The sequence below is a fragment of the Catellatospora bangladeshensis genome (assembly GCF_016862575.1).
Taxonomy (GTDB): domain Bacteria; phylum Actinomycetota; class Actinomycetes; order Mycobacteriales; family Micromonosporaceae; genus Catellatospora; species Catellatospora bangladeshensis.
This window is the reverse complement of record NZ_BONF01000032.1, coordinates 57,672-113,845: the sequence shown is the minus strand read 5'-3', so window position 1 is coordinate 113,845 and position 56,174 is coordinate 57,672. Positions and strand designations below refer to the sequence as shown.

Annotated in this window: 51 protein-coding genes (2 of these 51 cut by a window edge); 30 read left to right on the top strand and 21 right to left on the bottom strand. The window is 72.9% G+C overall.

Annotated features, from left to right (window positions below; all coding sequences use genetic code 11):
* Positions 1–362, top strand: the 3' portion of a protein-coding gene (locus Cba03nite_RS26445; RefSeq protein ID WP_203751611.1) for a trans-aconitate 2-methyltransferase. Its footprint begins 433 nt before the window's first position; 362 of the gene's 795 nt are visible here — the last part of the coding sequence; its start codon lies off the left edge, out of view; its stop codon occupies positions 360–362.
* Positions 363–565: 203 nt separating this feature from the next.
* A complete protein-coding gene (locus tag Cba03nite_RS26440) occupies positions 566–1,594 on the top strand; it encodes an adenosine deaminase (RefSeq protein WP_203751504.1) in 1,029 nt (342 codons plus the stop codon).
* 64 nt (positions 1,595–1,658) lie between these two features.
* On the opposite strand, the gene Cba03nite_RS26435 is transcribed toward Cba03nite_RS26440, so the two are convergent.
* Both Cba03nite_RS26435 and Cba03nite_RS26430 read right to left on the bottom strand, forming a co-directional pair.
* Positions 1,659–2,129, bottom strand: a complete 471-nt coding sequence (locus Cba03nite_RS26435) for a type II toxin-antitoxin system PemK/MazF family toxin (protein WP_203751501.1) — start codon at positions 2,127–2,129, stop codon at positions 1,659–1,661.
* Between the two features lie 10 nt (positions 2,130–2,139).
* A complete protein-coding gene (locus Cba03nite_RS26430; protein ID WP_203751498.1) occupies positions 2,140–5,106 on the bottom strand; it encodes an EAL domain-containing protein in 2,967 nt (988 codons plus the stop codon).
* A gap of 163 nt (positions 5,107–5,269) precedes the next feature.
* Here Cba03nite_RS26430 and thrS point away from each other — a divergent pair, with 163 nt between their 5' ends.
* The 4 genes from thrS to Cba03nite_RS26410 all read left to right on the top strand — a co-directional run bounded on the left by thrS (position 5,270) and on the right by Cba03nite_RS26410 (position 9,540).
* Positions 5,270–7,315 (top strand): threonine--tRNA ligase, encoded by a 2,046-nt coding sequence (gene thrS / locus Cba03nite_RS26425; RefSeq protein WP_203751496.1) that lies wholly within the window; start codon positions 5,270–5,272, stop codon positions 7,313–7,315.
* 47 nt (positions 7,316–7,362) lie between these two features.
* Positions 7,363–7,809 carry an HIT family protein gene (locus Cba03nite_RS26420; protein ID WP_203751608.1) on the top strand — a complete coding sequence of 149 codons (447 nt, stop codon included), beginning with the start codon at positions 7,363–7,365 and terminating at the stop codon, positions 7,807–7,809.
* Between the two features lie 55 nt (positions 7,810–7,864).
* A complete protein-coding gene (locus Cba03nite_RS26415; protein ID WP_203751494.1) occupies positions 7,865–8,572 on the top strand; it encodes a VOC family protein in 708 nt (235 codons plus the stop codon).
* A gap of 170 nt (positions 8,573–8,742) precedes the next feature.
* Positions 8,743–9,540 (top strand): polysaccharide deacetylase family protein, encoded by a 798-nt coding sequence (locus Cba03nite_RS26410; protein WP_203751491.1) that lies wholly within the window; start codon positions 8,743–8,745, stop codon positions 9,538–9,540.
* Positions 9,541–9,564: 24 nt separating this feature from the next.
* Here the strand turns inward: Cba03nite_RS26410 and Cba03nite_RS26405 are convergent, their stop codons facing one another.
* Positions 9,565–11,727 carry an elongation factor G-like protein EF-G2 gene (locus tag Cba03nite_RS26405; protein WP_203751489.1) on the bottom strand — a complete coding sequence of 721 codons (2,163 nt, stop codon included), beginning with the start codon at positions 11,725–11,727 and terminating at the stop codon, positions 9,565–9,567.
* Between the two features lie 136 nt (positions 11,728–11,863).
* Between Cba03nite_RS26405 and pgsA the strand changes: the two genes are divergently transcribed.
* From pgsA to pdxS, 5 genes are all read left to right on the top strand, one after another.
* Complete coding sequence (gene pgsA / locus Cba03nite_RS26400; protein ID WP_203751487.1) at positions 11,864–12,484, top strand: phosphatidylinositol phosphate synthase; 621 nt, start codon at positions 11,864–11,866, stop codon at positions 12,482–12,484.
* On the top strand, positions 12,481–13,428 hold the full coding sequence (locus tag Cba03nite_RS26395; RefSeq protein ID WP_203751485.1) for a phosphatidylinositol mannoside acyltransferase: 948 nt from the start codon (positions 12,481–12,483) through the stop codon (positions 13,426–13,428). The genes pgsA and Cba03nite_RS26395 overlap by 4 nt, the downstream gene beginning before the upstream one ends.
* 1 nt (position 13,429) lies before the next feature.
* The gene (locus Cba03nite_RS26390; protein WP_203751481.1) at positions 13,430–14,584 is read left to right on the top strand and encodes a glycosyltransferase family 4 protein; all 1,155 of its coding nucleotides are present in this window, start codon (positions 13,430–13,432) and stop codon (positions 14,582–14,584) included.
* Positions 14,585–14,625: 41 nt separating this feature from the next.
* A complete protein-coding gene (locus tag Cba03nite_RS26385; protein WP_203751478.1) occupies positions 14,626–15,117 on the top strand; it encodes a hypothetical protein in 492 nt (163 codons plus the stop codon).
* Between the two features lie 310 nt (positions 15,118–15,427).
* Positions 15,428–16,336: a pyridoxal 5'-phosphate synthase lyase subunit PdxS gene (gene pdxS, locus Cba03nite_RS26380; protein ID WP_203751476.1), complete on the top strand. Its 909-nt coding sequence runs from the start codon at positions 15,428–15,430 to the stop codon at positions 16,334–16,336.
* Between the two features lie 160 nt (positions 16,337–16,496).
* On the opposite strand, the gene Cba03nite_RS26375 is transcribed toward pdxS, so the two are convergent.
* The 14 genes from Cba03nite_RS26375 to Cba03nite_RS26310 all read right to left on the bottom strand — a co-directional run bounded on the left by Cba03nite_RS26375 (position 16,497) and on the right by Cba03nite_RS26310 (position 32,977).
* Complete coding sequence (locus tag Cba03nite_RS26375; protein ID WP_203751474.1) at positions 16,497–17,288, bottom strand: CPBP family intramembrane glutamic endopeptidase; 792 nt, start codon at positions 17,286–17,288, stop codon at positions 16,497–16,499.
* On the bottom strand, positions 17,275–17,517 hold the full coding sequence (locus tag Cba03nite_RS26370) for a hypothetical protein (protein ID WP_203751472.1): 243 nt from the start codon (positions 17,515–17,517) through the stop codon (positions 17,275–17,277). The genes Cba03nite_RS26375 and Cba03nite_RS26370 overlap by 14 nt, the downstream gene beginning before the upstream one ends.
* On the bottom strand, positions 17,514–17,906 hold the full coding sequence (locus Cba03nite_RS26365) for a hypothetical protein (RefSeq protein WP_203751470.1): 393 nt from the start codon (positions 17,904–17,906) through the stop codon (positions 17,514–17,516). Before Cba03nite_RS26365 ends, Cba03nite_RS26370 begins: the two co-directional genes overlap by 4 nt.
* Positions 17,890–19,749: a hypothetical protein gene (locus Cba03nite_RS26360; protein WP_203751467.1), complete on the bottom strand. Its 1,860-nt coding sequence runs from the start codon at positions 19,747–19,749 to the stop codon at positions 17,890–17,892. The genes Cba03nite_RS26365 and Cba03nite_RS26360 overlap by 17 nt, the downstream gene beginning before the upstream one ends.
* Positions 19,746–21,083 carry a lipopolysaccharide biosynthesis protein gene (locus Cba03nite_RS26355; protein ID WP_203751463.1) on the bottom strand — a complete coding sequence of 446 codons (1,338 nt, stop codon included), beginning with the start codon at positions 21,081–21,083 and terminating at the stop codon, positions 19,746–19,748. The genes Cba03nite_RS26360 and Cba03nite_RS26355 overlap by 4 nt, the downstream gene beginning before the upstream one ends.
* Before the next feature lie 2 nt (positions 21,084–21,085).
* Entirely contained in the window at positions 21,086–21,913 is an 828-nt protein-coding gene (locus tag Cba03nite_RS26350; RefSeq protein ID WP_203751459.1) for a polysaccharide deacetylase family protein, read from the bottom strand.
* Positions 21,910–24,300 (bottom strand): glycosyltransferase, encoded by a 2,391-nt coding sequence (locus Cba03nite_RS26345; RefSeq protein ID WP_203751456.1) that lies wholly within the window; start codon positions 24,298–24,300, stop codon positions 21,910–21,912. Before Cba03nite_RS26345 ends, Cba03nite_RS26350 begins: the two co-directional genes overlap by 4 nt.
* Positions 24,245–25,285 (bottom strand): phosphotransferase family protein, encoded by a 1,041-nt coding sequence (locus Cba03nite_RS26340; protein ID WP_203751453.1) that lies wholly within the window; start codon positions 25,283–25,285, stop codon positions 24,245–24,247. The genes Cba03nite_RS26345 and Cba03nite_RS26340 overlap by 56 nt, the downstream gene beginning before the upstream one ends.
* Positions 25,282–26,562: a nucleoside/nucleotide kinase family protein gene (locus tag Cba03nite_RS26335; RefSeq protein WP_203751450.1), complete on the bottom strand. Its 1,281-nt coding sequence runs from the start codon at positions 26,560–26,562 to the stop codon at positions 25,282–25,284. Before Cba03nite_RS26335 ends, Cba03nite_RS26340 begins: the two co-directional genes overlap by 4 nt.
* 11 nt (positions 26,563–26,573) lie before the next feature.
* Entirely contained in the window at positions 26,574–28,142 is a 1,569-nt protein-coding gene (locus Cba03nite_RS26330; RefSeq protein WP_203751447.1) for a GH39 family glycosyl hydrolase, read from the bottom strand.
* A gap of 59 nt (positions 28,143–28,201) precedes the next feature.
* A complete protein-coding gene (locus Cba03nite_RS26325) occupies positions 28,202–29,311 on the bottom strand; it encodes a GNAT family N-acetyltransferase (protein WP_203751444.1) in 1,110 nt (369 codons plus the stop codon).
* Positions 29,308–30,621, bottom strand: a complete 1,314-nt coding sequence (locus tag Cba03nite_RS26320; RefSeq protein WP_203751441.1) for a hypothetical protein — start codon at positions 30,619–30,621, stop codon at positions 29,308–29,310. Before Cba03nite_RS26320 ends, Cba03nite_RS26325 begins: the two co-directional genes overlap by 4 nt.
* A complete protein-coding gene (locus tag Cba03nite_RS26315; RefSeq protein WP_203751438.1) occupies positions 30,618–31,589 on the bottom strand; it encodes a glycosyltransferase family 2 protein in 972 nt (323 codons plus the stop codon). The genes Cba03nite_RS26320 and Cba03nite_RS26315 overlap by 4 nt, the downstream gene beginning before the upstream one ends.
* A 917-nt stretch (positions 31,590–32,506) precedes the next feature.
* Positions 32,507–32,977, bottom strand: a complete 471-nt coding sequence (locus Cba03nite_RS26310) for an Lrp/AsnC family transcriptional regulator (protein ID WP_203751435.1) — start codon at positions 32,975–32,977, stop codon at positions 32,507–32,509.
* A gap of 59 nt (positions 32,978–33,036) precedes the next feature.
* Between Cba03nite_RS26310 and Cba03nite_RS26305 the strand changes: the two genes are divergently transcribed.
* From Cba03nite_RS26305 to Cba03nite_RS26290, 4 genes are all read left to right on the top strand, one after another.
* Positions 33,037–34,308: a trans-sulfuration enzyme family protein gene (locus Cba03nite_RS26305; RefSeq protein WP_203751431.1), complete on the top strand. Its 1,272-nt coding sequence runs from the start codon at positions 33,037–33,039 to the stop codon at positions 34,306–34,308.
* A 16-nt stretch (positions 34,309–34,324) separates the two neighbouring features.
* Positions 34,325–34,954 (top strand): pyridoxal 5'-phosphate synthase glutaminase subunit PdxT, encoded by a 630-nt coding sequence (gene pdxT, locus Cba03nite_RS26300; RefSeq protein WP_203751428.1) that lies wholly within the window; start codon positions 34,325–34,327, stop codon positions 34,952–34,954.
* 45 nt (positions 34,955–34,999) lie between these two features.
* Positions 35,000–35,755 carry a YebC/PmpR family DNA-binding transcriptional regulator gene (locus Cba03nite_RS26295; protein WP_203751425.1) on the top strand — a complete coding sequence of 252 codons (756 nt, stop codon included), beginning with the start codon at positions 35,000–35,002 and terminating at the stop codon, positions 35,753–35,755.
* Positions 35,756–35,858: 103 nt separating this feature from the next.
* Complete coding sequence (locus Cba03nite_RS26290) at positions 35,859–36,173, top strand: 4a-hydroxytetrahydrobiopterin dehydratase (protein WP_203751422.1); 315 nt, start codon at positions 35,859–35,861, stop codon at positions 36,171–36,173.
* A gap of 61 nt (positions 36,174–36,234) precedes the next feature.
* On the opposite strand, the gene Cba03nite_RS26285 is transcribed toward Cba03nite_RS26290, so the two are convergent.
* Positions 36,235–37,005 (bottom strand): VOC family protein, encoded by a 771-nt coding sequence (locus Cba03nite_RS26285; RefSeq protein ID WP_203751419.1) that lies wholly within the window; start codon positions 37,003–37,005, stop codon positions 36,235–36,237.
* 212 nt (positions 37,006–37,217) lie between these two features.
* On the opposite strand from Cba03nite_RS26285, the gene Cba03nite_RS26280 reads away from it, so the two are divergent.
* The 7 genes from Cba03nite_RS26280 (at position 37,218) to Cba03nite_RS26250 (ending at position 44,468) form a co-directional block, all read left to right on the top strand.
* Complete coding sequence (locus Cba03nite_RS26280) at positions 37,218–37,988, top strand: ABC transporter ATP-binding protein (RefSeq protein ID WP_203751416.1); 771 nt, start codon at positions 37,218–37,220, stop codon at positions 37,986–37,988.
* Complete coding sequence (locus tag Cba03nite_RS26275) at positions 37,975–38,667, top strand: ABC transporter ATP-binding protein (protein WP_203751414.1); 693 nt, start codon at positions 37,975–37,977, stop codon at positions 38,665–38,667. Before Cba03nite_RS26280 ends, Cba03nite_RS26275 begins: the two co-directional genes overlap by 14 nt.
* Before the next feature lie 32 nt (positions 38,668–38,699).
* Positions 38,700–39,956: an ABC transporter substrate-binding protein gene (locus Cba03nite_RS26270; protein WP_203751413.1), complete on the top strand. Its 1,257-nt coding sequence runs from the start codon at positions 38,700–38,702 to the stop codon at positions 39,954–39,956.
* An 81-nt stretch (positions 39,957–40,037) separates the two neighbouring features.
* Entirely contained in the window at positions 40,038–40,919 is an 882-nt protein-coding gene (locus Cba03nite_RS26265; protein ID WP_203751412.1) for a branched-chain amino acid ABC transporter permease, read from the top strand.
* Positions 40,916–41,938: a branched-chain amino acid ABC transporter permease gene (locus Cba03nite_RS26260; protein ID WP_203751411.1), complete on the top strand. Its 1,023-nt coding sequence runs from the start codon at positions 40,916–40,918 to the stop codon at positions 41,936–41,938. The genes Cba03nite_RS26265 and Cba03nite_RS26260 overlap by 4 nt, the downstream gene beginning before the upstream one ends.
* Positions 41,939–42,139: 201 nt before the next feature.
* Positions 42,140–43,837, top strand: coding sequence for an MFS transporter (locus Cba03nite_RS26255; RefSeq protein WP_203751410.1), 1,698 nt, complete (start codon positions 42,140–42,142; stop codon positions 43,835–43,837).
* A gap of 13 nt (positions 43,838–43,850) precedes the next feature.
* On the top strand, positions 43,851–44,468 hold the full coding sequence (locus Cba03nite_RS26250) for a TetR/AcrR family transcriptional regulator (RefSeq protein WP_203751409.1): 618 nt from the start codon (positions 43,851–43,853) through the stop codon (positions 44,466–44,468).
* A 166-nt stretch (positions 44,469–44,634) separates the two neighbouring features.
* Here the strand turns inward: Cba03nite_RS26250 and Cba03nite_RS26245 are convergent, their stop codons facing one another.
* The 3 genes from Cba03nite_RS26245 to Cba03nite_RS26235 form a co-directional block, all read right to left on the bottom strand.
* Positions 44,635–45,387 carry an alpha/beta hydrolase gene (locus Cba03nite_RS26245; protein ID WP_203751408.1) on the bottom strand — a complete coding sequence of 251 codons (753 nt, stop codon included), beginning with the start codon at positions 45,385–45,387 and terminating at the stop codon, positions 44,635–44,637.
* 84 nt (positions 45,388–45,471) lie between these two features.
* Complete coding sequence (locus tag Cba03nite_RS26240) at positions 45,472–47,397, bottom strand: helix-turn-helix domain-containing protein (RefSeq protein ID WP_346111517.1); 1,926 nt, start codon at positions 47,395–47,397, stop codon at positions 45,472–45,474.
* Between the two features lie 23 nt (positions 47,398–47,420).
* Positions 47,421–48,194: a 3-hydroxybutyrate dehydrogenase gene (locus Cba03nite_RS26235; protein WP_203751401.1), complete on the bottom strand. Its 774-nt coding sequence runs from the start codon at positions 48,192–48,194 to the stop codon at positions 47,421–47,423.
* Positions 48,195–48,375: 181 nt separating this feature from the next.
* On the opposite strand from Cba03nite_RS26235, the gene ruvC reads away from it, so the two are divergent.
* The 8 genes from ruvC to Cba03nite_RS26195 form a co-directional block, all read left to right on the top strand.
* Positions 48,376–48,909 (top strand): crossover junction endodeoxyribonuclease RuvC, encoded by a 534-nt coding sequence (gene ruvC / locus Cba03nite_RS26230; RefSeq protein ID WP_203751605.1) that lies wholly within the window; start codon positions 48,376–48,378, stop codon positions 48,907–48,909.
* Entirely contained in the window at positions 48,909–49,505 is a 597-nt protein-coding gene (gene ruvA, locus Cba03nite_RS26225) for a Holliday junction branch migration protein RuvA (protein ID WP_203751398.1), read from the top strand. The genes ruvC and ruvA overlap by 1 nt, the downstream gene beginning before the upstream one ends.
* A complete protein-coding gene (gene ruvB / locus Cba03nite_RS26220) occupies positions 49,502–50,566 on the top strand; it encodes a Holliday junction branch migration DNA helicase RuvB (RefSeq protein WP_203751396.1) in 1,065 nt (354 codons plus the stop codon). The genes ruvA and ruvB overlap by 4 nt, the downstream gene beginning before the upstream one ends.
* Positions 50,567–50,697: 131 nt before the next feature.
* Positions 50,698–51,042: a preprotein translocase subunit YajC gene (gene yajC, locus Cba03nite_RS26215; protein ID WP_239126012.1), complete on the top strand. Its 345-nt coding sequence runs from the start codon at positions 50,698–50,700 to the stop codon at positions 51,040–51,042.
* Between the two features lie 114 nt (positions 51,043–51,156).
* Positions 51,157–53,019, top strand: coding sequence for a protein translocase subunit SecD (gene secD, locus Cba03nite_RS26210; RefSeq protein ID WP_203751600.1), 1,863 nt, complete (start codon positions 51,157–51,159; stop codon positions 53,017–53,019).
* Positions 53,019–54,143 (top strand): protein translocase subunit SecF, encoded by a 1,125-nt coding sequence (gene secF, locus Cba03nite_RS26205; RefSeq protein WP_203751393.1) that lies wholly within the window; start codon positions 53,019–53,021, stop codon positions 54,141–54,143. The genes secD and secF overlap by 1 nt, the downstream gene beginning before the upstream one ends.
* A 104-nt stretch (positions 54,144–54,247) precedes the next feature.
* The gene (locus Cba03nite_RS26200) at positions 54,248–54,787 is read left to right on the top strand and encodes an adenine phosphoribosyltransferase (RefSeq protein WP_203751597.1); all 540 of its coding nucleotides are present in this window, start codon (positions 54,248–54,250) and stop codon (positions 54,785–54,787) included.
* Positions 54,788–55,207: 420 nt separating this feature from the next.
* On the top strand, positions 55,208–56,174 hold the 5' portion of the coding sequence (locus tag Cba03nite_RS26195; RefSeq protein WP_239126018.1) for a RelA/SpoT family protein. Its footprint extends 1,307 nt past the window's final position; only the first 967 of its 2,274 coding nucleotides appear in the window; it begins with the start codon at positions 55,208–55,210; its stop codon lies off the right edge, out of view.

Below are 56,174 nucleotides of genomic sequence, written 5' to 3'. Positions count from 1 at the left end.
ACCTGTGCCTGTCGCCGCGCTGGGCGGACCGGCTCGGCGTCGTCGGCGAGCAGGTGCGCGGCGTGCCCGAGCCGGCCGAGTACGCCCGGCTGCTGCGCGACGCCGGCTGCGCGGCCGACGTGTGGGAGACCACCTACCTGCACCAGCTGCCGGTGACCGGGGGCCCGCACCCGGTGCTCACCTGGCTGTCCGGCACCGCCCTGCGCCCCGTGCGAGCGCTGCTGTCCGAAGGCGACTGGGCGGCGTTCTGCGCCGAGCTGGAACCGCAGCTCGCGGCCGCGTACCCGGCCCACGGCGACGTGGTCGACTTCCCGTTCCGCCGCGTCTTCGCCGTCGGCCACCGCACCCCCGCGAACCACTGACCCCCGCCGCGCGCGGCGGCGCGGGCCCTCGCGCGGCGCTTGATCGTCCGACTTGCCTGGCACTTGGGCGAATGCGCGCCCAAGATACGCCCGTGTGCCAGGCAAGTTGGACGATCTTGGCGTGGCCACGCGTGGCCGCGCGTGGCCGCGCGCGGGTGGTGACCGGTAGCGAATGATCGGGTACGGAGAGGTAGGGTGCCCGCATGGCTAGTGACGATCTTGCTGGTTTCATCGCCGGGCTGCCCAAGGCCGAGCTGCACGTGCACCACGTGGGCTCCGCGTCGCCCCGGACCGTGGCCGAGCTGGCCGCCCGGCACGAGGGCCGCAGCCCGGTGCCCGCCGACCCGGCCCTGCTGGCCGAGTACTTCACCTTCACCGACTTCGCGCACTTCGTCGAGGTGTACCTGAGCGTGGTCGACCTGATCCGCGACGCCGAGGACGTGCGCACGCTGACCTACGGCGTGGCCCAGGACCTGGCCGCGCAGCAGGTGCGCTACGCCGAGCTGACCGTCACGCCGTATTCCAGCGTCGCGCGGGGCATCCCGGCGGAGGCGTTCTGCGAGGCCATCGAGGACGCGCGGCGGGAGGCGGAGAAGGAGTTCGGCCTGGTGCTGCGGTGGTGCTTCGACATCCCGGGTGAGGCCGGGCTGCCGTCGGCGGAGCAGACCCTGCGCATCGCGCTGGACCAGCGGCCGGACGGGCTGATCAGCTTCGGCCTAGGCGGGCCCGAGATCGGGGTGCCGCGGCCGCAGTTCAAGCCGTACTTCGACGCCGCCCGCGCGGCCGGGCTGCGCAGCGTGCCGCACGCCGGGGAGACCACCGGCGCGCAGACGGTCTGGGACGCGATCCGCGAGCTGGGCGCCGAGCGCATCGGCCACGGCATCTTCGCCGCCGAGGATCCGGCGCTGCTGGAGTATCTCGGCGAGCACGGCATCCCGCTGGAGGTGTGCCCGACGTCGAACCTGCGTACCCGGGCCGTGGCGGACCTGGCCGAGCACCCGCTGGCGAAGCTGGTGGCGGCGGGCGTGCCGGTGAGCGTCAACTCCGACGACCCGCCGATGTTCGGCACCACCCTCAACAACGAGTACCTGGTGGCGGCGAAGCTGCTGGACCTGGATGCGGCCGGGGTGGCCGAGCTGGCCCGGCAGGGCGTGCGCCACTCCTTTGCGAGCGGCCAGGTCAAGTCCGCTCTGCTGGCCGAGATCGACGCCTACGCGGCGACGGCCAGTTGACCCGTGCTCGAAGCTCTCGCCCTGCTGCACCTGCCGCAGGGCGAGAGCCGGGGGAAGCCGGAAGTCAGACCCCGTGCAGGGTGCGGACCTTGCGCCAGACGACGGTGTCGAGCGAGCCGGCCCGGTTGGAGAAGGCCGGGGTCGAGATCGTGATCGGGTCGCTGAGGTCGAGGAAGCTGTTGTGGTCGGCGTCGGCGTCCCAGGTCGTGGTGGGGATCTCGATGTGGTCGGTGCGGTGCCGCTGGTCCTGGCTGGTGATCTTCAGGACCTCGTACGCGCCGCGCTTGAACCGCAGCACCACGCACGGGCGCACCTTGGAGCCGGTGCCGTCCTCGTAGGGCACGTCGGCCCACCAGATCTCACCGGGCTGCGGCCCGGACTTCGGCGCCTTGTCCGCCTTCGGCGCGCGGGGCACCGGCCGGGCGGGCGGGCGCTTGCCGGCCGGGCCTGCCTTCGGGCGGGTGCGGGCGCGCAGCAGCCACCAGGCGACGGCGAGCGCGGCGAGGACGGCCAGGGTCGTCAGGAGCTGCCACATGATCGGCAGTCTAGGCGTCCTCGCGGAGCAAGGTGTACGCCACGTCCGCGACCACCGGCTTGGAGAACAGGAAGCCCTGGCCGTAGCCGCAGCCGAGCCGGAGCAGGTGGGCCCGCTGCTGCTCGGTCTCGATGCCCTCGGCGATCAGGTCCAGGCCGAGGTTGCGTCCCATCAGCACGATGGTGCGCACCAGCTCGCCGCTGCGCCGGTCGGTGTTGATCTGCCACACGAACGACCGGTCGATCTTCAGCGCGTCGATGGGCAGCCGGTGCAGCGCCTCCAGCGAGGAGTAGCCGGTGCCGAAGTCGTCGACGTGCAGCTGGCAGCCCAGCTCGTGCAGCATGTTCAGGATGTCGCGGGCCGGGGCGACGTTCTCCATCACCACGCCCTCGGTGATCTCCACGGCGAGGCTGCCGCCGGGCGGCCGGTGCCGGTCCAGCGCCTCGGCGATGTCGTCGATCACGTTGCCGCCCCAGAACTGCCGGTTGGAGATGTTGACCGCGACGCTCAGCCCGCTCGGCGCGCCCGCGGCGTACCAGGCGGCGAGCTGGCGGCAGCACTCGTCGACGATCCACCGGCCGATCGGCACGATGAGGCCGGTCTCCTCGGCGATGGGCAGGAACTCGGCCGGCGACAGCAGCCCGCGCAGCGGGTGCCGCCAGCGGATCAGCGCCTCGAAGCCCTTGGTCTGGCCCGAGCGCAGCAGCACGATCGGCTGGTAGTGCACCTCGAACTCGCCGTTGTCCAGCGCCTGGCGCAGCTCGGTCTCGATCTGCAGCCGGGTGACCGCCTTGGCGTGCATCGCCACGTCGAAGACCGCGTGCCGCCCCTTGTGCCGCGACTTCGCGGAGTACATCGCGATGTCGGCGTCGCGCAGCAGGTCCTCGGCGTTGCTGTAGCGGCGGCTGGACAGCGTGATGCCGATGCTCGCGGTGACCACCACGTCCTGGCCGTGCAGGTGGAACGGCTGCGCGAGCACGGCGTGCAGCCGCTCGGCGACCTGCGCCGGGGTGTGCGGTGCGGTGACGTCGTCGAGCAGCACCAGGAACTCGTCGCCGCCGAACCGGGCCACCGTGTCGGACTCGCGCAGGGTGGACCGGATGCGCTTGGCGACCTGCTTGAGCAGCCGGTCGCCGGCCGAGTGGCCGAGGCTGTCGTTGACCACCTTGAACCCGTCGAGGTCGAGGAACAGCACGCCGAACGGGCGGCCGGTGCGCCGCCGGGACTGCCGGATGGCCTGGCGCAGCCGGTCCAGGAACAGGGTGCGGTTGGGCAGGCCGGTCAGCTCGTCGTACAGCGCGGCGATGCGCAGCTGCTCCTTCTGCCGCAGCGACTCCTTCAGCAGCGCCTGCCGGTCCAGCGCCACCGCCAGCAGCGCGGCCCACTGGTTGAACGGCTCCCGGCCGGTCGCGCCGACCGACGACACCACGTCCACCACCGCCAGGTAGCCCCAGTCGCTGGTCCCGCTCTTGACCGGCACCACGAAGACGATGAGGTTCGCCGCCGGATCGGCCTGGTCGCGCAGCAGTTGCGGCGGGAACTCGCTGACCGGCTGCGCCGGCAGCGGGAGGGTGCTGTTCCCGCCGGACAGGAACATCCCGGCGGTCTCCAGCGTGGCGTCCGACAGCGCCGGTGGCCGGCCCCCGCTCCACAGGCCGAAGCAGCCCGCCCGCACCCAGGTGCGGCGCATCCAGCCGAGCCGGGCCGGCTCCTGGTGACCGCGCAGCAGCTCCATGCCGACCTCGTACTGAGCGGTCAGCGTCTCGCGCAGCCGGACGCTGTCCTGGAACAGGGTGCGCCCGCGCATCTCCATGAGCATGAGCAGCACCCCGTTGGCGGGCCGGCCGTAGTCGCGGATCAGGTGCGCGATCTCGTACAGCGCCTCGGGGCGCCCGCCGGACAGGCGCAGCAGCAGCTCCAGGGCCAGCCGCACCTCCTCGCAGGAGGGCCGGGCGGTCACGGCCGCGGGGGTGTCCTCCACCGCCCGCGCGACCACCGCCGCGGAGTGCACGATGTCGGCCGACTCGGCCGCCGACAGCGAGCCGTGCACCGGGGACACCGCGATGGCGATCAGGTCGGCCAGCCGCCGGTGCGGCTGGGGAGCGGTGTCGGTGTGGAAGGCGACGTCGCCGCTGCATCCGCAGGACTCCCGGACGATGAGCGAGGTCGGCACGAGGATCTGCCCGTCCGCGGGCGCGCCGCGCAGCGCCGCCAGCAGCGTCTCGGCCGCCGTCCGGCCGATCATCTCCATCGGCTGGCGCACCGTGGTGAGCCGCGGGACCAGGTACGAACTGGAGCGCAGGTCGTCGAAGCCGACCAGCGCCTGGTCCTGTGGCAGCCGCAGACCGGCGGCGGTGAGGACGTCCATGATGCCGGTCGCGTTCTCGTCGGTGGCCACGACGGTCGCCGTGGCCGGCATCCCGGCGGCCAGCATGCGCCGGGCGGCCTGCTCGCCGCCGTCGACCTGGTTGGTGGTCGCGGCGAACAGCAGCCGGGGGTCGGGCTCGATACCGTGACCGGCCAGCGCCTGGCAGTAGGCGTCATAGCGCTCACGCACGTCGGCGGTGGGCAGGTGCCCGGCGAAGCCGATCCGGCGGTGCCCGTGCGCGACCAGGTGGTCGATCGCCTCGGTGATGCCGGTGCGGTTGTCCGGCATGACCACCGGGCAGCCCAGCTCGGGCATCGGGTGGCTGACGAAGACCAGCGGCCGCCCGGTCGCCTTGATCGCGGCCAGGTAGCGGTGGGTGGCCGCGCGCAGCACCACCACGAAGCCGGAGACGTGCTGCCAGGCCACCGGGTAGGTCAGGTCGGACGGCTCGGTGACCTCGATGTGCTCGGTGCCGGCGTCCAGCGTCTGGATCGCGACGACGCCCGCGCCCGCCGCCGCGGCGGCGCGCGCGATCCCCGCCAGCACACCCCCGTAGTACCAACCGCCGAGGAAGGGCGACAGGACCCCGAGCGTGAGGTCTGGTGACACTTATCGACGGTATCGCGCAGACGCGGCGTATCCGGGCGGAACGGGCATTAGTTGCGCCGGGCGCCGGGCCGCGCGGGCCGGAACCGGTAACCGGCATGATCAGCCGGACCGATAGCATGGCCGGAGCCGGACAAACCGCTGCAGAGAGCTTGAGGAGATCATCGTGAACGCACCCACCAGCCCGCCCCAGGCCGACCCCGTCGTCGTCCGGGCCGGGACGACGGGCGCGGACGCGATCGCCGCGGCCGGCCTGCCGGTGCACGGCGCCAAGGCGATCGTGGTGGTGCGCGACCCCGAGGGCCGCCTGCGCGACCTGGACTGGGCTCCCGAGGTGGACACCGAGGTCGAGCCGGTCGCCATCGACAGCCCGGACGGGCTCGCGGTGCTGCGCCACTCCACCGCGCACGTGCTGGCCCAGGCCGTGCAGGACATCTTCCCCGAGGCCAAGCTCGGGATCGGCCCGCCGATCGACAACGGCTTCTACTACGACTTCGGCGTGGCCAAGCCGTTCCACCCGGACGATCTCGACAAGATCGAGAAGCGTATGCAGGAGATCGTCAAGTCGGGGCAGACCTTCAAGCGCCGCCGCTTCGAGACCCTGGACGAGGCCAAGGCCGAGCTGAAGGACGAGCCGTTCAAGCTCGAGCTGGTCGACATCAAGGGCGACGCGGGCGACGACGTGATGGAGGTCGGCGGCGGCGAGCTGACCATCTACGACAACTTCGACGCCAAGAGCGGCAAGCGCTGCTGGGGCGACCTGTGCCGCGGCCCGCACCTGCCGTCCACCCGCCTGATCGGCGCGTTCAAGCTGATGCGCTCCGCGGCGGCGTACTGGCGCGGCTCGGAGAAGAACCCGCAGCTGCAGCGGGTCTACGGCACCGCGTGGCCGACCCGCGACCAGCTCAAGGACTACCTGAAGCTGCTGGAGGAGGCGGCCCGGCGCGACCACCGCAAGCTCGGCACCGACCTCGACCTGTTCAGCTTCCCCGACGAGATCGGCTCCGGCCTGGCCGTGTTCCACCCCAAGGGCGGTGTGATCAAGCGCGAGATGGAGGACTACGTCCGCCTGCGCCACATCGAGGAGGGCTTCCAGTACGTCGGGACGCCGCACATCACCAAGGAAGGCCTCTTCCACACCTCGGGTCACCTGCCCTACTACAAGGAGACCATGTTCCCGCCGATGGACATGGAGGGCAGCGACTACTACCTCAAGGCCATGAACTGCCCGATGCACAACCTGATCTACCGCTCGCGCGGGCGCTCCTACCGCGAGCTGCCGATCCGGCTGTTCGAGTTCGGCTCGGTGTACCGGTTCGAGAAGTCGGGCGTGATCCACGGCCTGACCCGGGTGCGCGGCTTCACCCAGGACGACTCGCACTCGTACGTGACCAAGGAGCAGGCCGCCGCCGAGATCAAGCACCTGCTGGACTTCGTGCTCGGCCTGCTCAAGGACTTCGGCATCACCGACTTCTTCCTGGAGCTGTCCACCCGTGACGACTCCAAGCCGGAGAAGTTCGTCGGCTCGGAGGAGGACTGGGCGACCGCGACCGCGGTGCTGGAGCAGTGCGCCCGGGACACCGGCCTGACCCTGGTCCCGGACCCGGGCGGCGCGGCCTTCTACGGCCCGAAGATCTCCGTGCAGGCCAAGGACGCCATCGGCCGCACCTGGCAGATGTCGACCATCCAGTACGACTTCAACCAGCCGCGCGGCTTCGAGTTGGAGTACCAGGCCGCCGACGGCTCCCGGCAGCAGCCGGTGATGATCCACTGTGCCAAGTTCGGCTCGATCGAGCGCTTCATCGGCGTGCTCACCGAGCACTACGCGGGCGCGTTCCCGGCCTGGCTGGCGCCGGTGCAGGTGGTGGGCATCCCGATCCGCTCCGACGACGAGGCCGGGCACACCGCGTTCCTGTTCGACTTCGTCGCGCGGCTGCGCAAGCAGGGCATCCGGGCCGAGGTGGACTCCTCCGACGAGCGGATGCAGAAGAAGATCCGCACCGCGCAGCAGCAGAAGATCCCGTTCATGGCGATCGTCGGCGACCAGGACCTGGCCGACGGCACGGTGTCCTTCCGCTACCGCGACGGCTCGCAGCGCAACGGCGTCAGCCTCGACGAGGCCGTCGCGCACGTCGTCGACGTGGTGCGCTCGCGCGTCAACACCGGCCCGTCGGCCCCGGCCGCCGACGCCCCGCAGGAAGCCGCCGCGTGACCGGACCCGACCCCGACGGCCTGGAGCGGCTGTGGACGCCGTGGCGCATGGCGTACGTCGGCGGCGCCCGGTCCGCCGACTGCCCGTTCTGCGTCGCGCCCGTCGACGACCCGGACGGGCTCGTGGTGGCGCGCGGTGAGGCCGTGTACGCGGTGCTCAACCGGTTCCCGTACAACCCGGGGCACCTGCTGATCTGCCCGTACCGGCACATCGACGACTACCCGGAGCTGGACGCGGCGGAGACGGCCGAGCTGGCCGAGTTCACCAAGACGGCGATGCGGGTGGTGCGCAAGGTGTCCAGCGCGCACGGCTTCAACATCGGGCTCAACCAGGGCCACGCCGCCGGGGCGGGCATCGCCGCGCACCTGCACCAGCACGTGGTGCCGCGGTGGGGCGGCGACAACAACTTCCTGCCCGTCGTCGCCCGCACCAAGGCCCTGCCGCAGCTGCTCACCGACACCCGGGACCTGCTGCGCGAGGCCTGGCCGGCGTAACGCCACGCCGCAGGGGTACGCGATTACGTCGTACCCCTGCGGAAGGATGGCCGCCATGATTGGCGAACTAAAGACCGTCGTGCTCGATACGCCCGACCTCAAGGGCCTGGCGGGTTTCTACGCCGAGCTGGCCGGGCTCGTCGAGCACTACGCCGACGACGAATGGATCCTCCTCAAGACCGCCGACGGCACCCGGATCGGGTTCCAGCGGGCCGACGACCACGTCCCGCCGCGCTGGCCCGACCCGGCGTACCCGCAGCAGATGCACCTCGACCTGCGCGTGCCCGACATGGCCGCGGCGGTCGAGCGGGCGGTCGAGCTCGGCGCGACGCGGCTGCCCGGCGGCGGCGACACCTTCACCGTGCTGGCCGACCCGGCCGGGCACCCGTTCTGCCTGTGCCAGGCCGACGTGGACAGCGTGGCGCTCGCCGACGTGGCGATCGACTGCGAGCAGGCCGGGCCGCTGGCCCGCTTCTACAGCGAGCTGCTCGGCTTCCCGGTGACCTGGGAGGGCGAGGGCGGCGCCATGATCTCCAAGGAGGGCAAGCTCGCGGTGATCTTCCAGGAGATCGCGGAGCATCGCGCGCCGCGCTGGCCCGACCCGGCATACCCCCAGCAGTTCCACCTCGACGTGGAGGTCGCCGACGTCGAGGAGGCGGAGCCGAAGGTGCTCGCGCTCGGCGCGACGCGGCTGCCCGGCGAGGGCGACAACTGGCGGGTGTACGCCGACCCGGCCGGCCACCCGTTCTGCCTGGTCTGGTGAACCTCCGGGTGTCCCGTGCGGACGTGCGGGACACCCGGCCGCCGTCACCGGCTGTGACGTGATCGGCCGAATGCAACCGCGAGCGCCTCGCCCACGTCATCATTCCGGTAGACGCATCGAACACCGCCCGGCCCCTCCGGCGCGGTGGATGCGGGGGGATGGGGACGGGGATGGTTTCACGGCGGGGGGTCTTCCGCATGCTCGCCGCGGGCGGGGTCGGCGCGACCGCCGCCGTCGTCGGCATGCGGGCCAAGAGCTGGTTCGGCCCGGACCGGCTGCCCATCGACGGCGGGTACGCGCCCGCCGGCAACGAGCTGGGCTGGCACAACGGCACGGTGCGCACCGTCTGGCACGTCAACACGAGCAGGCCGCTGGTGGCGCTGACCTTCGACGACGGGCCCGAGCCCGACTGGACGCCGCGGGTGCTCGACGCGCTGGACGAGCTGGGCGCCAAAGCGACGTTCTTCGTCGTCGGCGAGCGGCTGGTCAAGAACGCCGGCCTGGTCAAGGGGCGCTACGCCCGGCACGAGGTCGGCAACCACACCTGGGCGCACAAGGACCTCGCCCAGCGCGACGAGCGCAAGGTGCGCGAGCAGCTGCGCCGCTGCCACGACGCGATCACCGAGCACGTCGGCCGGGTCCCGACGCTGCTGCGCCCGCCGTGGGGGCACCTCGGCGGGTCCACGCTGACCGTCGCCGAGGAGTTCGGGTACGACGTGATCATGTGGTCGCAGCGGATGCGGGAGAGCGTGTTCGTGGACGATCCGGGCGGGATCGTGGCCGACACCGCCGAGGCGGCCCGGCCCGGCACCGTGATCCTCGCCCACGACGTCGGCCCGAAGGACCGGCTGGTCTGCATCGACAACCTGCGGGAGATCATCAAGGCGGTCCGTGCCCGCGGCTTCGAGTTCGCCACGGTCTCCGAGCTGCTCGCCGCCGCCGATCCGGCCCCCGCCACGGCCACCTGACGCGCCGCGGCGGGGACGGGCGGCTCAGCGCGACGTGGCGTGGTCCTTGCGGGCCTGGTCGGCGAGGTGGCCGGGCATGGGCTCGTAGCGGGCGAACTCGCGGGTGAAGGTGCCCGCGCCTGCCGTCATCGAGCGCAGGTCGACCAGGTAGCGCAGCAGCTCCACCGCCGGGACCTCGGCGCGGACCTGGGTGCGGTCGCCGCCGCCGGGGTCCGACTCGGAGCCGAGCACCCGCCCGCGGCGGCCGGACAGGTCGCTCATCACCGCGCCCACCGCGCTGTCGGGCACCGTGATGACCACCTCGTCGACCGGTTCCAGGAGCGTGATCTGCGCCTTCTCCGCGGCGTCCTTGAGCGCCATGCTGCCCGCGGTCTGGAAGGCGGCGTCGGAGGAGTCGACGCTGTGCGCCTTGCCGTCGACCAGGGTGACCCGGAAGTCGACGACGGGGTAGCCGGCCGCGATGCCGCGCTCGGCCTGCGCGCGTACCCCCTTCTCGACGCTGGGGATGTAGTTGTGCGGGATCGCGCCACCGACGATCTTGTCGACGAACTCGATGCCCGCGCCGCGCGGCAGCGGCTCCAGCTGGATCGCGCACACGGCGTACTGGCCGTGCCCGCCGGACTGCTTCACGTGGCGGCCCTGCCCGGCGGCGGGCGCGGCGAACGCCTCGCGCAGCGCGACCTTGGCCGGTTCGGTGCTCAGCTCGACGCCGCCCGCGCGCAGCCGGTCCAGCACCACATCGGCGTGCGCCTCGCCCATGCACCACAGCACGAGCTGGTGGGTCTCCGGGTTGCGCTCCAGGCGCAGCGTCGGGTCGCCCGCGACCAGCTTGGCCAGGTTCTTGGCCAGGGCGTCCTCGTCCGAGCGGGTCTTGGGCACCACGGCCACCGGCAGCAGCGGCTCGGGCATCTGCCACGGCGCCATCAGCAGCGGCCGGTCCTTGGCCGAGATGGTGTCGCCGGTCTCGGCGGCGGTGGACTTGGTGACCGCGCAGATGTCACCCGCGATGCACTTGCCGACCTCGCGCAGGCTGGCGCCCAGCGGTGAGTAGAGGTGGGTGACCCGCTCGTCGGCGTCGTGGTCGGGGTGACCGCGCTCGGCCAGGCCGTGGCCGCTGATGTGCACCGGGGTGTCCGGGCGCAGCGTGCCGGAGAAGACACGGACCAGGCTGACCCGGCCCACGTACGGGTCGATGGTCGTCTTGACCACCTCGGCGACCAGCGGGCCGTCCGGGTCGCAGGTGAGCGCGTCACGCGGGGCGCCGTCCACGCCGGTGACCGCGGGCAGCGGGTGCTCCAGCGGGGTCGGGAAGGCCCGGGTGAGCAGCTCCAGCAGCGCGTCCAGGCCGACGCCGGTCTCGGCGCAGACGGGCACCACGGGGTGGAAGTGGCCGCGGGCCACTGCCTTCTCCAGGTCGTCGACGAGCACCTGCTGGTCGATGGCCTCGCCCGCGAGGTAGCGGTCCATCAGGGTCTCGTCCTCGCTCTCGGCGATGATCCCCTCGATCAGCTCGCCGCGGGACTCCTCGATGGCGGGCAGGTGCTCCGGGTCGGGCTCGCGCACCTGGGGCGGGTAGCCGCCGGAGTAGTCGTACACCTGCTGCGAGATCAGGCCGATCAGGCCCTCGACGGACTGGCCGTCGTCGCCGTGCATGGGCAGGTACAGCGGCTGGATCTCCTCGCCGAAGACCCGCTGGCACAGCGCGAGGGCCTCGTCGAAGTCGGCCCTCGGGTGGTCCAGCCGGGTGATCGCCACGGCGCGCGGCATGCCGACCGCGGCGCACTCCTCCCAGAGGGTGGCGGTGGCCGCGTCCATCCCGTCCCAGGCGCTCACCACGAACAGGGCGGCGTCGGCGGCGCGCAGGCCGGCCCGCAGCTCACCGACGAAGTCGGCGTAGCCGGGCGTGTCCAGCAGGTTGACCTTGACCCCGTCGTGGGTCAGCGGCGCGCAGGCCAGCGCGACCGAGCGCTGCTGCTTGACGGCGGCCGGGTCGTGGTCGGTGACGGTGCTGCCGTCGGCGACCGAACCGGCCCGGCCGATCGTCCCGGTGGCCGCGAGCAGCGCCTCTACCAGCGTCGTCTTGCCGCTGCCGGCGTGCCCGACCACCACGACGTTGCGCACGTCGGAAGGCTCCTCGGCGACCTGCGCCGGAGCCTGTGAGACCTTCTCCCTGTCGCCGCGCGCCATGTCCGCCTCCTGTATCCGTGTCGGTTACTGCATTGTTTCCCGATCCCACACCCATCGGGCGTTCGGACACAAGACCGGCGTGCGCGTGTCGCCGCCGTCGAGCGCCGTGACGCCCACCGCTATCGTTAGCGCCATCATGGCGAAGATCCTCAGCGTGGTGGGCAAGGCCGGTACGGCCCGGCTGCTAGATCCTCTCAGCCGGGCGCTGCTCCGCGCGGGTGTCAGCCCGAACGCGGTGACCGTGGTGGGCACCCTGGGCGTGCTGGTCGGGGCGTTCGGCTTCGCAGCGCGCGGGCACTTCGTCGCCGCCGTGTTGATCATCCTAGTGTGCGGCCTCACCGACGTGATGGACGGGGCGATGGCGCGGGCCCGCGGCAGCGCCAGCCGCTACGGCGCGTTGCTGGACTCGACGATGGACCGCATCGCCGACGGTGCCATCTTCGCGGGCATCATCTGGTGGTACGCCGGCACCGGCGACCGCTGGGCACTGGCCGCGGCCCTGATCTGCCTGGTCGCCGGGCAGGTCGTGTCCTACGTCAAGGCGCGCGCCGAGGGTCTGGGCATGTCCTGCCACGTGGGCCTCGTCGAGCGCGCCGAGCGCCTGATCATCGTCGGGGTGGGCGCGCTGCTCACCGGCTTCGGCCTGGCCTGGGGCCTGCCCGCGTCGCTGTGGCTGCTCGCGGCCGGCTCCATCTTCACCGTCGGCCAGCGCATGTGGCACGTGCGCAGGCACGAGGCCGCCGGGGAGGCGGTGTGAACAAGGAGCGGCTTGTCGAGCTGGGTTATGCGGCCGGGTGGCGGCTGGTGCGGACCATGCCCGAGCCTGCCGCGAAGGCGCTGTTCCGGGCCGGTGCGGACCGGGCGGCGGCCAAGCGCGGCCCCGGGGTGCAGCGCCTGGCCCGCAACCTGAGCTGCGTGCTGGGCGAGCCCGCACCCGATTCGCTGGTACGCGACGCGATGCGCTCGTACGCCCGCTACTGGCTGGAGGCGTTCCGGCTGCCGTCGAAGTCGCGGGAGCAGCTGCGCGACGGCTTCCGGCTGCACGACTACGACAAGCTGGCCGCGGCGCACGCGGCGGGCACCGGCGCGATCGTGGCGCTGCCGCACGCGGGCAACTGGGACGCGGCCGGAGCGATGGTGACCGCGAGCGGCCTGCCGCTGACCACGGTCGCCGAGCGGCTCAAGCCGGAGGGCGTCTACCAGCGCTTCCTCGCCTACCGCGAGCAGCTGGGCATGAGCATCATCCCGGCCACCGGCGGGCAGGGCTCGCCGATCGACATCCTGGCGGAGCGGCTCGGCCAGGCGCACATCGTGCCGCTGCTGGCCGACCGGGACCTGTCCGCGCGCGGGGTCGAGGTCGACTTCTTCGGCGGGCGCACCCGCATGCCGGCCGGCCCGGCGATGCTGGCGCTGCGCACCGGCGCGCCGCTGTTCGTGGTGGACATGTGGTACGAGCCGGACGCGGGCTGCGGCCGGGTGGTCGGCCCGCTGCCGGTGCCGGACCCGTCGGCGGGCTCCCTGGACACGAGAGTGCGGCTGCTCACCCAGCAGGTGGCCGACGGCCTGGCGCGCGGGATCGCCGCCCACCCGGCAGACTGGCACATGCTCCAGAAGCTGTGGCTGACCGAGCCGCCGATGAACGGCTCCGGGACGGCCCGCCGCGCGGTGGCCTCCGCCGGCGCCACCGACCCGGAGGAGTGACGTGCGGATCGGGATCGTCTGCCCGTACTCGCTGGACGTGCCGGGCGGGGTGCAGTTCCACGTGCGCGACCTCGCCGAGACGCTGATCGGGATGGGGCACGAGGTGAGCGTGCTCGCCCCCGCCGACGACGACCAGCCGCTGCCGGACTACGTGGTGGCCGCCGGGCGGGCCGTGCCGGTGCCGTACAACGGCTCGGTGGCCCGGCTGAACTTCGGGCCGATCTCGGCCGCGCGGGTGCGCCGCTGGCTGCACCAGGGCGACTTCGACGTGCTGCACGTGCACGAGCCGCTCACCCCGAGCCTGTCGCTGCTGGCCGTCATGTCGGCGCGCGGCCCGGTGGTGGCCACCTTCCACACCGCGATCACCCGGTCCCGGGCGCTGGCGGCGGGCGCGCCGGTGGCGCGGGTGGTGCTGGAGCGGATCACCGGCCGCATCGCGGTCAGCGAGCTGGCCCGCCGGGTGCAGGTCGAGCACCTGGACGGCGGCGCCGTGGAGATCCCCAACGGGGTGTCGGTGGCGCACTTCGCCGATGCCGAGCCGCTGCCCGGCTGGCCGGGGGAGTGCGCGCCGGGCTCCGGCGGCACCGTCGGCTTCCTGGGCCGCTTCACCGAGCCGCGCAAGGGCTTCGACATCCTGGCCCGCGCGCTGTCCGACGTCATGCCGCAGCGGCCCGGGATGCGGCTGCTGGTGGCCGGGCCCGGCGACCTGGCCGAGATGGAGCTGCCCGCGGAGGTCGCGGCGCGCACCACGTTCCTGGGCAAGGTCTCCGAGCAGGACAAGGCGCGCATGCTGCGCAGCGTCGACCTCTACATCGCGCCCAACACCGGCGGCGAGTCCTTCGGCATGATCCTGACCGAGGCGATGGCGGCCGGGACCGCGGTCGTCGCCACCGACCTCGACGCGTTCCGGCGGGTGCTGGACGGCGGCCGGGCGGGGGCGCTGTTCCCCAACGGCGACGCGGGCGTGCTCGGGCAGACCATCAGCGAGCTGCTCGACGACGCGCAGCGGCGGCAGGCGCTGGCCGCGCACGCGGGCAAGGTGGTCGCGGCGTACGACTGGCCGGTGGTCGCCTCGCGGGTGCTGGAGGTCTACAACTCGGCGATCGAGGCCTGCGGGGAGACGGTCAGCGGCGCCGAGGAGCCGGCGGAGTGGTAGCGGGAACGCGCGCTTAACAGCGCCCCACTACGATGCCCCGCATGGGTTGGGTGATCGGCGTGGTGGCCTTGGTGGTCGTGATCGCGTCCTACGTCACCTGGACCGCGAGCCGGGTGGACCGGCTGCACCTGCGCGCCGCCTCGGCGGGCCGGGCCCTGGACTCGCAGCTGGTGCGCCGTGCGGCCGCCGCGGCGGTGCTGGCCGAGACGGAGCTGGCGGCCGATCCGGCGGGTGCGGACCTCTACGCGGCGGCCCGTGCCGCGCTCGACGCCCGCGAGGACGACCGCGAGGCCGCCGAGAACGATCTCACCCGGACCCTGCGCAAGCAGCCCTTCGACCCGCAGGAGCCGAACGGGGCGGCGGTGGTGGCGGCCAGCCGCCGGGTCGCGCTGGCCCGGCAGATGCACACCGACCTGGTCCGCGCCGCGCTCGCCTCCCGCGAGCGCCCCCTGGTCCGCGTACTGCGCCTGAACCGCAAACACACCCGCCCGGCGTACTTCGACATCGACGACCCGACCCTTGCGGGTGCGTGAGCCGGCAGCCATGATCGCGGTCTCGTGCCATGATCTGTGGTCTGGCCGCAGGTTGTGACACGAGACACCGATCTTCGCTATGCACCTGCCGCGGCGACGGGCGAGCGGTGCGACCTGGGTCACCGCCGGGGAGCGAGCGCAGGTCAGGCGTGTGATGCGGGTCACAGGCCGGGCCACCGGGTGTTGATTGGCAGTGGGGGCGGCGAAGTGGCCCCACGTAGAATCGGGTGCAGCGGAGCCTGTGAACGCCCAGGTAGGCGCGCCGGCTCGCTGCTTTCGAGATCCCGTTGGTCAGGAGAAGCGCGACATCATGTCTGCAACCGAGTCTGTGAACGTACCGGTGACCGGCACCGCCCGCGTGAAGCGCGGCATGGCCGAGATGCTCAAGGGCGGCGTGATCATGGACGTCGTCACCCCGGAGCAGGCGAAGATCGCCGAGGACGCGGGCGCCGTCGCCGTCATGGCGCTGGAGCGCGTGCCGGCCGACATCCGCGCCCAGGGCGGCGTGTCCCGGATGAGCGACCCGGACATGATCGACGGCATCATCAACGCAGTCTCCATCCCGGTCATGGCCAAGGCCCGCATCGGTCACTTCGTCGAGGCCCAGGTGCTCCAGGCGCTCGGCGTCGACTACGTGGACGAGTCCGAGGTGCTCACCCCGGCCGACTACGCCAACCACATCGACAAGTGGCAGTTCACCGTGCCGTTCGTGTGCGGCGCGACCAACCTCGGCGAGGCGCTGCGCCGGATCACCGAGGGCGCGGCCATGATCCGCTCCAAGGGCGAGGCCGGCACCGGTGACGTCTCCAACGCGACCACCCACATGCGGAAGATCCGCGCCGAGATCAAGAAGCTGACCACGCTGCCCGCCGACGAGCTCTACGTCGCCGCCAAGGAGCTGCAGGCGCCGTACGAGCTGGTCAAGGAGGTCGCGGAGACCGGCAAGCTGCCGGTCGTGCTGTTCACCGCGGGCGGCATCGCCACCCCCGCCGACGCCGCGATGATGATGCAGCTCGGCGCCGAGGGCGTGTTCGTCGGCTCCGGCATCTTCAAGTCGGGCAACCCGGCGCAGCGCGCCGAGGCCATCGTGAAGGCCACCACCTTCTACGACGACCCGGACGTGCTCGCCAAGGTCTCCCGCGGCCTGGGCGAGGCCATGGTCGGCATCAACGTCGACGAGATCCCGCAGCCGCACCGCCTGGCCGAGCGCGGCTGGTGACCCGATGATCGTCCGACTTGCCAGGCACATGGGCGAAAGCGCGCCCAAGATACGCACAGCTGCCAGGCAAGTCGGACGATCAACCGGACGATCGACCGGACGATGAGGACGATGGACGCGCACGCGGCACCCCGCCGCGTGCGCGTCTTTCCGTCCGGGGTCAGCTCTCGGCGACGAGCCGGCACACCAGCACGGTGAGCGGCATGACCACGGCGTACGCGCCGATGACGCCGGCTATCGAGCCGGTGCGCCGCCGGGCCCAGCCGAGCACGAGCCCCACCGCGAGCGCCGCCGATGCCGTCGGCGTGCCGTACGAGACGAACGTGCTCGCGTAGATCGCCGCCGCGACGACCACGTCCCACCGGCCCACGACCCCGGCCAGGGCCGGGATGAGCAGGCCGCGGAACAGCACTTCGGCGGCGAGCCCGGCCGGTGCGGCGAGGGCGACGGCGAGCAGGACCGGGACGCCTCCGGTCACCGCGAGCAGGTCCGGCGCCAGCAGGTGGACGAGCAGCCCCAGCGGGACGCCCGCCAGCATGACGGCGGCGTGCTCACCCCAGCCGGTGTCGCCGCGCAGCCGCAGCCAGTCCCGCGGGCACGCGCGTGCCGCCGCCGTGACGGCGACGCCGAGGGCCAGCGCGGCGACGGCCGCCCGCGCGGGCGACGCCTCGCCCGGCACGGCCTCCGTCACCACCCGGGTGACCGGGACCGCCACCAGCACCGGCAGCAGCGCCGCGGCCTGCTCGCCGACGAGGGGCAGCCGGGCGCACAGGGCGAGCGCGAGGAACGCCAGACCCGCCACCGCACCGGGCACGTACACCGTGCGCAGCAGTTCGAGCGCCGCGAGCGCCGGGAGGTATTCGGCCAGCAGCACCCGGCCGAGGACCGGGGACACCGCGGGCTCCGGCGGAGCCGGCGGGGCCAGGACGGACGTCGCGCTACGAGAGGTCACGGAATCGCTCCAGCACGGTGTACGCGAAGACGACGAACAGCGGCGCGATGACGACGTCGAGCAGGCGGAGCGTCTCCCGGCGGGGCGGTCGCCGCGCGCCCTGCAGCAGCACCTTCGTGACGAGCGCGGCCAGGAGGATCGCGAGCATGGCGAGCCCGGTCACCGTCGCCGCCGCGGTGCCCACGCCGGACGCGGCGGCGAGGACCGGGTGCGGCCCGGCCGGGGTCACGAGGCCCGCCCGGCGGCCGGCCGGAGGCTCCGTAACAGCTCGGCGCAGGCCGCCAGCGAGGCGACGGCCACCAGCGCGGCGAGCCCGCGCAACGGCGACCACAGGCGCAGGTAGACCATCGCCTGGGACACCAGCAGGCCGAGGGCGAGGCTGACCCCGACCCCGAGGAGCAGGCCCAGCGGCCGGTCGGGCAGCCGGAGGAGCCGTACGCAGGCCGCCCCGGGCACCACCGCGAGGTAGGCGAGCACGGGCGCGGCCCGCACCACCCCCGGCACGTCCAGCAGCACGAGCGTCAGCACGGCCCCGCCCGCCAGCAGCACGAGCACGGGCGGCCACGCCCGGCGCGGCAGCCGCCCCCACGGGCGCGGGTCGTCAGCGATCCTTGTCATCTGTCTCCACCTTCGATGCGGGAAGCAGGACGTATATCGAGGCATCGGGGTTGGCGTAGACGAGCCGGAAGCGGCCGGAGCGCCGCACCTGCAGCTCCAGTTGCTCTCCCCAGCCCGCGGGCATGCCCAGGTAGGACTCGGCGAAGACGTACTGCCCCCGCGACAGGACGAGGTACGCGCCCTCGGCGTCGCGCCGCATCTCCTGCTCGATCGCGGGCAGGGTGCTCGGCCCCAGGTCGAGACCGAGCGGCCGGTACGCGTACCGCTCGATGTGCCGCGACCGCCACGGCACGTTGGACGTCACCGCGACGAGCGTCGCGCCCGGCGGCGCGTGGGCGTACAGCCAGTCCACCGCCAGCACGTCGTTCGGCCGGACCTGCTCGAAGCTCTCGTTGCCGTAGCGGGCGACGAAGAACGCGGCGGTGAAGGCGGCGCTCACCGCACCCGCCGCGACCGCCGCGACGACCCGGCTGCGGGCGTGCCTGGCGGGCGCGAACAGCGCGGCCAGCAGCACCACCATGAACGGGAGGCTGAACGCGTACACCCGCAGGATGGCCTCGCCGCCGTAGCTCTGCAGGGCGAGCACGGCGAACGGGGCCCCGGCCAGCGCCAGCATCGCGAGGTCGCCGCGGCCCGCGCGCAGCCGCCGCCACGCCCCAGCGGCGGCCAGCAGCCAGACGGCCACGGTGAAGCCGAGCCGCACCAGCACCACGGCCCGGTGCCCGTCGTCGCCCCGCACCCGCTGCACCGCCCCGGAGCTGATGGTGCCGGTCACGTTGCCGACGGACCCGAACATCGCCTCCAGATGCCCCGACCAGTAGGGCACGGTGAGGTAGCTGATGTACGCGACGAGGATGACGCCCAGCAGCACCGGCAGCGAGCGCGCCGTGCAGCGGCGGGCCAGCGCCAGCGCCGCCACGGCCGCCACGATCGCCACCGGGGTGAGCTGGTGGCTGGCGGTGCTGGCGGTGAAGATCACGAGGACCGCCGCCATCAGCCCGGCGGCCGAGCCCCGCCCGAGCCGGGCTGGCTCGGGTTCGTGCAGCAGCGGCGCCGCGGGGAGCCGGAGCGCGTCCCGCAGCCGGGCCAGGCGCGGCGAGACGTCCAGGCCCCGGCGCGTACGGTCCGCAGGGGACGGGCGGAACCAGACCACCAGCACCGTCAGCAGGATGAGGTAGAACGCGTAGTTCAGGCCCTGCGGCCCGAAGTAGTCCTGCCCCACCCAGTTGGCGGGCAGGAACAGCCACAGCGCGAGCCACGCCGTGCGCGGCTCCGGGGACACGGCGCGGGCCAGCCGGAACACGATCGCGCCGTAGAGCAGGTTGAGCACGACCGGCGTCCAGCCCAGCAGCGGCAGGGCGTCCGGCATCCCGGCCGCGCGGGTCGCCATCGCGGCCAGCGTGAAGAAGCCCGGCCAGTTGAACCTGGCGTCCAGGTGCGGCAGCGTCTCGCCGGTCCGCGCGACGTAGTCGGCGAAGCCGACGTGCAGCCAGCCCGAGATGAACCGCGGCAGCGGCTCGATGATCGTCGCCGCGCCGAACAGCAGCACCGCCAGCACGACGACATGCGCGGCGAGCAGCACCCCCGGCGCGGGCCGGGGGTGCAGGACGCCGCTGAAGAAGCTGATCGTGAGCAGGGCGAGCGCGCCGCAGAACTCCGGGCGCAGCGCGGTGACCAGGCCCAGGGAGCCGATCTCCGCCGCGTCGGACAGCCGCAGCGCGTGCAGCCCGAGCAGGAGCGCCACCGCGGGCGCCGCCCACCAGGCTGCGCTCAGCGCGGCCTCGCCCCAGGCCGCGAGGCGCCGCGGCCGGGCCGCCGCCGGGTGCGCCGTACCGGCGCTCACGACGCCGTCCGCAGCAGGCGCAGCAGCGACGGCAGGACCATGGCCGCGACGGCGAGCTGGCCGGTGAGGTAGGCGACGCCGACGCCGGTGGCCCCGAACTCCCCCATGGTGAGCCAGGCCAGCGACACGACCAGGGCGCTCGACGACGCCTGGACAGCCACGATGCGGCCCACCCGGCGCTGCACCCGGCACGCCGCGACGTACACGATCACGACGAGCTTGGGCAGCACCGCGATCGCGAACAGCCGCAGCACCGACGAGCCGGCCTCGGCGTACCGCGTGCCGAAGAACGCCAGCAGCAGCGGCGCGCACGCGTACAGCAGCACGGCGGCGGGGGTGAACAGCGCGAACCCGCGGCGCAGCATCTGCCGGGCGTACGCGGCCAGCCGCGGCTCGTCACCGGACCCGGCCACCGTCAGCGACGTGCCGAAGTGGAGGGCGACCAGCTCCAGCGAGGTCCCCAGCAGCCAGCCGACGTAGAACACGCCGTTGGCCTCCGCGCCCAGCCGCGCGGTCACGATGACCGGCAGCGCGTTCGTACCAGCCTGCATGAACAGGTAACCGACGTAGTCCAGTGCGACGAATCGGGCCAGCACCCCGCGGCCGGGCAGCGAGCCCGGCTGCCGCAGGGCGCGCAGCCGCGGCAGCAGCCGCCGGAAGACCAGGATGTTGACGGGCACGAGCGCGACGACGACCGCCACGTTCCACGACACGAAGATCCCCAGGCCCGGCAGCGACCCGGCCAGCAGCACCAGCAACAGGATCTTGGCGATGCCGTAGGCGGTGTTCTCCACCGGCACCCAGATGGTCCCGCGCAGGGCGGTGAGCACGCTGTCCTGCAGCGTGAAGACCCCCCACGCCGCGACGGCCAGGACGAACGCGGCGGCGAGCAGCGGCGTGCGGGCCAGGAACCCGAGTTCGTCCGACACCAGCGGGGCGATGAGCAGGAAGCCGCCGCTGACCAGGAGCGCCGCCAGGTAGCTCAGGCCGTAGGCGTACCCCACCAGCCGGCCGCGGTGCGGGCCCGCGGCGGGCAGGAAGCGGGCCAGCGCGCCGTTGAGGTTCAGCTGGGACAGGTTGCTGAGGAACATCATCGTCGAGACCATCGCCGTCCCCACGCCCACCTCGCGCGGCGAGTACAGCCGCGCCGCGAGCGCCCAGTAGGCGATGCCCAGCACCGAGCTGACCACGGTGTTGAGGGTGAGCGCGTACACGCTGCCGTTGAGCGGCTCGAGCAGATGCCGGCGCAGCCGCGTGACGAGCGGGGCGCCCGGCGCGGCGGTGCGAAGGGCGGGTACGCCGCCGGGCGCGCCCGCGGTCTCCGTGGGGCGCACGCTCAAGGCACCCTCCGGGCGTCGGCCTGCGGGGCGGTGCGGGCCGTGTCCGCGAAGTGCCGGGCCTGCCGGTACGCGCGCCAGACCCGGGTGCGCAGGCGCTCGCGGCGCCACGCGGGCGGCCAGCCGCGCCCGTCGAGCAGCGTGTCGAGCCCCGCCGCGCCCAGGTCGCGCTCGATGAGCACCCGGGCGACGGCGTAGAGGTCGTCCGCCTCGTGGCTCAGCGCGTTCTTGACCCCGCACGCCGAGCTGTAGCCCGCCGCGCGCACCTCCCGGCGCACGGCCGGGCTGTGGTAGCCGTACGGGTACGCGAACGACGACACCTGCTCCTGCAACCCGTCCTCCAGCGCCAGCTTGCTGAGCGACACCTCCCGGCGCAGCTCACTGCGGCGCAGGCAGTCGAGCGCCCGGTGGGTGTGGCTGTGCGACCCGATCTCCATCCCGTTCGCGTGCAGCTCGGCGAGCTGGTCCCAGCTGACGACCGGGCCGGAGCCCCGCGTCCGGGCGGCGCCCACCCGCGCGGTGACCACGTACGCCGTCGCCGGGATGGCGTAGCGGCGCAGCACCGGCAGGGCGGCGGTCGCCAGGTCGGCGTACCCGTCGTCGAAGGTGACCAGCACCGGGCGCGGCGGCAGCGGCAGGGCCGCACGCAGCATCGTGGTGTACCCGCTCACCGTCAGCGGGGTGCGCCCGCGCTCCCGGAGCAGCGCCATCTGCTCGTCGAAGTCGCTCGGGGACACCGACCAGCGCAGCTCGCCGTCGTGGGCGTCGTCGCTGACGCTGTGGTAGCAGAGGACGGGCACGGCCGTCCGGATCCGCCCGGCGCTCATCGGCCCTCCCGCCTGGCCGACCGGGCCGACGCGGCGTAGTACACCGGGCCCAGCGCCATCCCGGCCAGTTCGAGCAGGGTCAGCGAGGCGGGATAACCGCCGCGCTTGTGGCCGTTCTTGCCCGATCGCGGCAGCAGCGCGTACGCGATCCCGCGCGGCAGCCGCCGCAGCAGGTCGCGCCGCCCGGCGGCGTCCCGGGCCAGGCATTTGACCATGACGGCGCTCAGGCCGATGCCGTAGTGGAACAGCGACCGGCGCAGGTCGCGCAGCTCGCGCCGGTGCGCGTGCCAGACGAGCGCGGCGGGCTCGTACGCCAGCGTGTGCCCGCTCAGCACGGTGCGCAGGAGCACGTCGATGTCCTCGCCCGTACGGACCGGGCCGCGCGAGCCGAGCCGCGGGTCGAACCCGCCGAGCCCGCGCAGGACCTCGGTGCGGAAGGCCATGTTCGCGCCGGAGCCGTAGGAACCCGGCAGGTACGGGTAGAGCGAGCCGGGCGCGGCGGCCACCCGGCCGGCCCCGGCCGTCTCGACGCCGGCCCGGTCGAACCTGCGGCGGCGGCAGCCCTTGCCGAACCCGCCATACTGTTCGATCCACACCTGGGCCGGGGTCTCCAGCTCGCTCGCCAGCACGTCTCCGGTCACCGCGGCGACCCCCGCGTCGGCGAAGCCGCCGGCCAGCGCGCGCAGCCACCCCGGGTCCACGGTCACGTCGTCGTCGACGTACGCGACGATCTCGCCCCGGGCCTCGGCCAGGCCGCGGTTGCGCGCGTGGGTGACGCCCGCGCGCGGCTCGGCGGCGTAGCGCACCCGGGCGTCGCGCGCGGCGTGCTCCCGGACGAGCCGCGCCGTCCCCGCCACGTGCGGGGCGTTGTCCACGACGACGATCTCGTAGTTCGAGTAGTCCAGGCCGGAGAGCGAGCCGAGCGAACGTGCCAGGTGCGGGGTGCGCCCGCAGGTGGGCATGACCACGCTGACGAACGGTTCCGGGCCGTTCGGCGCCCGGCGGGCCGGGCAGGCCGCGCCGATCCCGCGGAGGGCGGCCAGGCCGGGGGTGAGCACATCGAGCGGCGGCAGGCCGTCCGCCCGCAGGTGCTCGTCGATCGCGTCCCCGAGCCGCTGCCTGATCGCCTCCTCGTGCAGCCGCGCGGCCAGCCCGCCCGGCGGCAGCTCCAGGTCGAGCAGGCCCAGCGGCTCGCCGTGCAGCCGCACCAGCACCCGCGCGGCGGCGTACCTCCCGCCCCCCGGACCACGGCCGTCGGGCAGCTCCGGCACGCCGTCGCACAGCTCGACCGCCAGCACCCGCACCGGCTGTGCCGCGCCGAGACCGGGCGCCGCCGGCGCGGTGCTGCTCAGCTCCGGCGGCGCGGCGCCGGCCCGGCTGGCGCGAAGTGCCCGCCCCGTCGCGTAGCCCCACGCGGTGACCAGCAGCCCGGCGACGATCGCGCCCGCCCGCAGCAGCCCGCCGTCGCGGGCCTCCCGCATCCCGCGGCGGACCCCGCGCGGCAGGGTCTGGCGGGTGTACGCCCGCTCCGCCGCGAGCCCCGCCCCGCTGCCGACCAGCCGGGCGACGACGGCCTTCGACCGGCCCTCGGCGAAGCAGCGGCGGCGGAAGTAGCTCCACGTCGCACGGTCCGCGGTGACCCGGTGGTGCACCAGCGCGCCGGGGTCGTAGAGGATCACGCTGTCGGGGTGCCGCTGCCGGATCCGGATGCACAGCTCCGTCTCCTCGCACCCGACGGGGACCCGGCCGACCCGGCCGAGCGCCGGGTCGAACCCGTCGCCGCCGGACAGGACGGCCCGCCGGAACGACATGTTGCAGCCGATGACATTGCGGACCGGCGCGACCTGCGCCGGCTGGCCGGTGTAGCTGCACCCGATCACCCAGTCGAACTCGGGCGGCAGCCAGCGCGGCCGCGCCCCGTCCCACACCGGCTCGGCCCGGCCGCCCACCGCGACCACGGCGGGTTCGCGGTAGTGCCGCAGCATCCGGGCCAGCCAGTCCGGCTCCGCCGCGGCGTCGTCGTCGAGGAAAGCGACGACGTCCCCCCGCGCGCACGCCACCCCGGTGTTGCGCGCGCCGGACAGCCCGGCCGGTCCGGCGCTCGGCACCACGGTCACCCCGGGGAAGGCCGCCCGCGCCCGCTCCAGCAGCGGCGCGTTGTGGTCCACGACCACCACGATCTGGTCGGCCGGGACGTCCTGGACCAGCACCGAGTCGACGGCGCGCACGATCTGCGGCCACCGCTGCTCGGTGTAGACGCAGATGACGACGGTCGTGGTGGGCGCGGGCTCGTGCTCGGCCAGGACGCCGCCGCCGTACGCGAGCGCGGCGTCAGACACTGACGAGGACGCGTTCGACGTTGCCGCGAAGCCAGCGCGGGTTGTCATGGTGACCCTCCGAGTCGATGAACAGGCGGATGTGGCGTAGCCAGTAGAGGAGGACGGCGGGCCGCTGCGGGATGCCGTCCAGCCAGGTGCCGACCCGCTGGGCCGGGACGTCGAGCGCGTCGCTGAGGCCGTGGTGCAGCGCGCGGAGCACCACGTCGCCGAGTTCCGCCCCGTGCGCCAGCCGGTGGGCGAGCACGTGCAGGTGCAGCAGGTCGTGCAGGGGCAGCTGCCGGGCCGCGGCGTGGTCCCAGTCCACGACGCCGGTGACGTCCGCCCCGCTGCCCACGAGCAGGTTGCCGGGCCAGAAGTCGCCGTGGATGAGCGACGTGCGCACGGAACGGCCGGACAGCGTCCCCACGATCTCGTCCTGGAGGCGTCGTATGCCCTGCCGGAGCCGGTCGCCGCGGGGCCGGGTCGCCGCGTAGGCGTCGAGCCGCCGCAGCGGCAGGTCCACCCACGCCCCGACCGTGGCGTCGTCGAGCCGCGTCACCTCGCTGGTCCGGGCATGCAGGTCGCTGATGAGGCAGACCGCCGACTCGAGCAGCGTCGCGTGCCGCGCCGAGCGCAGCGCGATCCCGCCGGCCGGCACCCCCGGCAGCGCCTCCTCCACGCAGTAGTACCGGCCGTCGAACTCGCCCTGCCCGGCACAGCGCGGGATGAGCGGCCGCAGGCGGTGCAGCCGGGGATCGCGGTGCAGGTCCGTGAGCACCCGGGCCTGGCGGCGCAGCCGCCGGACGCCCTCGGCGGTCCAGGGGATCTTCACCACGAACCGGCGCGGCGAGCCCGGGCTGGCGACCATCACCACGGCCACCGAGGTCGCCGTGAACGCGACCGCCTCGGTGTGCCAGGCCCGGCCGCGGCCGGCCACGCAGGCGCCCACGAGCTGCGCGGCCACCGCACCGGCCCAGGTCCGCTCGGCCCGGTGCAGCCAGCGGGTGCGCTGCTCGTGCAGCCGCAGCCGCGCGGCGCGCCACAAGACGGTCATCGGCCCGCCCTCTCCACGTAGTGCCGCCAGATCCGGGACAGCGCGTCGGCGAGCACGACGTCCGGCGGCCGGTCGGCGTCCACGTGCTCCAGGTCGGGGATGCGCTGCCGCAGGCGCCGGTAGTGCGCCCGCTCGGTCTCCAGGTGCGCCGGGTCGTACTCGCCGGACCGCACGTGCATCACCCGGCCCGGCACGTCCAGCAGCAGGACCAGGTGCGGCCGCGGGCACGACCGGCTGATCAGCTGGAAGTACGGCCGCTTGAGCCAGCGGAGCGAACCGCGCGGCGGCAGCAGCGCGTCGTACACGTACCGGTCGAAGACCGCCGTGCGCCCGAGCAGCCGGTGGCCCAGCCCGGTGAGGTAGCGGCCCCACGCCACCAGCGGCCGCAGCATGATGCGCAGGGTCCGCGCGACGGCCCCGGCGGGTGCGTCGTCGGCCTTCCACAGTCCCATGTAGACGCGGCGCACCGGGAAGAAGAAGGCAGACTCGATCCCCTTCGCCAGGGTCGACTTGCCTGCCCCGTCGGGCCCGAGGAGCGCCACGCTGGCCCCGCGCCGGCTCCAGGCCTGCAACGGCCGTTCCACCAGCCGCAGCGCGGCGGACCCGGCCGACCTGCGGACCGTGGTGAGCGGCCGGGTCCGGCGCCACGCCCGTCGCAGCGCGCCGCCCTGCGACTCCAGCGCGGCCCACTTCCTCGCCCGGGCCTGCCGCAGCAGCAGCGCGGAGCCGACCGCCGCGGGCACCGCCGCCGCCAGCGGGCTGTGCAGCGACGTCCGGCCGTGCAGCCGGTCGAGGCGGTGCAGGTGGCGGCTCGCGAAGGCGCGCTTGTCGAGCAGGCAGTGCAGCAGCAGCGCCCAGAACTCGTCCTCGGGCCGCAGCAGCCAGACGCCGTCGCGCCGCACCCGCCGGGCCAGGCACCCGTCCTCCGCGCCGGTCGGCAGCTCGGCGTGCCGACCGTAGGCGAGTTCGGTGACCAGGTCGAACTGCACCCAGCTGCTCGTGGCCGCGTCGAGTCCCAGGAAGAACACGTGCGTGCCCCGCCCGTACGCCGGGAGGCGGAGCAGCCCGCACGCCTTCAGGACGGCCAGGGCGCGCGGCAGGTCCGCGGCCGCGACGAGGACGTCCAGGTCGTCCCGGTCGCCCGCGCCGCCGCGCAGGACGCACCAGCGCACCGCCGCCGCGTCGAGATCGGCCAGCACTCTGCGGGCCAGGCTGTCGGGTCGGCGCAGCGCGGGGTGCCGGCTGGGGGCCGACAGGGCTCCCGCGGGCATGGGCATGTGGTCGCTCCTCACGTCGTCGAAGCCGGGCCCGCCGAGCGCGTGGGCGCGGGCAGCGGGCTGCGGCACTGGTCGGGCAGGGTGGTGGGGGAGCCGCTCGGCGCCGCGGGAGCCCCGGCCGGCAGCGGCACGTGCCGGATCTCGTACGGCCCGAGCTGCACGCGCTGACCCCGTACGTCGACGGCGGCCCGTTCCCCGCCGGTGTTCACCAGCAGCAGGTCCGTGCGGCCGTGCAGGACGCCCACGTCCGGCAGCGGCCAGCTGACCGGGCCGTCCCCGGCGGGATCGGCGAGGATCCGCCGCAGCAGCGCCAGCGCCTGCGCGTACGCGAGCGGGCGGCCCCCGCCGGGGCCGTCGGTCGCGGTCCACAGGGCCGGGGGGAGCGGGCCCGGCGTGCTCGGGGAGCGCTGCGGCTGCCACACCAGCGCCACCGACGCGCCCGCACCGGCCATGTGCAGCAGCGCGGCCAGGGCCCGGGAGACGAGCTGCGGCTCCGCGGCCGCGTCGGCCCGTCCCACGTGGAACTCGCTCCACCACACCGGCAGCGACGTGCGCCGGCGCACCCAGCTGGTCACGGCGCCGAACAGCGCGCTGGCGCGGGCGGCGCGCGCGGCCGGGGCGAGCCCCTGGTCGCGGGTGCCCAGCCCCGCGTCGAGCGCGACGAAGTCCGCCCCGCGCTTGTGCCGCAGCCAGTAGTCGAGGACGTCCAGCCCGCGCTGGTCGACGACCCCCCAGTCGCCGGCCAGGCAGGACGCGTGGCCGCCGGCCCGGCCGCCGGACCAGGTGTCGAGGACGACGTACGGCCCGCCGACGGCGATCGCCGGGTCGACCGCCTTCAACGCGTCGTACACCGCGTTGTAGAGGTCGGTGTAGGCGGCCGCGTCCCACCGGTTGCTCTTCTCGTCCCAGAAACCCTTGAGTTCGTTCCACACCTGGTAGTGGGTGACGTCGGGATACCGGCGGGCGACCGCCGCGGCGAGTTCGGCGAAGTCGCGGTAGTGCCGCCGGTCGGGGGCCGCTTCGAGCCGTTTCCAGTCCGTCTCGCCCGCCTGCCCGCCCTTCATCCAGTCCGGCGCGCAGCACAGGGTGATGACCGGGGTGCCGCCGGTGGACCGGATCAGCGCCATCCGCTTGTCGAGCGACGACCAGTCGTACACCCCCGGCCTGGGCTGCGGGTTGAGCGCACCCCAGCCCATGATGTGCTGGTTCTGGTACGTCGCCGTCGCGGTGAGGACCGCCTTCGCCGACGCGCGGGCCTCGGCGTTACTCCAGCCGTCGATCGAGTACTGGGCGTGCGTGACGCCCACCGCCAGCGTGCCGGGGTCGGGCCGGTGCCGCGGGGGAGTGGCCCGGTCGTGGGCGCCGCCACCGGCGGCGGTCCATTCGGCGGGGCGCGGCCAGGACCAGTTCGGCCAGGCGAACAGGAGCAGGCCGGGCAGCAGGAGCAGCACCGCGGTGGCCGCCACGGTCCGGGGCCCGCGCCGCCCGGACGGGCCGGTCCGGGCGGTGCGGTGCCGGCCGGGCCGGATCGCGGCGTACTCGCGGGGCCGGACCCGGCCGTGGGCTCCGGGCCCGTCCATGGCATGCCTGGGGCGGTGTGCGGCGTGCCTGCCCGCGACTCGGTGTGGTCGGCCCACCCCTACCTCCGCCCGCGCAGCTGCTGGAGGGCGGCACCGGCACGGCGGCGCGCGCGCTCGGTGAGCGAGGCGACCGGGAGCCGCTCGAGCCAGTAGCTCGCGTAGTGCTGCTCCACCGCGCCGAAGCGGCTCTTGAACAGCGCCAGCGGCGACCCGGGCCGCGAGTCCCCCATGTGGTACGCCGCGCAGCCGGCCTCGGCCGCGTCCCGGATGGCGGCACGGTGCAGCAGGTAGTTGGCGTAGGTCCGGCCCGCCAGCTCCTCGTTCATGGCGCCGCGCCAGTACGTCGCCGTCGTCGCCGTGAACAGCACGACGATCGCGGCGGCCGGACGGCCGTCGACGAACCCGGCGTACACCCGGCATCGCGCACCGAGCCGCTCCGCGACCGTCCGCAGCTTGCCCGCGGGCTCGCGCAGCGCGGCCCGCCACTGGGCCAGCGCCACGGGCTGGCCCTCGTGGCGAGCCCACCGCTCGACGGACATGGCGTAGAGCCGCTGGAAGACCGGCACGAGCCGGCCGGTGTCGTCGCGTTCGACGACGACCTCGGCCCGCTCGGCCCGGTTGATCCGGTTGCGGGTGTCGCGGCGGAAGCGGGTGCGCCACACCTCGTCGAAGCCGCCCGCGAGGGAGAGGCTCTGCGCCATCGCGGGCCGGCGCACCGTCCAGGGTGGCCTGCCCTCCTCCCACGTAGCCGCGGCGGCGGGCTCCGGGCGGAGCCAGACCCGCAGCGCGCGGTGGGCGGCGAGGTCGCCGAAGACCATGCGGACGTCGTCGGGAAGCACCACTCCCGATTCGCCGAGCAGCCCCGCCGGTCCCCAGCCGAAGGGCATCGAGGCCTCGCTCAGGATCATCCGGCCGAGCACGGCGCGCCGGGCGAGCGGGAGCACCAGGCGCCTGCCGTCGGCGGTCTCGTAGAGGCGGGACGCGTCCTCGAACCCGCCGACGGCGCAGACGCACCGCAGCCATTCCGGGGTCTGGCTCGCCAGCACCTGCGGGGCGGAGGCGAGCACCTCCTCCCAGACCCCGGCGGGCACCGGGCTGGTCACCGTGTAGGCGCGGCCCTGGGCGCCGATCCGCCCGCGGCGCGAGTGCGGCACGGCCGGGGCGGTCACGGCGCCACCAGCGGGATGTCGGCGTGCCAGTAGCGCTGCGTCGAGTCGTTGGAGGCCAGCACGACGAGGCCGGTCGTGCTGTCGACGGTCTGCTTGGTCGAGGTCACGTTGTTGAGGTGGGGCGACAGCGCGTCCCGCATGACCGGCGTGCCGCGCCCGGCCGGGAACGAGATGTCGTCCAGCGGGGAGCTCTTCATGAAGATCGTCCCGTCGGCGCCGGAGAACGGGCAGCCGCTGTCCGGGGCGGTGGCGAACACGTACACCATCCGGTTCTCCGAGTCGATCATGACGATCGGCCGGGTGTGGCAGTCCTTGACACGCCCCACCGGGTGGGCCGACCAGTCGCCGGTGGCGGGATCGCGGGACAGCAGCATGATCTGCGGCGCGGACTGTGACCCGCCCTCGTCGTGGCTGGTCTTCACCACCGCGATGACCTGCCCGGACGGGTCGGCCAGCAGCGTCTTGATGTTGATGTGGTCGTCGGCGGACTTCGGCCCCTGGATCGCCCTGCGGCCGACGTCCCAGCTGGACGGTGCCGCGCCGTCGGCGTGCACCGCGAAGAAGACCGCCGACGTGGGCTGGTTGCTCCACATCACGCCGGTTCGGCCGCCGCCGAACGAGACGACCACCGAGATGTCGTCGGCGTCCAGCCCGGTGGCTCCGGTGACCGGGAGCACGAACGGCGTGCCCCAGGTCGTGTCGGCGCCGAGCGTGGAGTTCACGTAGACCTTCGCGCCCTGCGTCCAGGTCGCCCACAGCACCCCGGTGGAGTCCTTGTCGATGGTCAGCGTCTCGGTCGAGTAGTTGTTGATCTGGACCGGGAACCCGGCGTCCCGGGTGTAGGCCTGCGTGGCGGGCTCGTAGCTGTAGCGGTAGAGCCGCGCCGGGTTTCCTGAGGCGGCAGCGGTGGACGAGGAGGCCCGCACGTGCGAGGCCACGTAGAGGTGGGCGCCGTCCCACAGCACGTCGGCGCGGGTCTTGGCCCTGTTGTCGACGACCGTGCCGGTGTCGGCCCAGGTCTGCGCGGGCCGGTCCAGCCAGAAGATGCGGTGCGTCTGGCTGGCCGAGTGGAACAGCACCGCCCACCAGCGGCCGTCGTGCCACCACAGCTTGCTCTCCGGCTTCTCGCCGGTCGCCGCCGAACCGTCACCCGAGGTCGACGGCCCGGCGTAGCCGACGTCACCGGCGGCGGCGCTCGCCGCCGGGGTCAGCCGGTCCGGCGCCGGGGTGAGGCCGAGCAGCAGGCCGAGCAGCACGGCCAGGGCGATCCGGCCGCCCGCCGCGGGAGATTTCCGCTGGTACGCGATCACAGGAGGCTCCTCTCCTCCAGCGGGTGGCCCGACGCCTGTGCGAGGCACACGTCGCCGGCCACCGTCCGCCACTCCTGCAGCACGCGCTGGTCGATCGGGTCCACGACGGGCCGCGGCTTGCGGATGATGCGCTCACGCAGCAGCGTGCGGAGCACCCGCTGCCCGTCGCGGAACGTGCGCAGGTTGGAGGTGCCGCGCCGCCGCTGCAGCTCGGTGCTGGGCACCTCGGCGATGCGCAGGTCGGCCTTCAGCGCGCGCACGATGAGCTCCGTCTCGATCTCGAAGCCGTGCGCGGTGAGGGCCAGCGCCGGCACGCAGTCCCGGCGGAACGAGCAGAAGCCGTAGCACAGGTCGGTGAAGCGGACGAGGAACATCATGTTCGTCATCCAGACGAGCACCGAGTTGCCCAGCCGCCGCAGGAGGGTGAGGTCCTCCGATCCGCCGCCGGCCAGGTACCGCGACCCCTTCACGAGGTCGTAGCCGTTCATCAGCGGGGTCACGAAACGGTAGATCTCGGACGGCTCCATGCTGCCGTCCGCGTCGATCATCACGATGAGATCGGACGTCGCGGCGGCGAGCGCGACGCGCACGGCGTCGCCCTTGCCACGGAAGCGCTGGTTCACCACGACGACGTCCGGGCGGACGGCTCGGGCGACCTTGACGGTGTCGTCCGAGGAGTGCCCGTCGACGATGATCACCTCGTCCACGATCGAGGGGATGCGCTCGAGCACCCAGGGGATGTTCTCCGCCTCGTTGAGGGTCGGGATGATCAGGCTGACGGTCTGGCGCCGGGGCTGGCCGCCGGCCGCGGCGTCGTCCCGGCCGGCCCGTCGCTCGCGCGACCGCACGATGGGCGGCGCGGTCAGGCTTTCGCGCCAGGTGAGCAGGGCGCCGTCGCCGGCCGGCGGGTACGGCGGGCTGACCACGGTGCTCGCGTGGCCGTCGACGTCTTCAGGGCGGGTGAGCATTGAGTTCTCCATAGATCGAACGCGGAGTCGGACGCCGTGCCGGCGTCGTGGCTGATGGCGGGGCTGAACGGTGCGTCTTTCCGGCGGGTGCTCCGGGTGTCGCGGCGAACGGGGCGGACCGGGCCGGCCGCGGCCGTCGCACGGCGGGGTAATCGGCGGGCCGGTGCCGCCCCGGTTGCCGGAGAGGGTCGTCGCATTTGATACCTCATCGGGATAAAACGGACACGACGCGGCAGGGTGTGCCGGTCGCGGTTCAAGGGTCAGTGGCGAGGTCGGCAGTTCGGCCGGCCCACCGGGGTGACGTTCCTGGGTACAAGGTTCGTCGAAATTTCGTTACTTCATGGGATATTTCTGCCTGTTTGCGAAGATTCGCCCCATTTTTGCCGTACCGCGTCGTAACAACAGTTCCGGGGGAGCGACACGCGGGCGTTCAGCGCGCGCAGCGGTCCCATGCGGACGGTCGGACGGAGCATCGGCCGCGACCGGGCGGTGTGCGCCGGCCGGCCTTCGGTGGGCTGCGCAAAATGGACATGGTGCGGCTGCCTCTCGTCAGTGGCAGGTCCGCACCAGACCTGAGTGGACCGCCCTCGCGGGCGGCGCGGGCGGTGGGCCCTCGGGCGGCTCGCTCAGCCGCGCGGTGTCACCGTCCGTTGTGCACCGGTCGCCGGGCGGCTGCGCCCGGGACCGTCTTCGGATGTCGTCCTCCTGCGGAGCGCTGCCGCGAATCCGCCGCGCACGGCGACGCGCACAGCGTCACCGGCCGGTGATCGGCAATCCAGGCCACCGCGGTCAAACCAGACCCCCGTCGCTTGCGTTGCGGATCTCGCATCCGCTGGTCGTATGCCTTGGGTAACCGGTGCCGGCGGCGAATGGCTACGCAGCGAAACCGCTGATCCGTGCCGGACGGCGGCCTCCGGTCAGATCGGCGATATGTCCCATTTTCGATGGTGCTGGAAGATCAGCTGGGTCTCCAGGTGGGCCACCTCGCGGCGGGAGGTGAACCCGTCCAGCAGCAGGCGCTGCAGGTGGGCGGCGTCGCGCACCGCGACGTGCACGAGGAAGTCGTCGGGGCCCGCGATGTGACTCAGCGCCAGCGTCTCGGGCAGGTCCAGCACGAACCGGATGAACGGCTCCACCACGTCCCGGTTGTGCGGCCGCACCCGCACGGCTATGTACGCCTGCAGCGGCCGCCCCAGCGCCGCCGGGTCGGCCTCGGCGTGGAACCCGGCCAGCACTCCGCGCCGCTGCAGCGCCCGCACCCGCTCCAGGCAGGTCGACGCCGCGACGTTCACCCGCGCCGCCAGGTCCTTGTTCGAGATCCGCGCATCGTTCTGCAACTCGCGCAGGATCGCCGCGTCGATCGCATCAAGCACGGGATTTCCGGTCATGTGCCGAAGACTATTCGGAAGCGGTTCAGTCGGGCCGGAGAAGGCACGAAGATCCGCGCATGACCTACGCCGTCGACACCCGTGCCGTGCACGCGGGCCGCGAGGACCTCGCCGAGCTCGGGGTGCACGCACTCCCGCTGGACTTCTCCACCACGTACCCGATGCACGACCAGGTCGCCGCGGGCGCGGCCCTGGGCGCGTTCGCCGACGGCGCGGCCAGCGCCGCGACCCCGGTGTACCAGCGGCTCCACAACCCGACCACGGCCCGCTTCGAGCAGGCCCTCGCGCAGCTGGAAGGCACCGAGGCCGCGGTCTCGTTCGCATCCGGCATGGCCGCGATCACCGCCGTGCTGCAGGCGGCGTGCGTGCTGACCGGCAAGAAGCACGTGGTCGCGGTGCGCCCGCTCTACGGCGGCACCGACCACCTGCTCTCGATCGGGCTGCTCGGCCTGTCCGTGACCTGGGTCGACCAGGACGAGGTCGGCGGCGCGATCCGCCCCGACACCGGCCTGGTCGTGGTCGAGACGCCGGGCAACCCGACGCTCAGCCTGGTCGACATCGCCACCGTGGCCATCCAGGCCGGCGACGTGCCGCTCATGGTCGACAACACCTTCGCCACCCCAGTGCTGCAGAACCCGGCCCGCCTCGGCGCCGCCTACGTCGTGCACTCGGGCACCAAGTACCTCGGCGGGCACGGCGACGTGCTCGGCGGCGTGGTCGCCTGCGCCGAGCACCGGGCCGGGGCGCTGCGCCAGGTGCGCATCCTGACCGGCGCCGTGCTGCACCCGCTCGGCGGCTACCTGCTGCACCGCGGCCTGGCCACGCTGCCGCTGCGGGTCCGCGCCGCGCAGGCCACCGCGGCGACGCTGGCCGTGCGCCTGGCCGTGCACCGGGGGATCTCCAAGGTGCACTACCCCGGCCTGCCCGGTAGCGACCCGCGCGGGCTGATCGGCCGCCAGATGCGCGGGCCCGGCGCGATGATCGCATTCGAGACGGCCGGGGACGCCGCCGCGGTGGTCGCCGCGCTGCGCCTGATCACCCCCGCGGTCAGCCTGGGCTCGGTGGACACGCTGATCGAGCACCCGGCGCTGCTCACCCACCGGCTGGTGGACGCGGAAGGCAAGGAGACCGGCGGCATCACCCCGAACCTGCTGCGCATGTCCGTCGGCCTGGAGGACCCCGAGGACCTGTGGGCCGACCTCGACCAGGCGCTGACCGCCGCCCGTGCCGCCGTCACCGTCGCCGCCGGGTCCGCGCCACTCCCGGCCGCCGGGGCGGTGTCCGCCACATCGGCGTACGCCGTGAGCGGGAGCGCGCCGGTCGCGGCATAGACTCGGCACAGAGTGGATGATCTTCTTGGGAGGACCCGTGCCTGACCTCGTCATCGGCGTGCTGGCGCTGCAGGGCGACGTACGCGAGCACCTGGCCGCGCTGGCCGAGTGCGACGTGATCGGGCGCCCGGTGCGCCGTCCCGAGGAGGTCGCCGAGATCGACGCCCTGGTCATCCCGGGCGGCGAATCCACCACCATGAGCAAGCTGGCGCTCGCGTTCGAGGTGTACGAGCCCGTGCGCGAGCGCCTGGCCCAGGGCATGCCGGCGTACGGCTCGTGCGCCGGCATGATCATGCTGGCCGACGAGGTGCTCGACGGGCGGCCGGATCAGAAGACGTTCGGCGGCATCGCGATGACGGTGCGCCGCAACGCGTTCGGCCGCCAGGTCGACTCCTTCGAGGCGCCGGTGGACATCGCGGGCGTGGAGGGCGAGCCGGTGCACGCGATCTTCATCCGCGCGCCGTGGGTCGAGTCGGTCACCGCGAATGTCGAGGTGCTGGGCCGGGTCGCCGCAGGCCCGGCCACCGGTAGGATGGTCGCGGTCCGGCAGGGCAACCTGCTGGCCACCTCGTTCCACCCGGAGCTCACCGGGGATCTGCGGGTGCACCGGCTGTTCGTCGACATGGTGCGTGACCAGGCCTCCTGAGCCGGGTGGGGAAAGCTTCACCACGCGCGCTGACGGAGGATTCTGATGTCCGGCCACTCAAAGTGGGCGACGACCAAGCACAAGAAGGCGGCGATCGACGCCAAGCGGGGCAAGCTGTTCGCCCGCCTCATCAAGAACATCGAGGTGGCGGCGCGCACCGGCGGCGGGGACCCGATGGGCAACCCGACCCTCTTCGACGCGATCCAGAAGGCCAAGAAGAGCTCGGTCCCCAACGACAACATCGACCGGGCGGTCAAGCGCGGCTCCGGCCTGGAGGCCGGCGGCGCCGACTGGCAGACGATCATGTACGAGGGCTACGGCCCGAACGGCGTGGCGATCCTGATCGAGTGCCTCACCGACAACCGCAACCGCGCGGCGACCGAGGTGCGCACCGCCCTGACCCGTAACGGCGGCACGCTGGCCGACGCGGGCTCGGTGTCGTACATGTTCTCCCGCAAGGGCCAGGTCATCGTGCCGAAGAACGGCCTGAGCGAGGACGACGTGCTCGGCGCGGTGCTCGACGCGGGCGCCGAGGAGTGCAACGACCTGGGCGAGTCGTTCGAGGTGATCAGCGAGGCGTCCGACCTGATCGCGGTCCGCTCGGCGCTGCAGGGCGCGGGCATCGAGTACGAGTCGGCCGAGTCGACCTTCGTGCCCAGCGTGCAGGTGGCGCTGGACGAGGAGGCCGCGCGCAAGGTGCTCAAGCTGATCGACGTGCTCGACGACTGCGACGACGTGCAGGACGTGTTCGCGAACTTCGACATCTCCGACGAGATCATCGAGAAGATCGAGGCGGCCTGAGCCGTACCGCTGAAAGATCGCCGTTCCGCATCGCGGACGGCGATCTTTCGTGTTTATGGGAAATTCGGGGGATACTGGCACGCACCTTGGGCATCATGTCCCTATGGTCGAAGTCCTTAACCCCGGTGAGCTGGAGCGCGGTCTGACCGCCCTGAGCGGCTGGACCGGTGACGTGCACGGCATCTCCCGCACCGTGAAGCTGCCCAGCTTCCCCGCCGCGCTGGCGGTGGTGGCCCGGGTCGGGGAGGCGGCGGAGAGCATGGACCACCATCCGGACATGGACATCCGCTACCGCACGCTCACCTTCACCTGCTGCACGCACGCGGCGGGCGGTCTCACCGAGCTGGACCTGCGCCTGGCCCGCCTGATCGACGACATCGTCAGCGACGCCACCACCGAGCAGAACGCCACCCGCTGAGAGGGCTGCGTTAAGAAGGGCACCTTCTTCTACGGAAAACGATAAGAAGGTGCCCTTCCTTTCAGAGGCGGTCGGGGGTGACCTTGATGATGCTGAAGAAGGCGCCCTGCGGGTCGGACAGGACGGCGAAGCGGCCGGGCGGGATGTCGGTGGGCGGGACGGAGACGGTGCCGCCCAGCTCCTGCGCGCGGCGGGCCGCCTCGTCGCAGTCGTCGACGTGGAAGTACACCATCCAGTGCGGCGGGAGGTCCTCCGGCCACACGTCGCCCTCCATCGGCATCAGGCCCGCCACCCGTGCCCCGTCGAGCTGGAACTCGGTGTAGACGACCGGGCCGAACGGCATGTCCTGCGGCTTCCAGCCGAACACCGAGCCGTAGAAGATCTTGGAGCCCTCGGGGTCGCGGGTGGTCAGCTCGTTCCAGGCCAGGGTGCCGGGGCGGCCGAAGATCTCGCCGCCGCCGTGGGTGCCGGGCTGCCATACCGCGAACATCGCCCCGGCCTGGTCCAGGAAGACCGCCATCCGGCCGTAGCCGAGCACGTCGAACGGCTCCAGCAGCACGTTCCCGCCGGCCGCGACGACCTTGGCGGCGGTCGCCGCCGCGTCGGTGGTCTCCACGTAGGTCGTCCACATCGGTGGCTGGCTGTCGCCCTGGATGGGGCCTGCCCCGGCGACCTGGCGGCCGTCGATGCGGAAGGTCGTGTAGCCGCCCGCCTCGGGCTCCGGGCTGACCTCGGGGTCCCAGCCGAACAGGTCTGTATAGAACTCGGTGGCGCTCTTCAGATCGGTGGTGCTCAGGTCGACCCAGGTCGGGACGCCGGGTGCGTTGGCCATCGATGCCCTCCCGCATTCGGATGATCGGACCGGTTTGTCCGCTTCCTTCCGATGGTGGCATGAGCCGTGCCCGGAACCCCGGGAATCGCACATCATCGACGTGTCGATTGTGTGTCCGCGTTACATGGCTGTTCCGCCTTGGTGAGTCATACGTTTCCCGGCATTCGCAGTGAGCCGGATCACGTGCCACGAACCACCACAAGGAGCAGCAGATGACCGCAGATCCGCCGGCTTTGCGTGCCCGCGGCCTGACCAAGGACTTCCGCGGGTTCCGGGCGGTCGACGGGGTCGACCTGACGGTGGCGCAGGGCCGTGTGCACGCCCTGGTCGGGCCGAACGGCGCGGGCAAGACCACACTGTTCAACCTGCTCACGGGCTTCCTGCCGGTGACCGCAGGCCGCATCGAGGTGGCGGGTGCCGACGTCACCGGACTGGCTCCGGAGGGGTTCGCGCGGCGCGGGGTGGCCCGGTCCTTCCAGATCACCAGCCTGTTCGGACAGCTCACCGCCCGCGAGCACGTGGCCCTGGCGCTGCAGAGCGGATCGGCCCTGGCCTGGCAGTTCTGGCGGTCGGCGAAGCTGATGCGGCGCTACGACGCGCGGGCGATGGAGCTGCTGGACATGGTCGGCCTGGCTGATCTCGCGGAGACCACCGCGGACGCGCTGGCGTACGGCCGCAAGCGCGCACTCGAACTCGCCCTGGCCCTGGCCCTGGAGCCGAAGGTGCTGCTGCTCGACGAGCCGACGGCCGGCATGGGCCTGGAGGACGTCGACCGCACCGTGGCCCTGATCGCCGCCGTCCGGCAGGGCCGGACCGTGGTCATGGTGGAGCACAACATGTCCGTGGTCGGCGCGCTGGCCGACCGGGTCACCGTGCTCCAGGCGGGCCGGGTGCTGGTCGAGGGCGCTTACGACGAGGTGCGCGCGGACGAGCGCGTGATCAGCGCCTACCTGGGTGAGGGAGCCGGCCGTGCTGCGCATTGACGATCTTTCCGCCTGGTACGGCGAGGCGCGGGTGCTGCGCGGGGTCAGCCTGGACATCGCCGCGGGCGAGGTGGTGACCCTGTGCGGGCGCAACGGCGCCGGCAAGACCACGCTGCTGCGCTGCGTGATGGGCCTGCACACCGGCCAGCAGGGGCTGGTCGAGCTGGACGGCCGCCCGCTGACCGGGCAGCCCGCGCACCGGCGGGCCCGCGCCGGGCTCGGCTGGGTGCCCGACGACCGCGGCTGCTACGCCACGCTCACCGTGACCGAGACGCTGACCCTGCCGCCCGTGGTCGGCCCCGACCCGTGGCCGCTGGAGCGGGTGTACGAGGCGTTCCCGCACCTGCACGCCCGCCGGAACGCGCCGTCGACCACCCTGTCCGGCGGCGAGCAGCAGATGCTCGCGCTGGCCCGGGTGCTGCGCATGGGCGCCCGGCTGCTGCTGTGCGACGAGCCCACCGAGGGCCTGAGCCCGCTGCTGGTCGCGCAGGTCGGCGACATCCTGCGCCAGGCCAAGCAGCACGGGGTCGCCGTGCTGCTGGTCGAGCAGAACCTGCACTTCGCCACGACCGTGGCCGACCGCCATCACCTGCTGGCGGAGGGGCGCGTCGTGGAGTCGCTGGAGAACTCCGAGGTCGCCGCGCGCGAGCAGGACCTGCTGGCCTACCTCGGCATCTGAAACGCACATCCCCATCCCCTAGGGAGAGTTTCATGCGTACCAAAGCATTGTCGGCTGTGTTGTGCTCCACCGCGCTGCTGGCCTCGGCCTGCGGCGGGGGCGGCCCGCAGGGCGCGTCCGGCGCGGGCGGCCTGTCCGACGGCAAGGTCGTGTTCGGCGTGCTCAACGACCAGTCCGGCGCCTACTCGCAGCTGTCCGGGAAGAACTCGGTCAGCGCCGTGGAGCTGGCCATCGAGGACTACAAGACCAAGTACGGCGACAAGGCCGTGGTCAAGGAGTTCGGCGTGGAGAGCGTCGACCACCAGAACAAGCCCGACGTGGCCAACGCCAAGGCCGCCGAGCTGTACGACCGCAAGGCCGTCGACGTGATCCTGGACGTGCCGACCTCGTCGGCCGCGCTCAAGGTCGCCGACGTGGCCAAGGAGAAGAAGAAGCTCTACTTCAACATCTCCGCCGCGACCACCGACCTGACCGGCAAGGCGTGCAACAAGTACACGTTCCACTACGCGTACGACACGTACATGCTGGCCAACGGCACCGGCCGCAACACCACCGAGCAGGGTAAGAAGAACTGGTACATCGTGTACCCGGACTACGCGTTCGGCCAGGACATGGAGAAGAGCTTCTCGGCGGCGGTCACCGACGCGGGCGGCACCATCGTCAGCCGCGACGCCGCGCCGTTCCCCAACACCAGCGGCGACTTCTCGACGTACCTGCTCAAGGCCCCGACGCTGACCCCGAAGCCGGACGTGCTCGGCACGATGCAGGCCGGTGCGGAGCTGGTCGCGCTGGTCAAGCAGTACAACGAGTTCAAGCTGCGGGACAAGGGCGTCGGCCTGGCCGTCGGCCTGATGTTCCTGACCGACATCCACTCGCTGACCCCGGCGGCGCTGGCCGGCACCACCTACACCGACGCCTGGTACTGGAACTACGACCTGGTCAACCGCGAGTTCGCGGACCGCTTCAAGAAGGTCACCGGCGCCCGCCCGACCTTCGCGCACGCCGCCAACTACTCCGCCGCCCTGCAGTACCTGGAGGCGGTCCAGTCCGCCGGCACCGACGGCTCCGACGCCGTGGTCGCCCAGCTGGAGGGCAAGACCGTCTCCGACGTCTTCCTGCGCAACGGCAAGATCCGGGCCGAGGACCACCGCGTCGTCCACGACGCCTACCTCGCCCAGGTCAAGCAGCCCAGCGAGGTCACCGAGGACTGGGACTACGTCAAGATCCTGCTCACGATCCCGGCGGAGAAGGCCTTCCGCGCCCCCAGCCCCGACTGCAAACTCTCCTGACCCCCTGAAAGGAAGGGCACCTTCTTAACGCTATGTGTATAAGAAGGTGCCCTTCCTAACCTCGGAAGGCCCGCACCGCTCATGGTGAATTTCCTGCAGCACACGTTCAACGGGCTGGTGGGGGGCGCGTTCCTGGCGCTGCTCGCCCTCGGCCTGGCGGTCATCTTCGGCATGCTCCGGGTCGTCAACTTCGCCCACGGCGCGATCTACATGCTCGGCGCGTTCGGCGCGTACGTCCTGCTCACCGAGGTCGGGCTCGACTTCTGGTGGGCGCTGCTGCTCATGCCGCTGCTGCTCGCGCTGTTCGGCATCGCGGTGGAGCGGCTGCTGGTGGCGCGCCTGGCCCGGCTCGACCCGCTCTACAACTTCCTGCTCACCTTCGGCCTCACGCTGATCCTGCAGGACGCGGTGAAGTCCCGCTACGGCGTGCAGTCCAGCCCGTACGACGCCCCCGCGCTGCTGTCAGGCACGGTCGACCTGGGCGCCTTCGACTTCCCCGCGTACCGCGTGTTCGTGCTGGTCGTGGCCCTGGCCGTGTGCGGGGCGGTGTGGTGGCTGCTCACCCGCACCCGGATCGGCATGGTGGTGCGCGCGGCGACCGAGCGCCCGGAGCTGAGCACCGCGCTCGGCATCGACGTCGGCCGGTGGGTGACCCCGGTGTTCGGCTTCGGCATCGGCCTGGCCGGGCTGGCCGGGGTGCTGGCCGCGCCGATCCGCGCGGTGAACCCGCTGATGGGCGCCGACCTGATCATCGTGGTGTTCGCGGTCGTGGTCATCGGCGGGCTGGGCTCGATCTTCGGCTCGGTCGCCGCCGGATTCGCCATCGGCCTGGTGCAGGCCTGGGTGCAGGCGCTCGGCGAGCACTGGGCGCTGCTGTCCCAGGTGCTGGTCTTCCTGGTCATGGCCGGGGTGCTGCTGTGGCGCCCGGCCGGCCTGTTCGGACGAGAGGAGGCCCCGGCATGACCGAGACCCTGCAAGACCAGACCACGGGGGTACGCGCGGACGGCGGTGGCCCGGCTCCCGCTCCGGTTCCGGCGGACCGGTCCGGCACGATCCTGCCCCGCTGGCTGCGCTGGGCGCTCGGCGTCGCCGCGATCGCCGTCGCGCTGGTGCTGCCGTTCAACCTCTACCCGACGGTGGCCGTGGACATCGCCTGCTGGGCGCTGTTCGCGGTCGCGGTGGACCTGCTGCTCGGGTACACCGGCCTGATGTCCTTCGGGCACGCCGCGTTCTGGGGCACCTCCGCGTACGCGACCGGCCTGGCCGCGGTCGGCTGGGGCCTGCCGTTCCCGCTCGCGGTGCTGCTCGGCGCGCTGGCCGCGACCCTGCTCGCGGTGCCCATCGGGTATCTGGCGGTCAAGCGGGTCGGCATCTACTTCGCCATGGTCACCCTGGCGTTCGCGCAGATGGTGTACTACATCGCCAACCAGTGGCGCTCGGTGACCGGTGGCGAGAACGGCCTCCAGCAGGTGCCGCGCGAGCTGTTCGGGCTGGACCTGTCCGACGAGTTCTATTACTACTACGCGGCGCTGCCGCTGGTGGCGGGCGGCCTGTTCCTGGTCTGGCGGACGGTGCACTCGCCGTTCGGCCGGGTGCTGGTGGCGATCCGGGACAACCCGGCCCGCGCCCGCGCGCTCGGGTATCCGGTGCACCGGTACAAGCTGGCCGCGTTCCTGCTGTCGGCGTTCACGGCCGGGCTGGGCGGCGGGCTGTTCGCCGTGGGGCATCGTTTCGTGTCGCTGGACGTGCTGCACTGGACCACCTCCGGCAAGGCCGTTATCGTGGTGGTGCTCGGCGGTATCGGCACGCTCTGGGGCCCTGTCCTCGGTGCGGCCGGTGTGATCCGCCTGGAGGACTGGCTCTCCTTCGCCGGCTTCGAGCAGATCGGTCTCGTGACCGGCGCGGTCTTCGTCACCGCCGTCCTCGTCTTCCGCCGCGGCCTCTACGGCACTCTCCGCCACTGGCTCCGCCGCCGCTCATGATCGCTCGACTTGCCTGGCACCTGGGCGAATCCGCGGTCAAGATGCGCCCGGTTGCCAGGCAGGTCGGATGATCACGCGGGTATTCCGTGTTGGAAGGGGAAGTGGGGCGGGTCACTTTCGATACGGGACGGTTCCGTATCGCGAGCGCCGAGCGTAACGTCAGCTGCGATACGGAACTGTGCCGTATCGGAATCCTGGGGGATGGAAGACGTGGACTCTGCGAACACCGGGCACCCGAGACGCTGGGCGATTCTCGGCGTGCTGGTGATCAGCCTGCTCGTGGTCGTGCTCGACAACACCGTGCTCAACGTGGCGATGCGCACGCTCGCCGACCCCGTCCACGGCCTGGGCGCGACCCAGAGCCAGCTGGAGTGGGCCATCAACTCGTACACCCTGGTCTTCGCGGGCCTGCTGTTCAGCTTCGGCGTGCTCGGCGACCGATGGGGCCGCAAGCGCTTCCTGCTCATCGGCCTGGTGCTGTTCGGCATCGCGTCGCTGCTGTCGGCGTACGCGCAGGACCCGGGCCAGCTCATCGCGGCCCGCGCCTTCATGGGCGTCGGCGGCGCGGCGATCATGCCGGTGACGCTTTCGATCATCTCGAACGTGTTCGACCCGCGCGAGCGGGGCAAGGCGATCGGCATCTGGGCGGGCTCGGTCGGCCTGGCCGTGGCGATCGGCCCGCTGCTGGGCGGCTTCCTGCTGGAGCACTTCTGGTGGGGCTCCGTCTTCATGATCAACGTGCCGATCATCCTGTTCGGCCTGGCAGCGGTGGCGCTGCTGGTGCCCGAGTCGCGTGACCCCAAGCCGGGCCGCATCGACCTGGTCGGGGTGGTGCTGTCCGTGATCGGCCTGGTCGGGCTGACGTACGGCATCGTCGACGGCGGCGAGCACGGCTTCGGCCGCGTCTCGGTCTGGGCCGCGATCCTGGGCGGCGCGGCGGTGCTCGCGGCGTTCATCTGGTGGGAGGCCCGCACCACGCACCCGTCGCTGGACGTCAAGCTGTTCCGCGACGCGCGCTTCTCGGCCTCGGTGGCCAGCATCGGCCTGCTGTTCTTCGCCTCGATGGGCTCGTTCTTCTTCGTCGGCTTCTACCTGCAGCTGGTGCGGGACTACTCGCCGATGGAGAGTGGGGCGCTGCTGGTGCCGTTCGCCGTGGGCCAGATGGTGTTCGCGCCGCTGTCCACGAACCTGGTGAAGAAGTTCGGCATGCGCGCGGTGTCGGCGGCGGGCATCCTGCTGGCCACGGCCACCTTCGGAGTGCTGGCCACGCTGCAGGTGGACACCCCGGTCTGGATCATCGTGGTCAACTTCTTCTTCATGGGCGCAGGCATGGCCAACGTGATGCCGCCCGCCACCAACACGATCATGTCGGTGCTGCCGCGGGAGAAGGCCGGCGTCGGTTCGGCGGTGTCGAACACGGTGCGGCAGGTCGCGGTCGCGATGGGCGTGGCCGTGCTCGGCTCCGTCGTCGCGGGCGTCTACCGCGGTCAGGTGGAGACCGCGACGGCCGGGCTCCCCGAGCCGGTGCGGGAGGTCGCCAACGAGTCCATCGCCGGGGCGTACGGCGTCGCGGCGCGGCTCGGCGAGGCCGGGCGCCCGCTCGTGGACGCCGCCAACGACGCGTTCGTGCAGGCCATGCACTGGGCCGCGCTCGGCTCGGTGCTGGTCGGCCTGATCGCCGCCGTGGTGGTGCTGCGCTGGATGCCCCAGCGTGCGGACGCGCCGGCCGGTCCCCGCGCCCCGGGTGCGGGTGGCCCGGGAGCGGGTGGCCCGGGAGCGGGTGGCCCCGGCGCGGTGAGCGAGGGTGCCGAGCTGCCGATCAACGCCGCTCCGGCGGGTGGCGCACCGGAGAGCGGCGGCGGGACGCAGCGCCCGTCGCGGCTGTCCACGGTCGGGTAAGGTTCGGCTCGTCATGACTGAGCTTGCCGAGACTCCGGCACAGCCGGGAGCCGCGCGGACGCAGGGGCGTCCGCGCAGTTCCCGTGCCCACGAGGCGATCCTCGAAGCCGTGCTGGACCTGCTGGCCGACGGCGTGTCCGTCGAGGCGCTGAGCATGGAGGCCATCGCGGCACGCGCCGGGGTGGGCAAGGCCACCATCTACCGGCGCTGGGCGGGCAAGGACGAGCTGCTGCTGGAGGCGCTGGTCAAGCTCAAGGGCCCGCCGCCGCAGCCGCTGGGCGACTCGGTGCGAGCGGACCTGGTCCGGCTGCTCACCGTCGTGGGGCCGAAGGACGAGCGCGCCGTGCGGGTCATGCCGTGCCTGTTCCCGGAGGTCCACCGCAGCTCTGAGGCGTACCGGATCTGGCAGGAGGGCATGGCCGAGCCCCGGCGTGAGGTCATGCGCGAGGTGCTGCGCCGTGGCATCGCCACCGGCGAGCTGCGGCCGGACACCGACGTCGAGGTCACGACGTCCCTGCTGATCAGCCCGATGCTGCTGCACCGCATGGTCCGGTGGAATCCCGCCCTGGACGGCTACGAGGACCTCGCCGAGCGGGTCGTCGACACGGTCCTGCGCGGCGTGACCGCCTGACGGCACGGTCTCCCGGCAAGAGGTTAAGAAGGGCACCTTCTACAACGCATAGCGTTAAGAAGGTGCCCTTCCTTTTGGGCATCGCGGCGGGCACGTGCGCCCCCACGCGCCGCGAGCGGCGATGCCCCTGCCGCGCGCCTGCCCCAGGGCGCGCGGAGATCCGTGGTCAGGCCGGAGCGTGGGCGGCCAGGAAGGCGGCGACCTTGGTACGCGCGCCGTCGAGCACGCCGGAGACGCCCGGGGTGAGCAGGAAGACGCCGTGCCAGTCGGTCGCGACCAGGAGCAGCTCGCTGCCGGTGGACTTCGGGGTCAGCGCGTGCAGCTCACGGGCGCTGTCGGCGAAACTCGACTCGAACTCGCCCGCGGCGTAGAGCACCGGCATGGTCAGCTTCGGGGCGGCGTCGAGGGCGTTGGCGCTGAACACGGCCGGGGCGGACAGCGACACCACGGCGATCGGCGCCGGAGTGATGGTGGGGGCGGCGGCGAGTACGGCCGTGCCGCCCATCGACGCGCCGATCAGCACGATCGCGGTGGCGCCGTCGTCGCGCAGCGCCTGCGCGGCCATGGCGACCTGCTGCGGGTTGCTCGCCGAGCCCGGCGTGGACACCCCGAACCCGCCGAAGTCGAAGGCCAGCACGCGGTATCCCTGGGCCGCCAGCTCGCTCGCGTACGGCACCCACTGGCAGACGTTGCCGCCGTTCTGGTGGGCGAGCACCACGCCGGTGCCGCCGGTGCCGAGGATGACGCCGCCGAGATCGGCCCCGTCGGCGCCGAACCGGGCCTGCCGGGTGCCGGCGGGCAGCTCGCACTCGCCGCCCGCGCCGAGACCGGTCGGGCTGGGCGCGGGCGCCGGGTCATCGCCGCCGCAGCCGGCCAGGCCGAGTGCCAGCACGGCGGCGAGCAGCGCGATTCTTCTCATCGAGTCTCCTCAGTGGACGGACGCGGCGTGGCGGAGAACCGCCGTCGTCTGTCAGTACCGCCGAGGAGCGGCCCGGGGTGGGGCCTAGGCGTCGCCGGGTTGCGGGCCGGCGCCCAGGCGGTGCAGGCGCAGCGCCAGCTGCACCTCCAGCGCCCGGTCGGGCCGCTGCCAGTCCGCGCCGAGCAGCTGGGCCACCCGGTCCAGCCGCTGGGTGACCGTGTTGACGTGCACGTGCAGCTGCTCGGCGGCGCGGGCGAGGCTGCCGCCGCTGCCGAAGTAGCACTCCAGTGTCTTCACCAGCGCCGTGCCGCGCCGGGTGTCGTAGTCGACCACCGAGCCGATGGTGTCCCGCAGGAAGCGGGTCACGTCCGGGTCGCCGCCCTCGCGCACCGCGCCCAGCAGCAGGCCGACGAAGCCCAGCTCGGCCGTTGACGCGCCGTCGCCGGTGCGGCCCAGCGCGGCCAGCGCGGTGGCGCAGTGGTCAGCCTCCTTGAACGCAGCGGCCAGCCCGGCCGGGTCGGCGGCGGGGCCGGCCGCGCCCGCGGTGACCGGGCGTCCCAGCACCCGGCCCAGCTCGCGGGCCACGGCCCGGGCAAGCGACCCGGCCTCGACGCCGGGCAGCATCAGCACCACCCGGCCGTCGCGCGTGGCGGCCAGCCCGGCGTGCGTGCCTGCGTACGTGTGGGCCCAGGACACCGCCCGCTGCCGGGCCGGGCCGGAGGTGGCCGCCGCGTCGTCCACGACGACCAGCACGTGCGGCCGGGACAGGTCCACCTGGAGCCGCCGGGCGCGCGCCCGCAGCGACTCCGGGTCGCGCACCGGGCGGGCGATGAGGTCGTCGAGCAGCTCGCCGCGCACCCGCCCCTCGGCCTCGGCGACGGTGCGCCGGAACAGCAGCAGCAGCGCGGTGACCAGCGCGGCGCGCTCCAGGATCTGCTGGTCGGGGTGGCCGGAGCCGTTGTCGGGCGTCCAGACCAGCGAGCCCAGGTTCTCCGCGCCCGCGACCACGGCGGCGTACCAGAGTTCGCCTCGGCGTACGGCGCGGCCGTCGGTTCGGGAGGCCGCCAGCGCCTCGGCCAGTACGGCGGCCTCCGGGAGCATGACGGCGGCGCCGACCGCGGCCAGGGTGCGCCCGTCGGCGTCGAGCACGACCAGGCGCCCGCCGAGCACGTCGGTGACGGCGGCGGCGACCTCCTCGACCCCGCCGCCGCGCAGCACCAGGGCGGTCATCCGGTCGTGCGCGGCCGCGGCCCGCTCGACGGCGGCGCTGTGCGCCGAGATCTTGGTATGCGCCGCCGACAGCTCGGTCAGCGCCGCCTGGGTCTCGCCGAGCAGGCGCGCCGTGTCGATCGCGACGGCGGCGTGCGCGGCCAGGGACACCAGCAGCGACACCTCCTCGCGGGCGAACGGGCGCTCGGAGCGGTTGGCCGCGTACAGCACGCCGATGACGCGCGAGCCCAGCCGCAGCGGCACGCCGAGGATGGCGACCAGCCCCTCCTCGCCCACGCCCGCGTCGATCTCGCCGGTGTGCCGGAAACGGGTGTCGGCCGGATAGTTCGCGGTGGCGTACGGCGTGCCGGTCTGCGCGACCAGGCCGCCCAGCCCGGCGCCGAGCGGCAGCCGCAGCCGCTGGAAGGCGGCCGACACCGAGCCGTCGGTGACGCGCATGTAGACGTCGCCCGCCGCGTCGTCGCTCATGGTCAGGTAGGCGATGTCGGTGCCGAGCAGGTTGCGGGCCCGGTGCACGATCGCGTGCAGCACCGCGTCCAGGTCGCGCAGCCCGGCCAGGTCGCCCGCGGTGTCGTAGAGGCCGGACAGCTCGGCCTCGCGGCGGCGGCGGCGCTCCAGCAGCGCGCGCACCCGCAGCGCGGCGAGCTTCGCCTCCTCCAGCTCGGCGATCTCGTCCGGCCCTGCGCCGCGCGAGCGCGCCTGCACCAGCGGCCCCTCGAACTCGACCGGGGCCGCCTCGCGTTCGAGCAGTTCCAGGAACCGCAGGGTCGAGGAGGGCATGGCTCGCATTCCTACCTCCCCGATCACTGGGCTGTCCAGCCGCCGTCCATGGCGATCGAGGTGCCGGTGATGAACGAGGCCGCGTCGGTGCACAGGTACGCCGCCAGCTCGGCGACCTCGCCGGGCTCGATCAGCCGCTTGATCGCCGCCTTGGCCAGCATGATCCGCTCGATCACCTCGGACTCGGCGATGCCGTGGGTGCGCGCCTGGTCGGCGATCTGCCCCTCGACCAGCGGCGTGCGCACGTACGCGGGGTTGATGCAGTTGGCGGTGACGCCGTACGGGGCGGCCTCGACGGCGATCACCTTCGACAGGCCTTCGAGGCCGTGCTTGGCCGACACGTACGCCGACTTGAACGCCGATGCGCGCAGCCCGTGCACCGAGGAGATGTTCACGATCCGGCCCCAGCCCTGGGCGTACATGTGCGGCAGCGCGCGGCGTACCAGCCGGAACGGCGCCACCAGCATGACCTGGTGCAGGTAGGTGAAGCGGTCCGGGGCGAAGTCCTGCAGCGGCGCGACGTGCTGCAGCCCGGCGTTGTTGACCACCACGTCGATGGCGGGGTCGAGGTCGTCGAGCGCGTCGGCGTCGGCGAGGTCGGCCACCACCGCGGTGCCGCCGATCTGCTCCGCGACCCGGTGCGCCGCCGCCTCGTCCCGATCCACCACCAGCACCTTCGCGCCCGCCTGGGCCAGCCGGGCCGCGCAGGCCAGGCCGATGCCGCTGCCCGCGCCGGTCACCAGTGCGGTGCGGCCGGTGAGGTCGAGTCGTACCAGTGGCGGCGTCGCGGTCGTCATGGTGCAGGAAACTACGAGCACGGTGGGAGCGGGCACATGGGCGCGGCCCACACAGTGTGCGGGAGGGCCATGTGGCGCGCGCCCGCACGGGCGGCCCTGCCGTGGCGTCGATCGTGATGACGGGGGCGTCCCTTAGAGTGTCGTACACACGTACGGCGAGCGGACGGAGCGGCGGGTGCAGGTGCGGCAGCAGCGACGGGTGCTCGGCGTCGACCCGGGCCTGACCCGGTGCGGCGTGGGCGTGGTCGAGGGCGTGCCCGGCCGGCCGTGCGTGATGGTCGACTACACCGTGGTCACCTCCGATCCGGACGAGGACCTGGCGCTTCGGCTGCTCAACCTCGACACCCACCTGACCGAGCTGATCGCCCGGCACCAGCCGGAGAGCGTCGCCGTGGAGCGGGTGTTCAGCCAGCACAACGTGCGCACCGTGATGGGCACCGCGCAGGCCGCGGCGGTGGCGGTGCTGGCGGCCGCGCGCGCCGGGCTGCCCGTGCGCACCTACACTCCCAGCGAGGTGAAGGCGGCGGTGACCGGCTCCGGCCAGGCCGACAAGAAGCAGGTCACCACGATGGTCACCCGGTTGCTGCGGCTGGACGCGCCGCCCCGCCCGGCGGACGCGGCCGACGCGCTCGCGCTGGCGATCTGCCACATCTGGCGCGGGGGCACGCGCGACCGGCTCAGCGAGGCGATCCGTACGGCGAAGGGCAGGCAGTGATGATCGCGAGTGTGGCGGGGACCGTCGCCTCGATCGGCGCGGACGCGGCCGTGGTCGAGGTGGGCGGGGTGGGCCTGCGCCTGCTCTGCGCGCCCGGCACGCTGGCGTCGCTGCGGGTCGGGCAGCAGGCCAGGCTGTCGGCCACGCTGATCGTGCGCGAGGACTCGCTGACCCTGTTCGGCTTCGCCGACGACGACGAGAAGCAGCTGTTCGAGCTGTTGCTCACGGCCAGCGGGGTGGGCCCGAAGCTGGCCCAGGCCGCGCTGTCCGTGCACACCCCGGACGCGCTGCGCGCCGCGCTGTCCCACGGCGACGTCTCGACGCTGACCCAGGTGCCCGGCATCGGCAAGAAGGGCGCCGAGCGCATGGTGCTGGAGCTGCGCGACAAGGTCGGCCCGGTGGCCGCGGTGCCCGCCCAGGGCGGCCGCGTGCAGGCGTGGACCGAGCAGGTGCGCCAGGGCCTGGTCGGGCTCGGCTGGAGCCAGGCCCAGGCCGACCAGGCGGTGACCGCGGTGGCCGAGACGATCGACGGCCCGACCCCGCCCGTGCCCGTGCTGCTCAAGCAGGCGATCCGGCTGCTGGGTAAGGCGCGATGAGCGACTCGCTGGTCAGCGCGCTGGCCTCGCCGGAGGAGCGCGACGCCGAGGCGTCGGTGCGCCCGAAGCGGCTGGCCGAGTTCGTGGCCCAGGAGCGGGTGCGCGAGCAGCTGGAGGTGCTGCTGCACAGCGCGCTCAAGCGCGGCTCCCCGCCGGACCACATCCTGTTCTCCGGCTCGCCGGGGCTGGGCAAGACCACCCTGGCGATGATCGTCGCGGCCGAGCTGGGCGGCGCGCTGCGGATGACCTCGGGCCCGGCGATCGAGCGCTCGGGTGACCTGGCCGCGGTGCTGACCAGCCTGCAGGCGGGCGACGTGCTGTTCATCGACGAGATCCACCGCATCGCCAAGCCGGCCGAGGAGCTGCTCTACAGCGCGATGGAGGACTTCCGGGTCGACGTGATGGTCGGCAAGGGTCCGGGCGCGACGGCGATCCCGCTGGACGTGGAGCCGTTCACGCTGGTCGGCGCGACGACGCGGGCGGGCCTGCTGACCGGGCCGATGCGCGACCGGTTCGGCTTCGTCGGGCACCTGGAGTTCTACACCGCGCCGGAGCTGGCCGCGCTGCTGGCCCGCTCGGCGCGCATCCTCGGGGTGGCCGCGACCCAGGAGGGCATCGCGGAGATCGCCGGGCGCTCGCGTGGCACCCCGCGTATCGCCAACCGCCTGCTGCGCCGCGTCCGCGACTACGCCGAGCTGCGCGCGGACGGGGTGGTCAACGTGTCCACGGCACGCGCCGCGCTGAAGGTGTACGACGTCGACGACGCGGGCCTGGACCGGCTGGACAAGGCGGTGCTGGTCTCGCTGGTCGAGCTGTTCGGCGGCGGCCCGGTGGGCCTGTCCACGCTGGCGGTGGCGGTGGGGGAGCAGCCGGACACGGTCGAGGAGGTCGTCGAGCCGTTCCTGGTGCGGGCGGGCCTGCTGGCGCGTACGCCCCGGGGCCGGGTGGCGACCCCCGCCGCGTGGCGGCATCTCGGCAAAAAACCGCCAAATGGTACTTTTGGTGCAGGTACCGCGGTGGTACCCGACCTGTTCACCGTCGACGGCCAGCCGGACACATAAGCGGACCTCGCGTTCGAGATCTTAACGTGACCTACACCGCAAGTGTGCGATCGCTCGCGTACCGACTAGACTTCGCGCGGTCCGAACGGACGACAGATGCCGTGCAGGCGCGCATTTAGCGCGGTACGGCCATGTGGAAAGGTCTCAACGTGGGTGGTAATTCCGGCAGCGCGTTCCCGACGATCATCATGTTCGCGCTGCTCTTCGGCCTGATGTACTTCATGTTCATCCGGCCGCAGGCCAAGCGTCGCAAGGAGGCCGAGTCGATGCAGAAGTCGCTCGGCGCCGGCGACAAGGTCATCACCATCGGCGGCCTCTACGGCACCGTCGTCTCGACCGACGACGAGAGCGTCACCCTCGAGATCGCGCCCGGTGTGACCGCCCGCTACGCGCGGCAGGCCGTGGGCCGGGTGACCGAGCAGGTCAAGGCGCCGACCGAGCACGTGGTGGACAACCCCGTCAAGGAAGAAAAGTAAATCGCTGACCCCACGCCACGGCCGGCTGGCACCTCCGCGGCGGTCGTGGCGTAATCCCCCATCCGTTATTCATCCCAGGGAGACTCGACAGCCGTGGCACCACCTCAGGGACAGATGCGCCCCGGGAGGCAACTCGCCCTCCTCGGCGCCATCTTCGTCATCCTCGCCAGCGCGGTCTGGTTCGGCGGCTCGGGCGGCTGGCAGGAGCGCCTCGCCCCCAACCTCGGCCTTGACCTCGTCGGCGGCTCGCGGGTCACCCTTCGGGCGCAGCCCGGCGTCGACGGTCGGCCCCCGACCGCTGCCGATCTCGAGCAGGCCCGCCGCATCATCGCCGAGCGCGTGGACGCGCGGGGCGTGAGCGAGGCGCAGGTCGTCGTCGAGGGCAACCAGAACATCGTGATCTCCGTCGCCAAGAAGGGCGACGACGCGATCAAGGATGTCGGTGCCGCCTCGCAGCTCTTCTTCCGCAAGGTGCTGAAGATGGCCGACGGCACCGGCGCGGCCGCCGCGCCCGCCCCGTCCGCCAGCCCCACCCCTGCCGCCAGCGCGAGCCCGAAGCCGGCCGCCAGCGCCTCGGTCAAGCCCGCCGCGTCGGCCAAGCCGTCGGCGAGCGCTTCGCCCGCCACGGGCGGCACCGGTGGCGGTATGGCCATGGCCACGACCGCCCCGACGCCCACCCCGGCCGCGAGTAAGGCCCCGGCCGCCTCGGCCAGCCCGGCCGCCGCCGCGCCGAAGCCGACCGCTTCGGCCGTCCCCGGCGCCGTGACGCTGGCGCAGGTGCAAGCGAAGGTCGGCAAGGCCGCCTACGACGCCGCCGCCGCGCTGACCGCGCCGGCCACCGACCCGGCCGTGGTCGAGAAGTTCAAGCCGTTCGCGACCCTGTCGGCGGCCGAAGTCGCCGTGCTCCCGGCGAACGTGCAGTTCAACGTCCCGCAGATCACCTGCGACCAGCTCGACGACCGTCCCCCGGGCTCGATCAACAACCCCGACGTACAGGCCGTGGCCTGTGAGCCGGGCGCGAAGTACCTGCTCGACGTCGCCAAGGTCAAGGGCACCGACATCGACAAGGCGTCGCCGCAGATCGAGCAGAACACCAACCGGCGCGTGGTCTCGATGGACTTCTCCAGCGAGGGTCTGGACAAGTGGACCGCGCTGACCCGCGAGGCGTTCCGCAACGAGGGTGACGTCAAGTGCGGCGAGGAGACCCTCGACGAGGGCAAGTGCCGCGTCGCCGTGGTGCTCGACAACAAGATCATCTCGGCGCCGGTCATCCAGGGCGTGCTCGGTGACGACTCGGTCATCACCGGCGACTTCGACGCCGCGTCCGCCAAGAAGCTGTCTGACGACCTGAACTACGGTTCGCTGTCGATGACCTTCACGTCGCAGGAGGCGCAGACCATCACCCCGACGCTGGGTGGTGAGCACCTGAAGGGCGGTCTGCTGGCGGCCGGCATCGGCATGCTGCTGGTCATCATCTACTCGTTCTTCTACTACCGCCTGCTGGGCACGGTCATCTTCCTGTCGCTGATCCTGTCGGCGGCGCTGACCTTCCTGGCGCTGGTGTTCCTCGGCCGGGAGATCGGCTTCACCCTGACCCTGGCCGGTATCGCGGGCTTCATCGTCTCGCTCGGTGTGGCGGCGGACTCGTTCGTCATCTACTTCGAGCGCCTCAAGGACGAGATCCGCGAGGGCCGCAGCCCGCGCAGCGCGGTGCCTCGTGCCTGGGTCCGCGCCCGTAAGACGATCCTGACCGCCAACGCGATCTCGATCATGGCCGCGGTGGTGCTCTACCTCGTCTCGTCCGGTGTGGTGGCGGGCTTCGCCTTCGCGCTGGGTCTGGCGACGGTCATCGACCTGATCGTGGTGTTCCTCTTCCGTCACCCGATCATGACGATGTTCGCGCGTACCGACGCGTTCCTTTCCCCGCGCGTCAGCGGCCTGGGCCGCGTGCTGCACGAAGCCAAGGAGGCTAAGTGATGAGTGGTCTCGCAACCCGCCTCTACCGCGGTGAGGCCGGACTCGAAATCGTCGGCAAGCGCAAGCTGTGGTTCGGCGTGGCCGGCGGCGTGCTGCTGATCGCGATCCTGGCCATCACGCTGATCGGCTTCAAGCCGGGCATCGAGTTCAAGGGCGGCAACGAGTTCACCGTGCCGACCTCGGCCGGCTCGCTCGCCGACGTCGAGAAGGCGGTCACCGACGCGATCCACTCGGTCGCGCCGGAGACCGAGGTGCACCCCGCCGCCAAGATCGGTGACACGATCTACGCGGTGCGTAGCGCGGTGCTGGAGCAGGACCAGACGCTGCAGGTCAAGGACAAGGTCGCGGCGGCGCTGAAGATCGACGTCAAGACGGTCAGTGACAACCGGGTCAGCGCGGCCTGGGGCGAGCAGGTCACCGAGCAGGCCCTCATCGGCCTGGTGGTGTTCCTCGCCGTGGTCAGCATCTACCTGATCTTCCGGTTCGAGTGGCGGATGGCCGCCGCCGCGGTCGCCTCGCTGGTGTTCGACCTGGCGTTCACCGCCGCGGTGTACGCTCTGGTCGGCTTCGAGGTGACCCCGTCGACGGTCATCGGCTTCCTGACGATCCTCGGTTACGCCCTGTACGACGTCGTCGTCGTGTTCGACAAGGTGCAGGAGAACACCCGTGGCATCACGGGCAGCAGCACCACGACGTACGGCGAGGCGGCCAACCTCGCGGTGAACCAGACCCTGATGCGGTCCATCAACACCGGTCTGGTGGCGCTGCTGCCGGTCGGCGGCCTGCTCTTCATCGGTGCCGGCCTGCTGGGCGCGGGCACCCTGAAGGACCTTGGCCTGGTGCTGTTCATCGGTATGGGCACCGCGATCTACTCGTCGCTGTTCTTCGCCACCCCCGTGCTGGTGTGGCTGAAGGAGATGGACCCGAAGATCAAGAACCACACCCAGCGGGTGCTGGCGCGCCGTGCCCAGCTCGGCGGCGGCGTCAAGGCGTCCGGCGACGTGCCGGCGCAGCCGGTCGCCGTGGGCGCGGGTGCGGGCAGCGCGGCGCCGAAGGCGGGCGCCAAGCCCGCCGGTGCCAAGAGCGGCCGCCCCGCCGGGCGTCCCGCGGGCAAGCGTCGCTGACCTGCGACAACGCAACACGAGGCCCGGCGTCCCGACAGGGACGCCGGGCCTCGGCCCTTTTCAGGGCAGGTTCGTACTAGGGTGTGCCCGTGACCAACGAGCTCATGCAGGGTGACAGCGGGCCCGCCACCGCGGCGCTCGTCGCCGACATGGTCGTCGACGTGGCGGACTTCCCCAAGACGGGAGTCCTGTTCAAGGACCTCACCCCGCTGTTCGCCGACGGCAAGGCGTTCCGCGGCGTCATCGACGCGATCGTGGGCCGCTACGACGGCACCTTCGACGTCGTGGTCGGCGTGGAGGCCCGTGGGTTCGTGCTCGCCGCCGCCGTGGCGTACGCGGCAGGGGTGGGCGTGGTCCCGGTGCGCAAGGCCGGGAAGCTGCCCCGAGTGGCCCACGCGGCGTCGTACGCCCTGGAGTACGGCACGGCCACCCTGGAGATCAGTGAGGGCGCGTTCCGGCCCGGCCAGCGGGTGCTGGTCGTCGACGACGTGCTGGCCACCGGCGGCACCGCCGACGCCACGCTCGACCTCGTGCAGCGGGCCGGCGGCGAGCTGGCCGGCTTCGTGGTGCTGATCGAGCTGGGCTTCCTGGGCGGCCGCGAGCGCCTGGCCGATCGGCCCGTGCACGCGCTGCTGCGCCTGTAGCCGCGCTCGCGTCCCGTTTCACACGTTTCGCGGCGGCCCCGGCGGGGCACCACCGCGTCGTCACCGCCACCCGACCGGGTGACCGGCAGCACTCTTGACGGCCCCGGCCTCCACCGGGGCGGCCCCGCCCTCCGGCAAATCGGCCGGCAAGCCCGATCCCAGGTAGCATGGGCTATCCGAACCTCACCGAAGGAGCGGCCGTTGTCTCAGGAATCCGCCCCGAACGTGGCCGTGGCGGAGACGTCGCAGGCCGGCACCGGGTCCACCACGGCCAAGGGCACCGCCAAGGACGCCAAGCGCGATGCGGCCGTGCTGCCCTTCCCGGGCCGCGACCAGGCGGCCGCGGAGCCGGACCGGGGGGCTGAGGAACGCAACACCGCACCCGAGGTGCGGGCCGCGCCCGGCACCAACCAGCTCGGCATGTTCAGCAGCGTCCCGTCGGGGCGCCGGGTGCGCGCGCGCCTGTCGCGCTTCAACGCGCCCTGGCAGTCGGCCAGCGTCAGCGAGGAGCTGGAGCCGCTGATCGCCGCCCACCGGGCCGCACACCCCAAGGCCGACATCCGCGTGCTGCAGAAGGCGTACGAGACGGCGCGGCAGTGGCACGAGGGCCAGTTCCGCAAGTCCGGCGACCCGTACATCACGCACCCGCTCGCGGTCGCCAGCATCCTGGCCGACCTCGGCATGGACACCACCACGCTGGTCGCCGCGCTGCTGCACGACACCATCGAGGACACGCCCTACACGCTGGAGCAGGCCAAGGCCGACTTCGGCGACGAGGTCGCGCTGCTGGTGGACGGCGTGACCAAGCTGGACAAGGTGAAGCTGGGCGACTCGGCCAAGGCCGAGACGATCCGCAAGATGGTCGTGTCCACCGCCAAGGACCCGCGGGTGCTGGTGGTCAAGCTCGCCGACCGGCTGCACAACATGCGCACCCTCACCTTCCTGCCGCAGGCCAAGCGGGAGCAGAAGGCGCGCGAGACGCTGGAGATCCTGGCTCCGCTGGCGCACCGGCTCGGTATGAACACGGTCAAGTGGGAGCTGGAGGACCTCTCCTTCGCGACCCTGTTCCCCAAGCGCTACAAGGAGATCCAGCGCCTGGTCTCCGACCACACCCCGCAGCGGGACAACCTGCTGCGCCAGGTCACCGAGCGGGTGCAGTCCGACCTGCGCGGCTCGAAGATCAACGCGAAGGTCACCGGCCGGCCCAAGCACCTGTACTCGATCTACCAGAAGATGATCGTGCGGGGCCGGGACTTCAACGAGATCTACGACCTCGTCGGCGTGCGCATCCTGGTTGACACCGTGCGCGACTGCTACGCGGCGCTCGGCGTGATCCACGCGGCCTGGCAACCGGTCCCCGGCCGGTTCAAGGACTACATCGCCATGC

Excerpts from the sequence above, each read along its gene's own strand:
- ruvA (WP_203751398.1), top strand. The coding sequence starts at position 48,909 with ATGATCGCGAGTGTGGCGGGGACCGTCGCCTCGATCGGCGCGGACGCG.
- Cba03nite_RS26295 (WP_203751425.1), top strand. The coding sequence starts at position 35,000 with ATGTCCGGCCACTCAAAGTGGGCGACGACCAAGCACAAGAAGGCGGCG.
- Cba03nite_RS26285 (WP_203751419.1), bottom strand. The coding sequence starts at position 37,005 with ATGGCCAACGCACCCGGCGTCCCGACCTGGGTCGACCTGAGCACCACC.
- Cba03nite_RS26335 (WP_203751450.1), bottom strand. The coding sequence starts at position 26,562 with ATGCCCATGCCCGCGGGAGCCCTGTCGGCCCCCAGCCGGCACCCCGCG.
- ruvB (WP_203751396.1), top strand. The coding sequence starts at position 49,502 with ATGAGCGACTCGCTGGTCAGCGCGCTGGCCTCGCCGGAGGAGCGCGAC.
- Cba03nite_RS26410 (WP_203751491.1), top strand. The coding sequence starts at position 8,743 with ATGGTTTCACGGCGGGGGGTCTTCCGCATGCTCGCCGCGGGCGGGGTC.
- Cba03nite_RS26385 (WP_203751478.1), top strand. The coding sequence starts at position 14,626 with ATGGGTTGGGTGATCGGCGTGGTGGCCTTGGTGGTCGTGATCGCGTCC.
- Cba03nite_RS26420 (WP_203751608.1), top strand. The coding sequence starts at position 7,363 with ATGGCGTACGTCGGCGGCGCCCGGTCCGCCGACTGCCCGTTCTGCGTC.
- Cba03nite_RS26290 (WP_203751422.1), top strand. The coding sequence starts at position 35,859 with ATGGTCGAAGTCCTTAACCCCGGTGAGCTGGAGCGCGGTCTGACCGCC.
- Cba03nite_RS26345 (WP_203751456.1), bottom strand. The coding sequence starts at position 24,300 with ATGACAACCCGCGCTGGCTTCGCGGCAACGTCGAACGCGTCCTCGTCA.
- Cba03nite_RS26260 (WP_203751411.1), top strand. The coding sequence starts at position 40,916 with ATGACCGAGACCCTGCAAGACCAGACCACGGGGGTACGCGCGGACGGC.
- Cba03nite_RS26415 (WP_203751494.1), top strand. The coding sequence starts at position 7,865 with ATGATTGGCGAACTAAAGACCGTCGTGCTCGATACGCCCGACCTCAAG.
- Cba03nite_RS26245 (WP_203751408.1), bottom strand. The coding sequence starts at position 45,387 with ATGAGAAGAATCGCGCTGCTCGCCGCCGTGCTGGCACTCGGCCTGGCC.
- secF (WP_203751393.1), top strand. The coding sequence starts at position 53,019 with ATGAGTGGTCTCGCAACCCGCCTCTACCGCGGTGAGGCCGGACTCGAA.
- Cba03nite_RS26435 (WP_203751501.1), bottom strand. The coding sequence starts at position 2,129 with ATGTGGCAGCTCCTGACGACCCTGGCCGTCCTCGCCGCGCTCGCCGTC.
- Cba03nite_RS26440 (WP_203751504.1), top strand. The coding sequence starts at position 566 with ATGGCTAGTGACGATCTTGCTGGTTTCATCGCCGGGCTGCCCAAGGCC.
- Cba03nite_RS26235 (WP_203751401.1), bottom strand. The coding sequence starts at position 48,194 with ATGACGACCGCGACGCCGCCACTGGTACGACTCGACCTCACCGGCCGC.
- yajC (WP_239126012.1), top strand. The coding sequence starts at position 50,698 with ATGTGGAAAGGTCTCAACGTGGGTGGTAATTCCGGCAGCGCGTTCCCG.
- Cba03nite_RS26255 (WP_203751410.1), top strand. The coding sequence starts at position 42,140 with ATGGAAGACGTGGACTCTGCGAACACCGGGCACCCGAGACGCTGGGCG.
- Cba03nite_RS26315 (WP_203751438.1), bottom strand. The coding sequence starts at position 31,589 with ATGCTCACCCGCCCTGAAGACGTCGACGGCCACGCGAGCACCGTGGTC.
- Cba03nite_RS26265 (WP_203751412.1), top strand. The coding sequence starts at position 40,038 with ATGGTGAATTTCCTGCAGCACACGTTCAACGGGCTGGTGGGGGGCGCG.
- Cba03nite_RS26350 (WP_203751459.1), bottom strand. The coding sequence starts at position 21,913 with ATGAGCGCCGGGCGGATCCGGACGGCCGTGCCCGTCCTCTGCTACCAC.
- Cba03nite_RS26340 (WP_203751453.1), bottom strand. The coding sequence starts at position 25,285 with ATGACCGTCTTGTGGCGCGCCGCGCGGCTGCGGCTGCACGAGCAGCGC.
- Cba03nite_RS26305 (WP_203751431.1), top strand. The coding sequence starts at position 33,037 with ATGACCTACGCCGTCGACACCCGTGCCGTGCACGCGGGCCGCGAGGAC.
- Cba03nite_RS26280 (WP_203751416.1), top strand. The coding sequence starts at position 37,218 with ATGACCGCAGATCCGCCGGCTTTGCGTGCCCGCGGCCTGACCAAGGAC.
- Cba03nite_RS26405 (WP_203751489.1), bottom strand. The coding sequence starts at position 11,727 with ATGGCGCGCGGCGACAGGGAGAAGGTCTCACAGGCTCCGGCGCAGGTC.
- pdxS (WP_203751476.1), top strand. The coding sequence starts at position 15,428 with ATGTCTGCAACCGAGTCTGTGAACGTACCGGTGACCGGCACCGCCCGC.
- Cba03nite_RS26365 (WP_203751470.1), bottom strand. The coding sequence starts at position 17,906 with ATGACAAGGATCGCTGACGACCCGCGCCCGTGGGGGCGGCTGCCGCGC.
- pdxT (WP_203751428.1), top strand. The coding sequence starts at position 34,325 with ATGATCTTCTTGGGAGGACCCGTGCCTGACCTCGTCATCGGCGTGCTG.
- Cba03nite_RS26250 (WP_203751409.1), top strand. The coding sequence starts at position 43,851 with ATGACTGAGCTTGCCGAGACTCCGGCACAGCCGGGAGCCGCGCGGACG.
- Cba03nite_RS26240 (WP_346111517.1), bottom strand. The coding sequence starts at position 47,397 with ATGCCCTCCTCGACCCTGCGGTTCCTGGAACTGCTCGAACGCGAGGCG.
- secD (WP_203751600.1), top strand. The coding sequence starts at position 51,157 with ATGCGCCCCGGGAGGCAACTCGCCCTCCTCGGCGCCATCTTCGTCATC.
- Cba03nite_RS26330 (WP_203751447.1), bottom strand. The coding sequence starts at position 28,142 with ATGGACGGGCCCGGAGCCCACGGCCGGGTCCGGCCCCGCGAGTACGCC.
- Cba03nite_RS26200 (WP_203751597.1), top strand. The coding sequence starts at position 54,248 with ATGCAGGGTGACAGCGGGCCCGCCACCGCGGCGCTCGTCGCCGACATG.
- Cba03nite_RS26270 (WP_203751413.1), top strand. The coding sequence starts at position 38,700 with ATGCGTACCAAAGCATTGTCGGCTGTGTTGTGCTCCACCGCGCTGCTG.
- Cba03nite_RS26310 (WP_203751435.1), bottom strand. The coding sequence starts at position 32,977 with ATGACCGGAAATCCCGTGCTTGATGCGATCGACGCGGCGATCCTGCGC.
- pgsA (WP_203751487.1), top strand. The coding sequence starts at position 11,864 with ATGGCGAAGATCCTCAGCGTGGTGGGCAAGGCCGGTACGGCCCGGCTG.